Annotated in this window: 60 protein-coding genes, 3 pseudogenes and 1 riboswitch (2 of these 64 only partly in view); of the genes and pseudogenes, 40 read left to right on the top strand and 23 right to left on the bottom strand. The window is 72.3% G+C overall.

Annotated features, from left to right (window positions below; translation table 11 throughout):
• Positions 1-919: the 3' portion of a DNA polymerase III subunit delta gene (gene holA / locus O7622_RS26910; RefSeq protein ID WP_282310917.1), read on the top strand. 62 nt of this gene lie to the left of the window's left edge; only the last 919 of its 981 coding nucleotides appear in the window; the start codon falls outside the window, past its left edge; it ends in the stop codon at positions 917-919.
• Positions 916-1,413, top strand: coding sequence for a hypothetical protein (locus O7622_RS26905; protein ID WP_282310916.1), 498 nt, complete (start codon positions 916-918; stop codon positions 1,411-1,413). Before holA ends, O7622_RS26905 begins: the two co-directional genes overlap by 4 nt.
• Before the next feature lie 341 nt (positions 1,414-1,754).
• Here O7622_RS26905 and rpsT read toward each other — a convergent pair whose 3' ends face one another.
• Positions 1,755-2,021, bottom strand: coding sequence for a 30S ribosomal protein S20 (rpsT, locus tag O7622_RS26900; RefSeq protein ID WP_013287988.1), 267 nt, complete (start codon positions 2,019-2,021; stop codon positions 1,755-1,757).
• A gap of 271 nt (positions 2,022-2,292) precedes the next feature.
• A complete protein-coding gene (locus O7622_RS26895) occupies positions 2,293-3,363 on the bottom strand; it encodes a phosphotransferase (RefSeq protein WP_282310915.1) in 1,071 nt (356 codons plus the stop codon).
• Here O7622_RS26895 and O7622_RS26890 point away from each other — a divergent pair.
• The 7 genes from O7622_RS26890 to O7622_RS26860 all read left to right on the top strand — a co-directional run bounded on the left by O7622_RS26890 (position 3,362) and on the right by O7622_RS26860 (position 10,255).
• Positions 3,362-3,898, top strand: coding sequence for a DUF4240 domain-containing protein (locus tag O7622_RS26890; protein ID WP_282310914.1), 537 nt, complete (start codon positions 3,362-3,364; stop codon positions 3,896-3,898). The two genes, O7622_RS26895 and O7622_RS26890, sit on opposite strands and share 2 nt — an antisense overlap.
• A gap of 106 nt (positions 3,899-4,004) precedes the next feature.
• On the top strand, positions 4,005-5,882 hold the full coding sequence (gene lepA, locus O7622_RS26885) for a translation elongation factor 4 (protein WP_282310913.1): 1,878 nt from the start codon (positions 4,005-4,007) through the stop codon (positions 5,880-5,882).
• A gap of 221 nt (positions 5,883-6,103) precedes the next feature.
• Positions 6,104-6,391 (top strand): GlsB/YeaQ/YmgE family stress response membrane protein, encoded by a 288-nt coding sequence (locus O7622_RS26880; RefSeq protein WP_116507974.1) that lies wholly within the window; start codon positions 6,104-6,106, stop codon positions 6,389-6,391.
• 251 nt (positions 6,392-6,642) lie between these two features.
• Entirely contained in the window at positions 6,643-6,927 is a 285-nt protein-coding gene (locus tag O7622_RS26875; protein WP_013287983.1) for a transglycosylase, read from the top strand.
• A 222-nt stretch (positions 6,928-7,149) separates the two neighbouring features.
• Entirely contained in the window at positions 7,150-8,442 is a 1,293-nt protein-coding gene (locus O7622_RS26870; protein ID WP_282310912.1) for a sugar ABC transporter substrate-binding protein, read from the top strand.
• Positions 8,439-9,425: a sugar ABC transporter permease gene (locus O7622_RS26865; RefSeq protein ID WP_013287981.1), complete on the top strand. Its 987-nt coding sequence runs from the start codon at positions 8,439-8,441 to the stop codon at positions 9,423-9,425. Before O7622_RS26870 ends, O7622_RS26865 begins: the two co-directional genes overlap by 4 nt.
• A complete protein-coding gene (locus O7622_RS26860) occupies positions 9,422-10,255 on the top strand; it encodes a carbohydrate ABC transporter permease (RefSeq protein ID WP_013287980.1) in 834 nt (277 codons plus the stop codon). Before O7622_RS26865 ends, O7622_RS26860 begins: the two co-directional genes overlap by 4 nt.
• Before the next feature lie 13 nt (positions 10,256-10,268).
• On the opposite strand, the gene O7622_RS26855 is transcribed toward O7622_RS26860, so the two are convergent.
• Together O7622_RS26855 and O7622_RS26850 are read right to left on the bottom strand one after the other, a co-directional pair.
• Positions 10,269-11,129, bottom strand: a complete 861-nt coding sequence (locus O7622_RS26855) for a hypothetical protein (protein WP_282310911.1) — start codon at positions 11,127-11,129, stop codon at positions 10,269-10,271.
• A gap of 111 nt (positions 11,130-11,240) precedes the next feature.
• Positions 11,241-12,026, bottom strand: coding sequence for an enoyl-CoA hydratase-related protein (locus O7622_RS26850; protein WP_282310910.1), 786 nt, complete (start codon positions 12,024-12,026; stop codon positions 11,241-11,243).
• Positions 12,027-12,045: 19 nt separating this feature from the next.
• Here O7622_RS26850 and hemW point away from each other — a divergent pair, with 19 nt between their 5' ends.
• Positions 12,046-13,269: a radical SAM family heme chaperone HemW gene (gene hemW / locus O7622_RS26845; RefSeq protein WP_282310909.1), complete on the top strand. Its 1,224-nt coding sequence runs from the start codon at positions 12,046-12,048 to the stop codon at positions 13,267-13,269.
• A gap of 39 nt (positions 13,270-13,308) precedes the next feature.
• On the opposite strand, the gene O7622_RS26840 is transcribed toward hemW, so the two are convergent.
• Entirely contained in the window at positions 13,309-13,917 is a 609-nt protein-coding gene (locus tag O7622_RS26840) for a DUF4870 domain-containing protein (protein ID WP_282310908.1), read from the bottom strand.
• 230 nt (positions 13,918-14,147) lie between these two features.
• Between O7622_RS26840 and hrcA the strand changes: the two genes are divergently transcribed.
• From hrcA to O7622_RS26825, 3 genes are all read left to right on the top strand, one after another.
• Positions 14,148-15,170, top strand: a complete 1,023-nt coding sequence (hrcA, locus tag O7622_RS26835; protein ID WP_282310907.1) for a heat-inducible transcriptional repressor HrcA — start codon at positions 14,148-14,150, stop codon at positions 15,168-15,170.
• 73 nt (positions 15,171-15,243) lie between these two features.
• Positions 15,244-16,389 (top strand): molecular chaperone DnaJ, encoded by a 1,146-nt coding sequence (gene dnaJ, locus O7622_RS26830; protein WP_030274641.1) that lies wholly within the window; start codon positions 15,244-15,246, stop codon positions 16,387-16,389.
• Position 16,390: 1 nt separating this feature from the next.
• Positions 16,391-17,125, top strand: coding sequence for a 16S rRNA (uracil(1498)-N(3))-methyltransferase (locus O7622_RS26825; RefSeq protein WP_282310906.1), 735 nt, complete (start codon positions 16,391-16,393; stop codon positions 17,123-17,125).
• Between the two features lie 109 nt (positions 17,126-17,234).
• Here the strand turns inward: O7622_RS26825 and O7622_RS26820 are convergent, their stop codons facing one another.
• Positions 17,235-17,996, bottom strand: a complete 762-nt coding sequence (locus tag O7622_RS26820; protein WP_282310905.1) for an SDR family oxidoreductase — start codon at positions 17,994-17,996, stop codon at positions 17,235-17,237.
• Positions 17,997-18,089: 93 nt separating this feature from the next.
• Between O7622_RS26820 and O7622_RS26815 the strand changes: the two genes are divergently transcribed.
• The 10 genes and pseudogenes from O7622_RS26815 to O7622_RS26770 all read left to right on the top strand — a co-directional run bounded on the left by O7622_RS26815 (position 18,090) and on the right by O7622_RS26770 (position 26,568).
• Positions 18,090-18,434 (top strand): histidine triad nucleotide-binding protein, encoded by a 345-nt coding sequence (locus O7622_RS26815; RefSeq protein WP_282310904.1) that lies wholly within the window; start codon positions 18,090-18,092, stop codon positions 18,432-18,434.
• The gene (locus O7622_RS26810) at positions 18,431-19,807 is read left to right on the top strand and encodes a serine hydrolase domain-containing protein (RefSeq protein ID WP_282310903.1); all 1,377 of its coding nucleotides are present in this window, start codon (positions 18,431-18,433) and stop codon (positions 19,805-19,807) included. Before O7622_RS26815 ends, O7622_RS26810 begins: the two co-directional genes overlap by 4 nt.
• 134 nt (positions 19,808-19,941) lie before the next feature.
• Positions 19,942-20,637 (top strand): annotated as a pseudogene (locus tag O7622_RS26805) (PhoH family protein); the annotation flags it as partial.
• Positions 20,626-21,447, top strand: a pseudogene (locus tag O7622_RS29265) (LAGLIDADG family homing endonuclease); the annotation flags it as partial. The pseudogenes O7622_RS26805 and O7622_RS29265, both read left to right, overlap by 12 nt.
• A gap of 261 nt (positions 21,448-21,708) precedes the next feature.
• Positions 21,709-22,071: pseudogene (locus tag O7622_RS26795) on the top strand (PhoH family protein); the annotation flags it as partial.
• A gap of 39 nt (positions 22,072-22,110) precedes the next feature.
• Positions 22,111-22,584, top strand: a complete 474-nt coding sequence (gene ybeY, locus O7622_RS26790; protein ID WP_091421737.1) for an rRNA maturation RNase YbeY — start codon at positions 22,111-22,113, stop codon at positions 22,582-22,584.
• Positions 22,560-23,969 (top strand): hemolysin family protein, encoded by a 1,410-nt coding sequence (locus O7622_RS26785; RefSeq protein ID WP_282314235.1) that lies wholly within the window; start codon positions 22,560-22,562, stop codon positions 23,967-23,969. The genes ybeY and O7622_RS26785 overlap by 25 nt, the downstream gene beginning before the upstream one ends.
• Entirely contained in the window at positions 23,962-24,348 is a 387-nt protein-coding gene (locus O7622_RS26780; RefSeq protein WP_120568509.1) for a cytidine deaminase, read from the top strand. Before O7622_RS26785 ends, O7622_RS26780 begins: the two co-directional genes overlap by 8 nt.
• Positions 24,345-25,241: a GTPase Era gene (gene era / locus O7622_RS26775; RefSeq protein ID WP_282310902.1), complete on the top strand. Its 897-nt coding sequence runs from the start codon at positions 24,345-24,347 to the stop codon at positions 25,239-25,241. The genes O7622_RS26780 and era overlap by 4 nt, the downstream gene beginning before the upstream one ends.
• Positions 25,242-25,392: 151 nt before the next feature.
• Positions 25,393-26,568 (top strand): acyltransferase, encoded by a 1,176-nt coding sequence (locus tag O7622_RS26770; protein ID WP_282310901.1) that lies wholly within the window; start codon positions 25,393-25,395, stop codon positions 26,566-26,568.
• A gap of 61 nt (positions 26,569-26,629) precedes the next feature.
• Here the strand turns inward: O7622_RS26770 and O7622_RS26765 are convergent, their stop codons facing one another.
• Positions 26,630-27,463, bottom strand: a complete 834-nt coding sequence (locus tag O7622_RS26765; RefSeq protein WP_282310900.1) for a DUF4097 family beta strand repeat-containing protein — start codon at positions 27,461-27,463, stop codon at positions 26,630-26,632.
• Between the two features lie 102 nt (positions 27,464-27,565).
• On the opposite strand from O7622_RS26765, the gene recO reads away from it, so the two are divergent.
• The 4 genes from recO (at position 27,566) to O7622_RS26745 (ending at position 29,873) form a co-directional block, all read left to right on the top strand.
• Positions 27,566-28,438: a DNA repair protein RecO gene (gene recO / locus O7622_RS26760; RefSeq protein ID WP_282310899.1), complete on the top strand. Its 873-nt coding sequence runs from the start codon at positions 27,566-27,568 to the stop codon at positions 28,436-28,438.
• A gap of 32 nt (positions 28,439-28,470) precedes the next feature.
• Complete coding sequence (locus O7622_RS26755) at positions 28,471-29,247, top strand: isoprenyl transferase (protein ID WP_018787341.1); 777 nt, start codon at positions 28,471-28,473, stop codon at positions 29,245-29,247.
• A 68-nt stretch (positions 29,248-29,315) separates the two neighbouring features.
• Positions 29,316-29,501 (top strand): hypothetical protein, encoded by a 186-nt coding sequence (locus O7622_RS26750; RefSeq protein ID WP_013287960.1) that lies wholly within the window; start codon positions 29,316-29,318, stop codon positions 29,499-29,501.
• Positions 29,502-29,648: 147 nt separating this feature from the next.
• Entirely contained in the window at positions 29,649-29,873 is a 225-nt protein-coding gene (locus tag O7622_RS26745; RefSeq protein WP_282310898.1) for a thioredoxin reductase, read from the top strand.
• 27 nt (positions 29,874-29,900) lie between these two features.
• Here O7622_RS26745 and gndA read toward each other — a convergent pair whose 3' ends face one another.
• Positions 29,901-31,343 carry an NADP-dependent phosphogluconate dehydrogenase gene (gndA, locus tag O7622_RS26740; RefSeq protein WP_282310897.1) on the bottom strand — a complete coding sequence of 481 codons (1,443 nt, stop codon included), beginning with the start codon at positions 31,341-31,343 and terminating at the stop codon, positions 29,901-29,903.
• Between the two features lie 254 nt (positions 31,344-31,597).
• Between gndA and O7622_RS26735 the strand changes: the two genes are divergently transcribed.
• Positions 31,598-31,939 (top strand): hypothetical protein, encoded by a 342-nt coding sequence (locus tag O7622_RS26735; RefSeq protein WP_282310896.1) that lies wholly within the window; start codon positions 31,598-31,600, stop codon positions 31,937-31,939.
• A gap of 84 nt (positions 31,940-32,023) precedes the next feature.
• On the opposite strand, the gene O7622_RS26730 is transcribed toward O7622_RS26735, so the two are convergent.
• Both O7622_RS26730 and O7622_RS26725 read right to left on the bottom strand, forming a co-directional pair.
• Entirely contained in the window at positions 32,024-32,464 is a 441-nt protein-coding gene (locus tag O7622_RS26730) for a hypothetical protein (RefSeq protein ID WP_282310895.1), read from the bottom strand.
• Between the two features lie 91 nt (positions 32,465-32,555).
• Entirely contained in the window at positions 32,556-33,005 is a 450-nt protein-coding gene (locus O7622_RS26725) for a hypothetical protein (protein ID WP_282310894.1), read from the bottom strand.
• Positions 33,006-33,355: 350 nt separating this feature from the next.
• Here O7622_RS26725 and O7622_RS26720 point away from each other — a divergent pair, with 350 nt between their 5' ends.
• The 4 genes from O7622_RS26720 (at position 33,356) to O7622_RS26705 (ending at position 37,442) form a co-directional block, all read left to right on the top strand.
• Positions 33,356-33,700 carry a hypothetical protein gene (locus O7622_RS26720; protein WP_282310893.1) on the top strand — a complete coding sequence of 115 codons (345 nt, stop codon included), beginning with the start codon at positions 33,356-33,358 and terminating at the stop codon, positions 33,698-33,700.
• Between the two features lie 24 nt (positions 33,701-33,724).
• Positions 33,725-34,480 (top strand): ATP-binding cassette domain-containing protein, encoded by a 756-nt coding sequence (locus tag O7622_RS26715; protein WP_282310892.1) that lies wholly within the window; start codon positions 33,725-33,727, stop codon positions 34,478-34,480.
• Positions 34,477-36,801, top strand: coding sequence for a hypothetical protein (locus tag O7622_RS26710; RefSeq protein ID WP_282310891.1), 2,325 nt, complete (start codon positions 34,477-34,479; stop codon positions 36,799-36,801). Before O7622_RS26715 ends, O7622_RS26710 begins: the two co-directional genes overlap by 4 nt.
• A gap of 257 nt (positions 36,802-37,058) precedes the next feature.
• Positions 37,059-37,442: a hypothetical protein gene (locus O7622_RS26705; protein WP_282310890.1), complete on the top strand. Its 384-nt coding sequence runs from the start codon at positions 37,059-37,061 to the stop codon at positions 37,440-37,442.
• Positions 37,443-37,663: 221 nt separating this feature from the next.
• Here the strand turns inward: O7622_RS26705 and O7622_RS26700 are convergent, their stop codons facing one another.
• The 3 genes from O7622_RS26700 to O7622_RS26690 form a co-directional block, all read right to left on the bottom strand.
• Positions 37,664-38,464, bottom strand: a complete 801-nt coding sequence (locus tag O7622_RS26700) for an energy-coupling factor transporter transmembrane component T (RefSeq protein WP_282310889.1) — start codon at positions 38,462-38,464, stop codon at positions 37,664-37,666.
• Positions 38,461-39,966 carry an ABC transporter ATP-binding protein gene (locus O7622_RS26695; RefSeq protein WP_282310888.1) on the bottom strand — a complete coding sequence of 502 codons (1,506 nt, stop codon included), beginning with the start codon at positions 39,964-39,966 and terminating at the stop codon, positions 38,461-38,463. Before O7622_RS26695 ends, O7622_RS26700 begins: the two co-directional genes overlap by 4 nt.
• Positions 39,967-40,079: 113 nt before the next feature.
• Positions 40,080-40,670, bottom strand: coding sequence for an ECF transporter S component (locus O7622_RS26690; protein WP_013475532.1), 591 nt, complete (start codon positions 40,668-40,670; stop codon positions 40,080-40,082).
• 75 nt (positions 40,671-40,745) lie between these two features.
• Positions 40,746-40,852, bottom strand: a riboswitch (TPP riboswitch).
• A 76-nt stretch (positions 40,853-40,928) separates the two neighbouring features.
• On the opposite strand from O7622_RS26690, the gene O7622_RS26685 reads away from it, so the two are divergent.
• The 4 genes from O7622_RS26685 to O7622_RS26670 all read left to right on the top strand — a co-directional run bounded on the left by O7622_RS26685 (position 40,929) and on the right by O7622_RS26670 (position 45,185).
• Positions 40,929-41,765 carry an alpha/beta hydrolase gene (locus O7622_RS26685; RefSeq protein WP_282310887.1) on the top strand — a complete coding sequence of 279 codons (837 nt, stop codon included), beginning with the start codon at positions 40,929-40,931 and terminating at the stop codon, positions 41,763-41,765.
• Entirely contained in the window at positions 41,762-42,511 is a 750-nt protein-coding gene (locus tag O7622_RS26680; RefSeq protein ID WP_282310886.1) for an SIS domain-containing protein, read from the top strand. Before O7622_RS26685 ends, O7622_RS26680 begins: the two co-directional genes overlap by 4 nt.
• A gap of 91 nt (positions 42,512-42,602) precedes the next feature.
• Positions 42,603-43,103: a DUF6328 family protein gene (locus tag O7622_RS26675; protein ID WP_282310885.1), complete on the top strand. Its 501-nt coding sequence runs from the start codon at positions 42,603-42,605 to the stop codon at positions 43,101-43,103.
• A 108-nt stretch (positions 43,104-43,211) separates the two neighbouring features.
• Complete coding sequence (locus O7622_RS26670) at positions 43,212-45,185, top strand: acyl-CoA dehydrogenase family protein (protein WP_282310884.1); 1,974 nt, start codon at positions 43,212-43,214, stop codon at positions 45,183-45,185.
• A gap of 51 nt (positions 45,186-45,236) precedes the next feature.
• Here O7622_RS26670 and O7622_RS26665 read toward each other — a convergent pair whose 3' ends face one another.
• The 7 genes from O7622_RS26665 to O7622_RS26635 form a co-directional block, all read right to left on the bottom strand.
• Complete coding sequence (locus tag O7622_RS26665; RefSeq protein WP_282310883.1) at positions 45,237-45,404, bottom strand: hypothetical protein; 168 nt, start codon at positions 45,402-45,404, stop codon at positions 45,237-45,239.
• A gap of 9 nt (positions 45,405-45,413) precedes the next feature.
• Positions 45,414-46,019 carry a hypothetical protein gene (locus O7622_RS26660; protein ID WP_282310882.1) on the bottom strand — a complete coding sequence of 202 codons (606 nt, stop codon included), beginning with the start codon at positions 46,017-46,019 and terminating at the stop codon, positions 45,414-45,416.
• Positions 46,020-46,071: 52 nt separating this feature from the next.
• Complete coding sequence (locus tag O7622_RS26655) at positions 46,072-46,374, bottom strand: metalloregulator ArsR/SmtB family transcription factor (RefSeq protein WP_013287947.1); 303 nt, start codon at positions 46,372-46,374, stop codon at positions 46,072-46,074.
• Between the two features lie 43 nt (positions 46,375-46,417).
• Positions 46,418-47,293 (bottom strand): metal ABC transporter permease, encoded by an 876-nt coding sequence (locus O7622_RS26650; protein ID WP_282310881.1) that lies wholly within the window; start codon positions 47,291-47,293, stop codon positions 46,418-46,420.
• A gap of 1 nt (position 47,294) precedes the next feature.
• Positions 47,295-48,059 (bottom strand): metal ABC transporter ATP-binding protein, encoded by a 765-nt coding sequence (locus O7622_RS26645; protein ID WP_282310880.1) that lies wholly within the window; start codon positions 48,057-48,059, stop codon positions 47,295-47,297.
• Complete coding sequence (locus O7622_RS26640) at positions 48,056-49,003, bottom strand: metal ABC transporter substrate-binding protein (RefSeq protein WP_282310879.1); 948 nt, start codon at positions 49,001-49,003, stop codon at positions 48,056-48,058. The genes O7622_RS26645 and O7622_RS26640 overlap by 4 nt, the downstream gene beginning before the upstream one ends.
• An 87-nt stretch (positions 49,004-49,090) precedes the next feature.
• Positions 49,091-49,354, bottom strand: a complete 264-nt coding sequence (locus O7622_RS26635; RefSeq protein ID WP_282310878.1) for a DUF6703 family protein — start codon at positions 49,352-49,354, stop codon at positions 49,091-49,093.
• A gap of 27 nt (positions 49,355-49,381) precedes the next feature.
• Between O7622_RS26635 and O7622_RS26630 the strand changes: the two genes are divergently transcribed.
• The 3 genes from O7622_RS26630 to O7622_RS26620 all read left to right on the top strand — a co-directional run bounded on the left by O7622_RS26630 (position 49,382) and on the right by O7622_RS26620 (position 51,784).
• Positions 49,382-49,723: an antibiotic biosynthesis monooxygenase family protein gene (locus O7622_RS26630; RefSeq protein WP_282310877.1), complete on the top strand. Its 342-nt coding sequence runs from the start codon at positions 49,382-49,384 to the stop codon at positions 49,721-49,723.
• Between the two features lie 25 nt (positions 49,724-49,748).
• Positions 49,749-50,291: a hypothetical protein gene (locus O7622_RS26625; protein ID WP_282310876.1), complete on the top strand. Its 543-nt coding sequence runs from the start codon at positions 49,749-49,751 to the stop codon at positions 50,289-50,291.
• Positions 50,292-50,404: 113 nt separating this feature from the next.
• Positions 50,405-51,784, top strand: coding sequence for a glycine--tRNA ligase (locus O7622_RS26620; RefSeq protein WP_282310875.1), 1,380 nt, complete (start codon positions 50,405-50,407; stop codon positions 51,782-51,784).
• 64 nt (positions 51,785-51,848) lie between these two features.
• Here the strand turns inward: O7622_RS26620 and O7622_RS26615 are convergent, their stop codons facing one another.
• Positions 51,849-52,811, bottom strand: a complete 963-nt coding sequence (locus tag O7622_RS26615) for a type IV toxin-antitoxin system AbiEi family antitoxin domain-containing protein (RefSeq protein ID WP_282310874.1) — start codon at positions 52,809-52,811, stop codon at positions 51,849-51,851.
• 178 nt (positions 52,812-52,989) lie between these two features.
• Between O7622_RS26615 and dusB the strand changes: the two genes are divergently transcribed.
• Positions 52,990-54,153, top strand: coding sequence for a tRNA dihydrouridine synthase DusB (gene dusB, locus O7622_RS26610; protein WP_282310873.1), 1,164 nt, complete (start codon positions 52,990-52,992; stop codon positions 54,151-54,153).
• A 71-nt stretch (positions 54,154-54,224) separates the two neighbouring features.
• On the opposite strand, the gene O7622_RS26605 is transcribed toward dusB, so the two are convergent.
• Together O7622_RS26605 and O7622_RS26600 are read right to left on the bottom strand one after the other, a co-directional pair.
• Positions 54,225-54,872 (bottom strand): C39 family peptidase, encoded by a 648-nt coding sequence (locus O7622_RS26605; protein WP_282310872.1) that lies wholly within the window; start codon positions 54,870-54,872, stop codon positions 54,225-54,227.
• 324 nt (positions 54,873-55,196) lie between these two features.
• A protein-coding gene (locus O7622_RS26600; protein WP_282310871.1) for a nuclear transport factor 2 family protein crosses the window boundary here: on the bottom strand, positions 55,197-55,255 show its end. 313 nt of this gene lie beyond the right edge of the window; only the last 59 of its 372 coding nucleotides appear in the window; the start codon falls outside the window, past its right edge; its stop codon occupies positions 55,197-55,199.

Here is a 55,255-nt window from a genome sequence, read left to right as displayed (position 1 = left end):
GCTCGCCACGCGAGCGGTCACCGAAGCCGTCGCCCGGGCCCGCGAGGTCGACCCCGACGTGGACGTACGGGAATACCAGGCCGGCACGCTCACCGTCGGCGAGATCGCCGAGATGCTCAGCCCGTCGCTGTTCGGCGGTCGCCGGGTGCTCGTGCTCCGCTCCGGACAGGACGCCCGCAAGGACCTGTCCACAGCGCTGCTGGCGTATGCGAAGAATCCCGACCCGGAGGTTCAGCTCGTGGTGCTGCACCTGGGCGGGGCCAAGGGCAAGGCGTTCGCCGACGGCCTGCGGGCGGCGGGCGCCACCGTGGTGCCGGCGGTGAGGCTCAAGGGTGACCGCGAGCGGGCCGCCTTCGTGCGGGACGAGATCCGCCGTATCGGCGGCAGGTGCACGCCGGACGCGGCCGACGCCCTGGTCGCGGCCGTCGGGAACGACATGCGTGAGCTGGCGGCCGCCTGCTCGCAGCTGGTCGCCGACACCGACGGGCGGATCGGCGCGGACACTGTCGCCCGGTACTACCGGGGGCGGGCCGAGGTGACAGGCTTCACCGTCGCCGACGCGACGATGGTCGGTGACGTGCCAGGCGCACTGGAGGCGCTGCGATGGGCGCTGCACGTCGGCGTCGACCCGGTGCCGATCGCCGACGCGCTGGCCGACGGCGTACGGACCGTGGCCCGGGTCGCCGCCGCCGGGCGGGGCAGCGCGTTCCAACTGGCCAAGACGCTCGGCATGCCGGCCTGGAAGATCGAGAAGGCCCAGGTGCGCGCCCGGGGCTGGACGCCGGAGGGCCTGGTCGAGGCGATGCGGGTGGCAGCCGAGTGCAACGCGGCGGTCAAGGGCGGCGCCGACGATCGGGCGTACGCGCTGGAGCGGGCCGTGTTCTCGGTGGCCGCGGCCCGGCAGGGCGGCGCCCGGTGACCCGAGCGTGGTCGACGGTGGCCACGGACGAGGAGCGGTACCGCCCGCTCTACGCCCGGGTGCTGGGACTGCGCTTCGTCAACCCGGGTGGGGTGCTCTGCTTCCTCTTCTTCGAGGGCGCGGTGGCGCTGGCCGTGCTGCTCGCGCTCGCCGAACTGGTGAGCTGGTGGGCGGTGCTGGTGCTGCCGATCGCGGTGGCGGCGATGGTCAAGCTCAACGACGTGGTGGCCGAGATGGTCGTCCGCACCGCGGCGCAGGTGCCCGAGCAGGAGCGGGACCGCTTCCGCCGCCAGATGGAGCCGGTGGTCGGGCGAGCCCGGGTGCCCGCGAACGCCCGCGCGCTCCCGGGCGGCGCGGCGAGCATCGGGTCGTTGCCGCGCGGCGCGGCACCGGCGAGCGCCCACGTGTCGCCGGGCGGCGCGACCACGGACTCCCGGGGCATCCGCTATCACCACCCCCGACGCGCGACGTTCGACCACCCGAACGAGCAGTAGCGGCCGCCCTCCCGACGCCCCGCGCCCCGCCTCCCGACACCGCGCGCTACGCCCTCCGGGCGGCCCGCGCCGCGCCTCCCGACATCTCCCGCTCGCCCTCCGGAGGCCCCGCGCCGCGCCTCCCGACACCGCGCCCCGCTCTCTCCCGGCGGAGACGCCGCCGGGCCGCGGTCACCCCGAGATCTTGGTACGAAATGGCCCCTGGAGGGGCCGAAATCGTCCAAGATCTCCACGCCCACGGCGCGCACGGCGCTACGCGAGCCGCTGCGGTGGAGTGCGGACGGGCGGAAGCCCCGTGGGCTCGGTGGCCCCGGGGCTTCCGGTGGGATCTGTAGCGCTGGTCAGGCAGAGAACGAGGCGACGCGCTTGGCGATCGCCGACTTCCGGTTGGCCGCCTGGTTCGAGTGGATGACACCCTTGCTGGCAGCCTTGTCCAGCTTGCGGGTGGCCTCACGCATGAGCACGGTGGCCTTCTCGGTGTCGCCCGCCTCGGCAGCCTCGTGGAACTTCCGGATGGCGGTCTTCAGCGACGACTTGACCGACTTGTTACGCAGCCGGCGCTTCTCGTTCTGCCGGTTGCGCTTGATCTGGGACTTGATGTTCGCCACGCGACAGCCTCGTCTTGATAGCTCGGGTTGGTCTGCTTTCGCGCACGACGAGCATGCGTCATCGCCGCGCGAAAAGCCAGGCTACCAGGTCGGCCCCGGGCGAGCCAAAACGCCTCCGGCCGGGCCCAGCCGACATCCGCCACCAGCCTGCCGTCGTACCCGGGGTCACGGCAGGCCGGACCGATTCCAGGGCGGGTCGAGCGGTGCCATCCCGGGGAGGTGGCGGGGTCCGGCCCCGCGTGATGCCGCCACCTCCCCGGGCCGGTTTGGATCAAGAGAAAGGGCGTGTCCAGGACCATCGTCGGCGCTCGGCCAGCCAGGCGAGCGCCTGCTCCCCGCTCCAGCGCTGGTGGGCGCGCAGGTGCGGGGAGGCGGTCGACGGCCCGGCGGCGGCGCCGGTCAGGAAGTACCCGGCCAGCGCGGCGAGCGTCACGTCCAGCGCGTCAGCGGGCGCCCCCGCCGCCGCCGGGTGACCGGCGAACGCGGCGTCCGCGTCCAGGCCGCTGGCGTACGCGGTGAGCAGCAGCCCGGCCAGGTCGAACCAGGCCGGCCCGTGGCAGAGCCAGGGCCAGTCGCACAGCCAGGCCCGGCCGTCGGAGTCGATCAGGAGGTTGTCCACCCGCAGGTCGCCGTGGGCCAGTCCGGGGGCGGCGTCGGCGTACCCGGGCAGGCGCGACTCCAGCGCGACCAGCTCGGCCAGCGGGGCGCCGGCCGCCGGCTCGGGCAGAGGCTCGCGCCCGGCGGCCACCTCGCCCCACCAGAGGATGTCGTCGCGGGCCAGGTCCGCGAGGCGGGGGAGCCGGAGCGCGGCCAGCTCCGCGGGCGGGCCGGCGAGCGCGGCGGCCACCTCGGCGTACGTGGCGAGTGCGGCGTCCAGCTCGGCCGGCGCCCAGGGCAGCCGGGGGGTGTGCCCGTCGATCACGTCGAGCGCGAGCGCGTACCAGCCGGACTCGGTGAGCGCCCAGCGCGGCCGGGGCACCGGCAGACCGGCCGGGAGCCGGGCCAGGATCGCCGCCTCGTGGGCGTACCAGTCGACCAGGTGCCGCTGCCCGTGCAGTGCCGCCGCCTTGACGAACACGCGCTCCCCGGCGGGGCCGGTCAGCACGGCGGCGAAGCCGCTGGTGAACCCGCCACCGGCCACCCGTACCGCAGCCGGTGGACCGCCGATCCGGGTGGCCAGCGCGTCGCGCAGCCCGGCCGGCAGGTCGGCCCAGCCGGGCCGGACGGCTGTCGACCCGTACGGGACGGGCGGTAGGGAGATCGCACGCACCGCACCATGCTGCCGCACCGGTGGCGCGCGGCGAACCGGCGCGTCGGTGGGCTCTGCCAGACTGCCCACCATGAGGACCGACGAGTTCTGGCAGTTGATCGACGAGGCCCGCGCCGGCGGCGGGGGAGAGCCCGACGCGGTCGCCGCTCGGGCGGTCGCGCTGCTGGCCGAGCGCGACCCGGAGGAGATCGTCGGATACGCCCACCACCAGCGGCGGGTGCTCGCCGCCTCCTACAGGGTCGACCTCTGGGGCGCGGCGTACCTGATCAACGGGGGCGCCTCGGACGACGGCTTCGAGTACTTCCGGGGCTGGCTGATCACCCAGGGGCGGGCGGTGTTCGCGCGGGCGGTCGGCGACCCGGACGCGCTTGCCGAGCTGCCGCAGGTCCGGGCCGCCGCGCTCAGCGGCGAGGAGTTCGAGTGCGAGCAGATGCTGGCGGTGCCGTGGGACGCGTACCGGAAGGCGACCGCGTCCGACCTGCCGGCCGAGCGCGACCCGGTCCCGGTGCCCGACCTGAACGACTTCTGGGACTTCGACGACGAGGAGGAGGCCCGCCGCCGGCTGCCGAGGCTGGCCGCGCTGTTCGTCGAGCCACCCGTGGAATAGGCGTCGAGTGAAGGGGGAGCCCGGGCGCGCCCCGGGCGACGTGGGACCATGGAGGGGGCCGGCGGCGCGCCGGCCCGCTCACGTCAGCCGACCAGAACGGACCGCTGTGCCACCGACGCTCGATCCCGGCGCGAACGCTCCTGGTGCCACCGACCCGGCGCGCATCCGGAACTTCTGCATCATCGCCCACATCGACCACGGGAAGTCGACACTGGCCGACCGGATGTTGCAGCTCACCGGTGTGGTCGACCCGCGGCAGATGCGCGCCCAGTACCTGGACCGGATGGACATCGAGCGCGAGCGCGGCATCACCATCAAGAGCCAGGCCGTGCGGATGCCGTGGACGATCCGCGAGGGCGACCGGGCCGGTGAGACCGCCGTGCTCAACATGATCGACACCCCGGGCCACGTGGACTTCACCTACGAGGTGTCCCGTTCGCTCGCCGCCTGCGAGGGTGCGATCCTGCTCGTCGACGCCGCGCAGGGCATCGAGGCGCAGACGCTCGCCAACCTCTACCTGGCCCTCGAGAACGACCTGCACATCATCCCGGTGCTCAACAAGATCGACCTGCCGGCCGCCCAGCCGGAGAAGTACGCCGAGGAGCTGGCCCACCTGATCGGCGGCGACCCGGCGGACTGCATCAGGGTCTCCGGCAAGACCGGCGAGGGCGTGCCCTACCTGCTGGACGAGATCGTCCGGCAGTTCGTGCCGCCGGTCGGCGAGGCCGAGTCGCCGGCCCGCGCGATGATCTTCGACTCGGTGTACGACGTCTACCGGGGCGTGGTCACGTACGTCCGGGTGATCGACGGCCGGATCTCCGCCCGGGACCGGATCAAGATGATGTCCACCGGCGCCGTCCACGAGCTGCTGGAGATCGGCGTCATCTCGCCCGAGATGGTCAAGGCCGACGCGCTCGGCGTCGGCGAGGTGGGCTACCTGATCACCGGCGTGAAGGACGTGCGCCAGTCCCGGGTCGGCGACACGGTCACCATCAACGGCAATCCGGCCAAGGAGGCGCTCGGCGGCTACAAGGACCCGAAGCCGATGGTCTACTCGGGGCTCTACCCGATCGACGGCTCGGACTACCCGAACCTGCGCGAGGCGCTGGACAAGCTCAAGCTCAACGACGCCGCGCTGGTCTACGAGCCGGAGACCTCCGGCGCGCTGGGCTTCGGTTTCCGCTGCGGCTTCCTCGGCCTGCTGCACCTGGAGATCATCCGGGAGCGGCTGGAGCGGGAGTTCAACCTCGACCTGATCTCCACCGCGCCGAACGTGGTCTACCGGGCCATCCAGGAGGACGGTGAGGAGATCGTGGTCACCAACCCGAGCGAGTACCCGACCGGCAAGATCGCCGAGGTGTACGAACCGACGGTGCGGGCCACGGTGCTGACCCCGAACGACTACGTCGGCGCCGTGATGGAGCTGTGCCAGGGTCGCCGGGGCAGCCTGCTCGGCATGGACTACCTCTCCGCCGACCGGGTGGAGCTGCGCTACACGCTGCCGCTGGCCGAGATCATCTTCGACTTCTTCGACCAGCTCAAGAGCCGCACCAAGGGTTACGCCTCGCTCGACTACGAGCCCTCCGGCGAGCAGGCGTCCGACCTGGTCAAGGTCGACATCCTGCTGCACGGCGAGCCGGTCGACGCGTTCAGCGCAATCGTGCACAAGGACAAGGCGTACACGTACGGCACGACGATCGCGGCGAAGCTGCGTACGCTGATCCCGCGTCAGCAGTTCGAGGTGCCGATCCAGGCGGCCATCGGCAGCCGGGTGATCGCCCGGGAGACCATCCGCGCGATTCGCAAGGACGTGCTCGCCAAGTGCTACGGCGGTGACATCAGCCGGAAGCGCAAGCTGCTGGAGAAGCAGAAGGAGGGCAAGAAGCGGATGAAGATGGTGGGCCGGGTGGAGGTCCCCCAGGAGGCGTTCATCGCTGCGCTCTCGTCCGACTCCGGCGACGGCAAGCCCGCCGGCAAGAAGTAACCCGACCAGGCTCCGCGACCGGCCGGCGTCCTCTTCGGGGCGCCGGCCGGTTCGCGTACCCAGGAAATTTTCAGCTGCTGGCAGCGCTCCCACCTGCGGGTTCGTCCCGGCCGGGGGAGCGGCGGCCGATGCCGCCGGTTTCGGTTTTCGATGCGTCGGGCACTTAGCGGGCACGACAGCAACCGCACAGAACGTGCGAAATCGCTTTAGGAGGACCGACCGTGGAGTTCACCGTCTGGGGCATCATCACCGCGCTGGTCGTTGGTCTGATCGTCGGCGCGCTGGGCCGGCTGGTCGTGCCGGGCCGGCAGAACATGCCGATGTGGCTGCACATGGTGATCGGTGTCGGCGCCGCGCTGCTGGGCACCGTCCTGGCCCGCGCGCTCGGCATCGCCACGCAGACCGCCGGCATCGACTGGGCCGAGCTGGCCGTGCAGGTCGTGCTCGCCGCCATCGGTGTGGCCCTGGTGGCCGGCGTCGGCCGCCGCCGCAGTGTCTCGCGTTACTGATCGACGCACCACGCGCCTCGACGGGCGCCCGGCCTCACCGGCCGGGCGCCCGTCGGCGTATTCGGGGCATTGAACCCCGTCGGTGCGCCGGGACCGCCCACCGCGCCGGGTATCGGGAAGAATTAGCAGGTCAGGGTACGTCTGCACAATTCGTCATCGGAGTCGGTTTGGATTTCCGGGCGGTCGGGAACTTAGCGATCACGACAGTGAACACAAAAACGTGTGACCGGATCTTAAGGAGGAGGGCGACCATGGAGCTCACCGTTTGGGGCATCATCACCGCGCTGGTCGTTGGTCTGATCGTCGGCGCGCTGGGCCGGCTGGTCGTGCCGGGCCGTCAGAACATGCCGATCTGGCTGCACATGCTGATCGGTGTCGGCGCCGCGCTTCTGGGCACGATCGTGGCCCGGGCCTCCGGCTTCGCCGAGACCGCCGGTATCGACTGGCGCGAGCTGATGCTGCAGGTGCTCTTCGCCGCGATCGGCGTGGCCCTGGTGGCCGGTGTCGGCCGTCGCCGCGGCGTCTCGCGCTACTGACCCCGCACCACGCGCCTCGACGGGCGCCCGGCCTCACCGGCCGGGCGCCCGTCGGCGTACGTGGGCCTGAACTGCCCGGACGGCAACGATGTCGGCCGGGCCTCCGGCTGCGATACGGTCGCCTGTGCCCTCCGCCACGAACACCCCCTGTTGTAAAGGAAATTTTCCTACTAAGGTGCGGCGGAGAAGGTTAGTGCCAAACGGCCCTGAGGGAGATATGGCGTGAACAGGTGGAAGCGGCTGGCTCCGGTCACCGCCATCGTGGCGTCGGCCGCGTTGGTGCTGACCGCATGCGGTGGCTCCGGCGACGACGACAAGGCCGCCGACAACAGCAAACTCACTGTGTGGATGATGGGTGAGGGCGGCGACGCCCAGACCACGTTCCTCGACAGCGTCGAGGCGGAGTTCAAGAAGAAGCACCCCGAGACCGACGTCGTGGTGCAGTACATCCCCTGGCTCGAGGCGCCGAAGAAGTTCCAGGCCGCGCTCGCAGGCGGGGAGGGCCCGGACGTCACCGAGCTGGGCAACACCGAGACCCAGGGCTGGGCCGCGCAGGAGGCCCTGGCCGACGTCTCGGACAAGTTCAACGGCTGGTCCGAGGGCAAGGACATCCTGCCCGACCTGGTCAAGAACGCCCAGCTCGACGGCAAGCAGTACGGCGTGCCGTGGTACGCCGGCGTCCGCGCCGTCTACTACCGCACCGACTGGTTCGCCGAGGCCGGTGCGAAGCCGCCGACGACCTGGGACGAGATGGTCGCCGCCGCGAAGGCGGTGCAGGCCAAGAAGCCCGGCACCTACGGCATCGCCCTGCCCGGCAACTCCGAGCTGCCGTTCTACTCCTTCCTCTGGGGTGCCGGCGGGGAGATCGCCACCAAGGAGGGCGACAGCTGGAAGTCCGGCTACAACACCCCCGAGGCGCAGAAGGCGGTCAAGTTCTGGACCGACCTGGTGACAGTGCACAAGGTCGCCCCGCCGGCCGCCGCCGGGTGGAACGAGGTCGACGCCCGTACCCAGTTCGCCACCGGCAAGGCCGCCATGGCGTTCGCCGGTAGCTGGCAGGGCGGCGCGATGAAGAAGGACAACCCCGACATCGAGAAGGTGTGGGGCACGTTCCCGATCCCCGGCCCGGACGGCAAGCCCGCCCCGGCGTTCGCCGGCGGCTCCGACATCGCCATCTGGAAGGACAGCAAGCGGCAGGCGTTGGCCTGGGACTACATGACCGTGCTGCTGAGCAAGCAGAAGGACAAGGAGTTCGCCAGCAGCCTCGGCTTCTTCCCGGTCTACCAGGACCTGGTGAGCAGCGGCGACTACGCCAACGACAAGGTGATGGCCGCGTTCGCCACCGCCATCCAGAACACCAAGCTGACCCCGCTCACCCCGAAGTGGGTCGAGGTCAGCCGGACCAAGACGGTGACCCAGGCGATGAACAGCTCGGTCATCAAGGGCCAGAAGACGGTCGAGAAGGCCACCGCCGACGCGGCCACCGAGATGGAAAGCATCCTCAACGCCAAGTGACCACGCTGACCGAGGCCACCGGCGAGGCCGCCGCGCGGGAGACCCCCGCGCGGCGGCGCCGTCGCCGGGTGGACCACCTTCCGTACCTGCTCCTCCTGCCCTGCCTGGCGATCATCGCGGTGTTGCTGCTCTGGCCGCTCGGCCAGGTCGTGTGGATGTCCTTCCACAAGCTGGACAGCGTCCGGCAGCTGCGCGGCGACCGCGAGTGGCCGTGGGTCGGCCTGGCCAACTACGCGCAGATCCTCGGCGACCCGTTCTTCCGTACGGTGCTGCGCAACACGGTGCTGTTCGCGCTCGCCAACGTGGCGCTCACGATGATCCTCGGCACGCTGGTCGGGCTGCTGCTCAACCGCCTGGGCAAGAAGATGGCCACGTTCGTGGCGAGCTGCGTGATGCTCGCCTGGGCCACCCCGGCGCTGACCGGCACCATCGTCTGGAAGTGGATCTTCGACGACACGAGCGGCCTGGTCACCTGGCTGTTCAACAAGCTCCCGGACGGGCTGTCCACGGCGCTCTTCGGACGCAGCGACTGGACCGGGTACGGCTGGTTCAACGACCCGCTGCTGTTCTTCGCCATCCTGACGCTCGTGGTGGTCTGGCACTCGTTCCCGTTCATCGCGGTGAGCGTGCTGGCCGGGCTCAAGAGCGTGCCGACGGAGTTGCAGGAGGCGGCCCGGGTCGACGGCGCCGGGCCGTGGAAGGTCTTCTGGTCGGTGACGTTCCCGGTCCTGCGGCCGGTCTTCGGCATCCTCGTGGTGCTCTCCACGATCTGGGACTTCAAGGTCTTCACCCAGCAGTTCGTGCTGGCCGGCGGCACCCAGGACCGGTCCACGTTCATGCTGTCGATCTACTCGTACGCGGAGGCGTTCTCACCACCGCCCAAGTACGGCCTCGGCTCGGCCATCGCGGTCATCCTCACCGTGATCCTGCTCGTGGTGACCGCCCTGTACGTCCGCATGGTGCTGCGGCAGGAGGACGAATGATGAAGAAGATCGCCCTCAACGGCGCGGGCCTGCTGGTCGCGCTCTTCGCCGCGTTCCCGGTCTACTGGATGGTGGCGACCTCGCTGAAGCCCAACCGGGAGATCTTCTCGTCCACCCCCCGGCCGGTGCCGGCGGAGCCGACGCTGGAGCACTACCGGGAGATCCTCACCGGCAACCTGATCCCGGGCGTCACGTTCGCCGACTTCTTCCTCAACAGCGCGCTCGTCGCGCTGGCGACGGTGCTGCTGAGCGGGCTGGTCGCGCTGCTCGCCGCGACTGCTGTGGCCCGGTTCCGGTTCAAGCTGCGCACCACGTTCCTGATCATGCTGCTGGTGGTGCAGATGATCCCGCTGGAGGCGCTGGTCATCCCGCTGTTCCTGATGATCCAGCGGCTCGGCCTCTACAACACGCTGCCCAGCCTGATCCTCACGTACCTCGGCTTCTCGCTGCCGTTCGCGGTCTGGATGCTGCGCGGCTTCGTCGCCGCGGTGCCGAAGGAACTGGAGGAGGCCGCCGCCATCGACGGCGCCAGCCGGGCCCAGACGTTCCGCAAGGTGCTGTTCCCGCTCGTCGCACCCGGCCTGGTCGCCACCAGCATCTTCTCGTTCATCACCGCGTGGAACGAGCTGATCTTCGCGCTGACCTTCATCAACGACCAGCAGAAGTACACGCTGCCGGTGGCGATGACGTTCTTCTTCGGCCGGGACGACACCGCCTGGGGCTCGGTGATGGCGGCGTCCACGCTGTTCACCCTGCCGGTGATCGTCTTCTTCCTGCTGGTGCAGCGCCGGATGGTCTCCGGCCTGGTCGCGGGAGCCGTCAAGGGCTGACCCGGCGGCCCGGTCAGGCCGCGGCGAACACCTCGGCCCGCACCTCGGTGGCCGGGTCGCCCTTCACCCGGGCCCAGGAGCCCTGCTCGGCGGTCCACTCCAGGTTGCCGAAGCGGACCTTCTTCACGCCGTGGTCGTCGGCGTGCGAGACCAGCCAGTGCGCGTACCGCCAGCCGTTGCGGTCGTCGCCGGCCGGCACGGTGAGCGCGGTCAGGTCGGTCGCAGTGGCCAGCCGGGGCAGCCCCCAGTCCAGCGACAGGCCCTCCAGCACGGCGCTGGCGGCGGCCGGCCCGCGCATCGTCGGCGGCGAGCTGACGGTGCAGGCCACCGCGCCTGTCGCGTGGCCGAGCAGCGCGCGGGTGAGGACCTCCGACTCGTCCGCCCACTTCTGGTACGCCTCGGGGAACGCCGACCGCTGCACCCGCTGGGCGGCGTCGGTGATCCGCATCCGCTCCCAGCCCTTGACCTTCTTCAGCGCGGCGTAGAACTTGTTCGCCGCGTACCGCGGGTCCTGGATCTCCTCCGGGCTGCCCCAGCCCTGGCTCGGGCGCTGCTGGAACAGGCCGAGCGAGTCGCGGTCGCCGTGGGCGATGTTGCGCAGGTGCGACTCCTGGTAGGCGGTCGCCAGCGCCACCACCACCGCCCGCTCGGGCATCCGGCGCTGCATCCCGATGGCCGCGATGGTGGCCGCGTTCGCCATCTGGTCGGCGCCGAGCACCACCTCGCCGTCGGCCTTCACGGTGCAGGTCCGGCTGGCCAGGGGGAGCCGCAGGTGCTCGCCGAACTGCTTGGTCACGACGTAGACCGCGAGCAGCGCCAGCACGCACACCGCCACCCCGGATGCCACGATCGCCGCTCGCGTCCGCACCCGCACCCCCTGTCCCGACAGTCCGACAAGCGTACGTCCCACCCGCCACGGCGGGGCTCGGCCGACCGGCGGGCCCCGCGTCGGCCGGACCGGCTCACGCGAGGGCCGCCGCGAACCTCAGTCTCCGGCGGGCACCCAGGCGGCGGGGCGCTTCTCCCGGAACGCCGTCACGCCCTCGCGCCCCTCGTCGGAGAGGAAGTACCCGGTCGACAGCGCGGCCAACTCGGCGATCTCGGCCCGCAGCTCGGGACCGGCCGGCCGGCGCAGCAGCTCCTTCGCCCCGGCCAGCGCCCCCGGGGCGCCCTTGACCAGCGAGGCGCAGTAGCGCTCGATGGCGGCGTCCAGCTCGTCGGCCGGCACCGCCGCGGTGACCAGGCCGATCTCGGCGGCCCGGCGGCCGTCGAACGTGTCGCCGGTCAGGTACAGCTCGGCGGCGGCCCGCTGACCCAGCCGCGGCAGCACGGTCGCCGAGATCACCGCCGGGATCACGCCGATCCGCACCTCGGTGAACGCGAACGTCGCCTCCTGCGCGCAGACCGCCAGGTCGGCGGCGGCGATCAGGCCCAGCCCACCCGCCCGGGCCGGCCCGGCCACCTTCGCCACCACCGGCTTCGGGCACTCCCGCACCGCGACGAGCACGTCGCCGAGCATCCCGGCGGGCACCGTACCGCTGGCGTACGCGGCGGCTGTCTCCTTCAGGTCGGCGCCGGAGCAGAAGACCGGACCGGTGTGGTCGAGCACGATCGCGCGTACCGCGCCGTCGGCGACCGCGCCGGCCAGCCCGGCCAGCAGCTCGGTCATCAGGGGCGTGGAGAGCGCGTTGCGATTGTGCGGGCTGTCCAGGGTGAGGGTGGTCACCCCACGGGCCGTGGCGACTCGCACGAGAGCGTCCGGAGAGGTCATGCCGGGCACACTAGTGGCCATGCCCGGCGTCCTTCCAGAAGGCGAACCCGTCCCCCGCGACGGATCGCTGCCCGCCACCGCCCGTCGCGCCGTCGGCGCGCGCGGCTTCGGCGTGTACGTCCACGTGCCGTTCTGCGCCAGCCGGTGCGGATACTGCGACTTCAACACGTACACCGCCGCGGAGCTGGGCGGCGGGGCGAGCCGGGAGACGTACGCCGACTCCGTGCTGGCCGAGCTGGCGCTGGCCGCCCGGGTGCTGGGCGACTCGCCGCCACCCCGGGTCGACACCGTCTTCGTCGGCGGCGGCACGCCCACCCTGCTGCCCGCCGACGACCTGGCCCGGATCCTCGACGGCATCGACCGCGTCTGGGGACTGGCCGCCGACGCCGAGGTGACCACCGAGGCCAACCCCGAGTCGGTGAGCCCGGAGTCGCTCAAGACGCTGCGGGCCGCCGGCTACACCCGGATCTCGCTCGGCATGCAGTCCGCCGCGCCGGGTGTGCTCGCGGTGCTCGACCGGCGGCACGGCGCGGGCCGGGCCATCGCCGCCGCGCGGGAGGCGCGCGACGCCGGATTCGCGCACGTGAACCTGGACCTGATCTACGGCACGCCGGGCGAGACGGCCGAGGACTTCGCCGCCTCGCTGGCCCAGGTGGTCGACGCGGGCGTGGACCACGTCAGCGCGTACGCCCTGATCGTGGAGGACGGCACCCGGCTGGCCGCGCGGATGCGCCGTGGCGAGCTGCCGTACCCCTCCGACGACGTGGCGGCGGACCGCTACCTGGCTGCGGAGGCCGCGCTCGGCGAGGCCGGATTCTCCTGGTACGAGGTGTCGAACTGGGCCCGGTCGGCGGCGGCCCGGTGCCGGCACAACCTGCTCTACTGGACCGGCGCCGACTGGTGGGGCCTGGGCCCGGGGGCGCACAGCCACGTCGGCGGCGTGCGGTGGTGGAACGTGAAGCACCCGAGCGCGTACGCGGGCCGACTGGCCGAGGGCGTCTCGCCCGCGCTGGCCCGGGAGCAGCTCACCCCGGACGAGCAGCACATGGAGGACGTGATGCTGCGGGTGCGGCTCGCCTCCGGGCTGCCGCTGGACGTGCTGGACGAGCCCGGCCGGGCGGGTGCCGAGCGGGCCCGGGACGCCGGGCTGCTCGACACCGGGGCGTACGCGCGGGGGCTGGTGGTGCTGACGCTGCGCGGCCGGCTGCTGGCCGACGCGGTGGTACGCGACCTGCTGCCGTGACCCGCACCGGCCGGCCGCCCCCTCGGCCGGCCGGTGGTGTCACTTGATGAAGTTGTAGGTCATCGGGTAGCGGTAGAGCACACCCTCGTTGGCCTTGACCCCGCCGATGATCCCGAAGATCAGCGGCACCAGCCAGACCAGCATCGGGACGAAGAACAGGATCCCGCAGGTGATGACCGTGATCACCCAGGCGAGCACGCTGGCGATGGTCCAGGTGATCTGGAAGTTCAGCGCCGCGACCGCGTGGGCGCGGACCGTCGGCGACTGCTGACCGCGGGTCATCATCGCGATCAGCGGGGCGACCCAGCCGAGCAGACCGCCGCCGACGATGACACCCGCGGCGCCACCGAAGTGCGCCACCAGGGCCCACGTCTTCTCGTCGTTGTCGGCGTACGCGGCGGGGCCGTACCCGCCACCGGGGTAGCCGGCGCCGTAGCCGGGCGTGCCGTCCGGCGGAGGGTAACCACCGGGGGGCGGGTAGCCGCCCGGAGGCGGATAGTCACCGGGCGGGGGATAGCCGCCGGCGCCGGGCGCCCCGGACAGTGGAGCGGTGGGCGGTTCGCTGCCCGGCGACGAGCCGTAGGGCGCCGACGGGTCGGGCTGGGGGCCGGAGTCCCCTGCCCCTGGAGGGCGAGGAGGTTCAGTCATGGTCGCCACGGTAGGGGCACAGGTCAACTCGCACCAGAGCGACACAGACCGACGATGACCGGCTGTTCGGCCCTGGTGGGGTGCGCTGTGTGGTGGGCCGCACCGCAGGTCCGTCAGGCGATCATCGCGCCGGCGGGGGTGCCGACGTAGACTGGCACTCGCTACAGTCGAGTGCCAGCCGCCCGGCGGATGCCGCGCCGGCCCGACCGATGTGCGTCAGGAGGTGGGGAATGGGTCTCGACGACCGCAAACTCGCCGTGCTGCGCGCGATCGTCGAGGACTACGTCGCCACGCAGGAACCGGTCGGCAGCAAGGCCCTGGTCGAGCGGCACCAGCTCGGCGTCTCGCCGGCCACCGTGCGCAACGACATGGCGGTGCTGGAGGAGGAGGGCTACATCCGGCAGCCGCACACCAGCGCCGGCCGGGTGCCCACCGACCGCGGCTACCGCCTCTTCGTCGACCGGCTGTCCCGGGTCAAGCCGCTCAGCCCGGCCGAGCGCCGGGCGATCGAGCGCTTCCTGGTCGGCGCCGTCGACCTGGACGACGTGGTGCACCGCACGGTCCGCCTGCTGGCCCAGTTGACCCGGCAGGTGGCTGTGGTGCAGTACCCGAGCCTCGCCCGCTCCAAGGTGCGCCACCTGGAGCTGGTGCCGATCTCCACCACCCGGCTGACGGTCGTCATGATCGCCGACACCGGCCGGGTCGAGCAGCGGCTGGTCGAGCTGCCCGCCCCGGTGCCCGCCGACGACGTGACCGACCTGCGCCGGCTGGTGAACGAGAAGCTCGTCGGCAGCCAGCTCGCCGAGACGCCGCCGCTGGTGCAGGCGCTCGTCGAGGAGTCCGCGCCGCATCTGCGCCCGGCCATGACCACGCTCTCCACAGTGCTGCTGGAGACGCTGGTGGAACGGCACGAGGAGCGCCTCGCGCTGGCCGGACAGGCCAACCTGACCCGGGGCGGCCTGCTCGACTTCCAGGGCTCGCTGCGGCCCATCCTGGAAGCGCTCGAAGAAGAGGTAGTGCTGCTCAAGCTGATCGGTGAGACGGAGCCGAGCACCACCCGGGTGCTCATCGGCGACGAGAACGAATTCGACAACCTGCGGGCCGCCTCGGTGGTCAGCACCGGCTACGGACCGGGCAGCACGATCGTCGGTGGGCTCGGCGTGCTCGGGCCGACCCGGATGGACTACCCCGGCAATATCGCCATGGTGAGGGCCGTGGCACGCTACGTGGGCGAACTGCTGGCCCAGAACTGACCAGTCAGGGCCGACGGCCGGTTCCGGCCGACGACCGGAGCGACGCGAGACGAACATGAGGACACCTAACGCAGTGGCCAGGGACTACTACGGCATTCTCGGCGTGAGCCGGGACGCCTCCGACGACGAGATCAAGCGCGCCTACCGCAAGCTGGCGCGGCAGTTCCACCCGGACGTCAATCCGGACCCGGAGGCCCAGGAGAAGTTCAAGGACATCAACGCCGCGTACGAGGTCCTCTCGGACGACCGGAAGCGGCAGATCGTCGACCTGGGTGGCGACCCGCTCGCCCCGGGCGGCGGTGGCATGGGCGGTCCCGGCGGCCCGGGCGGCGCCGGTCCGTTCGTCGGCTTCCAGGACATCATGGACGCGTTCTTCGGCGGTGCCGCGGGTGGCAGCCGGGGTCCGCGTCCGCGTACCCGCCCCGGCGCGGACGCGATCCTGCGCCTGGAGCTGGACCTCAACGAGACCGCGTTCGGCGTCGAGGCGCCGATCACCGTCGACACCGCGGTGCTCTGCACCACCTGCTCCGGCGCCGGCACCGCCGCCGGCACCCACCTGGCCACCTGCGAGGCGTGCGGCGGCCGGGGCGAGGTGCAGTCGGTGCAGCGGACGTTCCTCGGCCAGGTGGTCTCCGCCCGGCCGTGCACCGTCTGCCAGGGCTACGGCACCACCATCCCGCACCCCTGCCCGACCTGCGCCGGTGACGGCCGGGTGCGCACCCGCCGCTCGCTCACCGTGAAGATCCCGGCCGGGGTCGAGGACGGCATGCGGATCCGCCTGGCCCAGCAGGGCGAGGTCGGGCCGGGCGGCGGCACCGCCGGTGACCTCTACGTCGAGATCCACGAGCGGCCGCACGACGTCTACTCCCGCAAGGGCGACGACCTGCACTGCCGGGTCACGGTGCCGATGACCGCCGCCGCGCTCGGCACCCGGCTGACCATCAAGACGCTGGACAGCGAGGAGACGGTCGACGTCAAGCCCGGCACCCAGCCCGGCAGCACGATGCGGCTGCGCGCCCGGGGCGTACCGCACCTGCGCGGCACCGGCCGGGGTGACCTCTACGTGCACCTGGACGTGCGTACCCCGACGAAGCTCGACGCCGACCAGGAGCGGATGCTGCGCGACTTCGCCAAGACCCGCGGCGAGGAGGTCGCCGAGCTGACCAAGCAGGGCGGCTTCTTCTCCCGGATGCGCGACGCCTTCAACGGGCACGCCTGAGGTGTCCGCCCCGCTGTTCCTGGTCGAGGCGCTGCCCACCGGTGACACGCTGACGCTCGACGGCCCGGAGGGCCACCACGCGGCCACCGTGCAGCGGCTGCGCGTCGGCGAGGAACTGGTGCTCGCCGACGGCCGGGGCGGCACCGCCGCCGCGGTGGTCACCGCCGTCGGCCGCGGCACGCTCGACCTGCGGGTCACCAGCCGGGGGTACGCGGACGCGCCGGTACCCCGGCTCGTCGTGGTGCAGGGCATCGCCAAGGGCGACCGGGGCGAACTCGCGGTGCAGGCGATGACCGAGGTCGGCGTGGACGAGATCGTGCCGTGGGCGGCGTCCCGCTCGGTGGCGCAGTGGCGCGGTGAGCGGGGCGGACGGGCCCGGCAGAAGTGGGTCGCGACCGCCCGCGAGGCGGCCAAGCAGGCCCGCCGCCCGTGGCTGCCGGTGGTGGCCGGCGCCCCGGACGAGTCCACCGCCTCGGTGGCGCGCCGGATCGCCGGTGCGGCCGGCGCGTTCGTGCTGCACGAGGGCGCCCAGGACCGGCTGACCACAGTCGACCTGCCGGCCGCCGGAGAGATCGTGCTGGTGGTCGGCCCGGAGGGCGGCATCGCCGACCACGAGCTGGCCGCGTTCGCCGACGCGGGCGCCCGCACGGTCCGCCTGGGCCCGTCAGTCCTGCGCACCTCCACAGCAGGCGTGGCAGCCCTCACAGTCCTGGCCACCCGCCTGACCCACTGGTAACCCCGCCCGCCGCGCGCTCCCGCCGCACTGACCTTGCAGTTTCGGCCCGCGTTGCGCCCCTTGCGGTGTTTTGTCGGGGCTGAAAGTGCAAGATCGCGGGGGCGTGGGGTCAGGAGCGGAGGTAGGAGGCGCCGTTCAGGTCGATGATGGTGCCTGCCGCCCACTCGGCCTCGGGGCTCGCCAGCCAGTGGACCGCCGCCGCGATCTCCTCCGGCCGGGCCACCCGGTGGAACGGGGACTGGGCGCGTACCGCCTCGCCCCGCTCGGCCTTCAGGTGCTCGTTCGTCATGTCGGTCTCGACGAAGCCGGGCGCCACGCACGCCACCCCGATGCCGTACGGCGCCAGTGCCACCGCCAGCGACTGGGCCATCGCGTTCATCCCGGCCTTGCTGGCCCCGTACGCCGGGTTGGCCGGCTCGCCCCGGAACGCGCCCCGGGACGAGACGTTGACGATCCGGCCCCCGCGTTCGCGCATGTGCTGCGCGGCGCACCAGGCGGCGTTCGCGGCGCCGACGAGGTTGGTGTCGAGCACCTCACGCCAGCGCGCCCGCCACTGCTCGTAGCTGCTCTCGAAGACCGGGTGCGGGGGATCGGCCGGCCCGAACACCCCGGCGTTGTTGACGAGTACGTCGAGGCCGCCGAGCCGCTGGGCCGCCTCGTCCACCATGGTCCGTACCGCGTCGGGATCGGCCAGGTCGGCGCGTACCACCACGTGCCCGTCACCGGGCAACTCGGTGCGCAGCCGCTCGGCCAGCCCGTTCGAGTCCCGGTGGTGGATCGCCACCCGGTCTCCACCGGCGGCGAACGCCCACGCCACCGCCCGCCCGATGCCCCGCGAGGCCCCCGTCACCAGCACCGCCCGTCCCGACATGGCGGCCATCCTGCCGCACCGGGCCAGGCTGTCGAGAAGGGCCCCTTCCCATACCGGAGGCGTTAAGCAGGGGCCCCTCCTTACACTGCTGCGATGGACTGCCTCTTCTGCCGGATCGTCGCCGGGGAGATTCCGGCCACCATCGTCCGCGAGACCGCCACCACCCTGGCCTTCCGGGACATCGACCCGAAGGCGCCCACGCACGTGCTGGTGATCCCGAAGGAGCACTACGCGGACGTGGCCACGCTGGCCCAGGGCGCGCCCGAGCTGGCCGGCGACGTGCTCCAGACCGCCGCCGTGGTCGCCGAGGAGGAGGGCCTGACAGTGGACGGGTTCCGGCTGATGTTCAACACCGGCCCGTACGGCGGCCAGGAGGTCTTCCACGTGCACGCCCACCTGCTCGGCGGTGCGCCCCTCGGCCCGATGCTCTGCCGATGACCGACGTCTCCGACCGGCTCGGCCGGATGGTGCGCCAGGCCCAGGCCACCGGGCGGATCCCGGCGGTGTCGGCCGCCCTGCACCGGGCCGACCGGCCGGTCTGGACCTGCACCGTGGGCGACACCGGCAACGACACCCCGCTGGGGCCGGAGACGGTGTTCCGGATCGGCTCGGTCACCAAGACCTTCACCGCGGTGCTCGTCATGCAGTGCCGCGACGACGGCCTGCTCGACCTGGACGACCCGATCGGGCGGCACCTCGACCTGCCCGCGCACGGCGACGCGACAGTACGCCGGCTGCTGTCGCACACCGCCGGCCTGCAACGCGAGCCGCACGGCGACGTGTGGGACAGCCTGCGCGCCCCGGCCGTCGACGAGCTGCTGGCCGACCTCGCCCGGGTCGAGCGGGTGCTGCCCACCGGCCGCCGCTTCCACTACTCCAACCTCGGCCCGGCGCTGCTCGGTGAGGCGGTCGCCCGGCTGCGCGGCGGTACCTGGGCCGAGGTGCTGGCCGACCGGGTGCTCACCCCGCTCGGGCTGACCGCCACCGGCCCGTACCCGACCGAGTGGGCCGCGACCGGGTTCCTGGTCGACGCGTACTCCGACGAGGCCCGCCCGGAACCACCCGCCGACTTCGGCGCGGTGGCCCCCGCCGCGCAGCTCTGGAGCACCGCGCCGGACATGGCCCGCTGGGCCGCGTTCCTGGCCGACCCGGTGGCTGTGGACCCGGACGGCGCGGTGCTCGCCGCGACGACTGTCGAGGAGATGCGCTGGCCGCTCACGCCCACCGACGAGTCGGTCTGGTCGGCCGGCTTCGGGCTGGGGCTGATCCTGATCCCGCAACCGGAGCGGGTGACCCACGTGGGCCACGACGGCGCGATGCCCGGATTCCTCGCCGCGGTCTACGGGCGGTGCGGCGGGCCGGGCACCGCCGGGGCGATGGGCGCCGCCGTGCTCGGCTCGTCCGGCACCGGCGTGGAGGTGTTCGACCTGTCACACCGGCTGCTCGCCACCGCCGCCGAGCACGACCCGGCGGAGATCGAGCCGTGGCGTCCCGGCCCGCCCGCGCCGGACCACCTTCGCGGCGTGCTGGGCCGCTGGTGGGGCGAAGGCTTCGAGTACGTCTTCTCCTGGCACGACGGGACGCTGCGGGCGCGTGGCGCGGACGACCCGGCCGGGAAGCCGCCCGCCGTGTTCGCGCCGCTGCCGGACCGGCCGGACGTGTTCCGCACGGTCTCCGGCCGCGAGGTGGGGGAGCTGCTGCGGCTGACCCGCGACGAACGGGGCGTCGTGGCCCGGATGCACTGGGCGACCTACCGCTTCACCCGCACCCAGGAGACCTTCGACGGGTACGACTTCCGCGCCGGGGCCTGACCGCCGGGCACCGGAAATGGGCGCGGTGCGGACGGTGCCGACCCGATACGATGGAGGTAACCGTACGCCGCGCCAGCAGGGCCCGGCGCCCGATAAGCGGAGAGCAGGTGGCGCAGGGCCCGACGGCCCGACCTATGACCGGCACCCCACCTCCCGGCACGCCGCGTGTGCAGACCAGGATCACGGTCCCCGACCAGAAGATCATGGTGAACCTGCTCGGCGCGGGCGACGAGATCCTGCGGCTCGTCGAGCGCTCGATCGACAGCGACGTCCACGTCCGCGGCAACGAGATCACCATCACCGGCGCCCCCGCCGACAACGCCCTCGCCGAGCGCCTCTTCAGTGAGCTGCTCGAACTGATCGAGAAAGGCGAGACCCTGACCACAGACGCGGTACGGCGTACCGTCGGCATGCTCGAACAGGGCGGCGCCGAGCGGCCCGCCGAGGTCCTGACGCTCAACATCCTCTCCCGGCGCGGCCGCACCATCCGTCCCAAGACGCTGGGGCAGAAGAAGTACGTCGACGCGATCGACGCCCACACCATCGTCTTCGGCATCGGCCCGGCGGGTACCGGCAAGACGTACCTGGCCATGGCGAAGGCCGTGCAGGCGCTCCAGGCCAAGCAGGTCAACCGGATCATCCTGACCCGGCCGGCGGTCGAGGCGGGGGAGCGGCTGGGCTTCCTGCCCGGCACCCTGAACGAGAAGATCGACCCCTACCTGCGCCCGCTCTACGACGCGCTGCACGACATGCTCGACCCGGAGACCATCCCGAAGCTGATGGCCGCCGGCACGATCGAGGTCGCGCCGCTGGCGTACATGCGCGGGCGGGCCCAGCCGTACGACGCCCGGGTGCTGACCCCGGAGGGCTTCCGGCCGTTCGGCTCGCTCCAGGTCGGCGACCTGGTCATCGGCTCGGACGGGACGCCCACGCCGGTGATCGGCATCTATCCCCAGGGGCCGAAGCAGACCTACCGGGTCACCACGCAGGACGGCGCGTCCACGCTCTGCTGTGGTGAGCACCTGTGGACCGTCGCCACGCCGGACGACAAGCGGCATGGGCGCCGGCGCACGATCGAGACGCAGGAGATGATCGGCAAGGAGTGGCGAGGCCACACCCGTCGCTACGAACTCCCGCTCGTCGCGCCGGTGCAGATGGAGCCGCGGGCGGTTCCGCTCGACCCGTACGCGCTCGGGCTGCTGCTCGGCGACGGCGCGATCTCGTCCCGCGCCACGCCGGCCTTCTGCACCGCCGACCCGGAGCTGGCGACCGCGCTGGAGGAGGCGCTCGTCGACATCCAACTGGTCCGCAAGGGTGACTACGACTACGTCCTCCGGCACGTCAACGGGCACCGCGACGGCGTGATCGTGGCGAACCCGGTGACGGTGGCCGTCCGCGAACTGGGGCTGGCCGGGGCCACCTCGGGCACGAAGTTCGTCCCCGAGGTCTACAAGAACAACAGCGTCGGCGTCCGGCTGGCGGTCCTGCAAGGGCTGCTGGACACCGACGGCGGGCCGGTCACCCAGGCCGGACGCACGTGCCGTGTGCAGTACTCGACCACTTCCCCCCGGTTGTGCGACGACGTGGTCCACCTGGTCGAGTCGCTCGGAGGGGTGGCCACGGCGCGGGTTCGTCAGGCCGAGGGACGCAAGCCCGGGCTGGCGAAGGGCCGGCCGGTTCCGTACCGGTCCGACGCCTACGTCGTGGAGATCCGGCTACCCGCCGGTGTCGCGCCGTTCCGCCTGTCGCGTAAGCGCCGGGTCTACGACGAGCACGGCGGTGGCCGGCCGATGCGTTTCATCGACTCGATCATCCCGGCCGGGGTGCGGGAGACGATGTGCATCCAGGTCGCGGCGGAGGACTCGCTCTACGTCACCGACGACTTCCTGGTGACTCACAACACCCTCAACGACGCGTTCATCATCCTGGACGAGGCGCAGAACACCACGCCCGAGCAGATGAAGATGTTCCTCACCCGGCTCGGCTTCGGCTCGAAGATCGTCGTCACCGGTGACGTCACCCAGGTGGACCTTCCCGGCGGTACGACGAGCGGCCTGCGGGTGGTCCGGGAGATCCTGGACAACGTCGAGGACGTGCACTTCGCCCAGCTCTCCAGCTCCGACGTGGTGCGCCACAAGCTGGTGGGCGACATCGTCGACGCGTACGCCCGCTGGGACGCCGAGCGGGAGAACCAGCAGGCGCAGAGCGTGCACGCCGTACCGGGGCGGACCGCCCAGGGCGGCCGGGCCGGCCGGCGCCGCTGACCCACCGGCGCAAGCCGCCACATCATCAGAGGAAGACAGTTGTCCATCGAGATCGCCAACGAGTCCGGTGTCGACGTCGACACCGACGCCGTGCTCGCCGTCGCGCGGCACGCCCTCGACGAGATGGGGGTCAATCCCCTCGCCGAGCTGTCCGTGCTGCTCGTCGACATCGAATACATGTCGGAGCTGAACCACCGCTGGATGGGTGGCGACGGCCCGACCGACGTGCTCGCCTTCCCCATGGACGAGGGCAGCGTCGACCACGGCCCGGGGGAGAGCAGCCCGGCCGGCGGTGAGCCGGCCCTGCTCGGCGACATCGTGCTCTGCCCGGAGGTGGCGGCCAAGCAGGCCGCCGCCGCGGGGCACTCGGCCGCCGACGAGCTGCACCTGCTCACCGTGCACGGTGTGCTGCACCTGCTGGGCTACGACCACGCCGAGCCCGAGGAGGAGCGGGAGATGTTCGGTCTCCAGGCCCGGCTGCTGGCCAGCTGGCGGTCGACCCGGTCGCGGTGATGGACGCCTTGGCGGCGGTCCGCGCCCCCGCCGGTCTGCCCGATCTTCAACTCCTGGTCTTCGCCGCCGGGCTGGTGGTGCTCGCCGGCCTGATCGCGATGACCGAGGCGGCGCTTGCCGCTGTCTCCCCGGCCCGCGCCGCCGAGCTGACCCGGGACGGCGCACGCGGTGGGCGTGCCCTCCAGGCGGTCGCCGGTGACGTGGTCCGCCACCTGAACCTGCTGCTCCTGCTGCGTCTGCTGGCCGAGTTGACCGCCACCACGCTCGTCGCGCTGGTGGCTGTCGACACGTTCGGCGCGGGCTGGCGGGCGGCGCTGGTGACCGCCGGCGCGATGACAGTGGTGAGCTTCGTCGTGGTCGGCGTCGGCCCGCGGACCATCGGCCGCCAGCACGCGTACGCGGTCAGCCGCGCTGTCGCGCCGCTGGTGCGCTGGCTCGGCCGCGCGCTCAACCCGCTGGCGTCGCTGCTGATCCTGATCGGCAACGCGGTCACCCCCGGCAAGGGCTTCCGTGAGGGACCGTTCGCGACCCAGGTGGAGCTGCGGGAGCTGGTCGACCTGGCCGAGCAGCGCGGGGTGGTGGAGCACGGTGAGCGCCAGATGATCCACTCGGTCTTCGCGCTCGGCGACACCATCGCCCGTGAGGTGATGGTGCCGCGCACCGAGATGGTGTGGATCGAGGAACGCAAGACGCTCGCGCAGGCGCTGGCGTTGTTCCTGCGCTCCGGCTTCTCCCGGATCCCGGTGATCGGCGAGAACGTCGACGACGTGCTCGGTGTGCTCTACCTCAAGGATCTGATCCGGCGGGTGCAGGGCGACCAGGCCGCCCGGCAGATGCCGGTGGCCGAGCTGATGCGTCCGGCCACGTTCGTGCCGGAGTCCAAGCCGGTGGACGACCTGCTCTCCGAGATGCAGGCGGCCCGCAACCACCTGGTCATCGTGGTCGACGAGTACGGCGGTACCGGCGGGCTGGTCACCATCGAGGACATCCTGGAGGAGATCGTCGGGGAGATCACCGACGAGTACGATGTCGAGCGGCCGCCGGTCGAGCACCTGCCGGACGGGGCCGTGCGGGTGACCGCGCGGCTGCCGGTGGAGAATCTGGGCGAGCTGTTCGACACCGAGCTGCCCACCGACGAGGTGGAGACGGTCGGTGGTCTGCTCGCCCAGGCGCTCGGCCGGGTGCCCATCCCGGGCGCCGAGGCCGAGGTGGCCGGTCTGCGGCTGGTGGCCGAGGGCACGACCGGTCGGCGCAACCGGATCGACACGGTTCTGGTGAGCCGGGCCGACCGGGGTGACGCGCCGGAGGGCACCAACCGCGGCGATCCGCCCGATTCCCGTGGCGACAACAACCGTTCCGAGGAGAGGCAACCCGCCGATGCCTGAGTCACCCGCCGTACCGGCCGCACTGCCCACCCCCGCGGACCCGGCCGAGCTGAGCGCCGAGGACGCCAAGCTGGTCGTCCTGGCCCGGGGGGCGCGGAGCCGGGTGGCGGCCGTGGAGGGCGCCGCGGTCCGCGACCAGGACGGCCGGACGTACGCGGCGGCGAGCGTGGCGCTGCCGTCGCTGACCCTGACCGCGCTCCAGCTCGCTGTCGCCTCGGCGGTGGCGGCGGGCGCGAGCCGGCTGGAGGCCGCTGTGGTGGTGACCGAGGCGTCGACGCTGGACGGGGCCGGGCACGCCGCGGTGCGTGACCTCTCCGCCGACGCGCCGGTCCACGTGGCCGCGCCGGACGGCACCGTCCTCGGCACGGTGGTCGAGTGACCACGCCCGAGGCGCGCCCCTACCGGGCCGGTTTCGCCTGTTTCGTCGGGCGGCCGAACGCCGGCAAGTCGACGCTCACCAACGCGATCGTCGGCACCAAGATCGCGATCACCTCGAACAAGCCGCAGACCACCCGGCACATCATCCGGGCGGTGCTGCACCGGCCGGACTCGCAACTCGTGCTGGTCGACACCCCGGGTCTGCACCGGCCTCGTACGCTGCTCGGCGAGCGCCTCAACGACCTGGTGCGGGAGACCTGGAGCGAGGTCGACGTGATCGGCCTGTGCGTGCCGGCGAACGAGCCGATCGGCCGGGGTGACCGCTTCATCACCGGCGAGCTGGCCAGCCTCAAGGCTACAGTGCTGGCTGTGGTCACCAAGACCGACCTGGTCGACAAGAAGCGGCTGGCCGAGCAGTTGCTCGCGGTGAGCGAGCTGGGCGAGTTCGCCGACGTGGTGCCGGTCAGCGCGGTCTCCGGCCACCAGGTCGGCACGCTCGTCGACGTGATGACCGGCTACCTGCCGCCCTCGCCGCAGCTCTACCCGGACGACATGCTCACCGACGACCCGGAGCAGGTGCTCGTGGCGGAGCTGGTCCGCGAGGCGGCGCTGGAGGGCGTACGCGACGAGCTGCCGCACTCCATCGCCGTGGTGGTCGAGGAGATGATCCCGGAGGGCAACCTCACCAAGATCTACGCCGACGTGTACGTGGAACGCCCGAGCCAGAAGGCCATCGTCATCGGCCACCGGGGCAGCCGCCTCAAGCACGTGGGCACCACCGCCCGGCGGCAGATCGAGGAGCTGCTCGGCACCCGGGTCTACCTCGACCTGCACGTACGCGTGGCGAAGGACTGGCAGCGCGACCCGAAGCAGTTGCGCAAGCTCGGCTTCTGACGGGCGGCCGGAGTGGGCTCCGGCGGTGGGTGATCAGGATCAGCCAGACCTATGGGACATCTCACTTTCCATCGGTGTTCTTGGCTGTTTCACAGCTTCCGGGAGCAGGGTAGGGACCATTGTCTCTGCCCCCGGACCCCGCCGTGAGCTGATGCGAAACCGCTATCTGGACCTGCTCCGCTTCCTGGCCATCCTGCGCGTCGTCACCTACCACGTCACCGGTTACGCCACGCTCACGCTGGTGTTCCCGGCGATGTCGGTGATGTTCGCCCTGGCCGGGTCGCTGATGGCGGCGTCACTCGACCGCAGCGGGGCGCACGCGGTCGGCCGCCGGCTGCGCCGCCTCCTGCCGTCGCTGTGGGTGGTGGCCGCGGTCTTCGTACCGGCCATGCTGCTCACCGGGCTGGCGTTCAGCCCCAAGGTGCTGCTCTGGCTGTTCCCGATCGGCGACCCGCCGGCCAACTACTGGGGTGGGCTGGCGCTCAGCCCCATCTGGTACCTGCGGGACTACCTGTGGTTCGTGCTCGCCTCGCCGTTCGTGCTCTGGCTGTTCCGCCGGGCGCCGCTGCCCACGCTCGCCGCCCCGTACCTGCTGCTGGTCGCGATCGAGGTGGGCGTCCTGGCGAACCCGCCGACTGTGCTGCGCGAGTTCGGCCTCTACTTCGGCGCCTGGCTGCTCGGCTTCGCCCACCACGACGGGCTGCTGCGCCGGATGCGCAACCGGGTGCTGCTGCCGGTGGCCGCCGTGGTCGGCGCCGCCGGGCTGGCCTGGATCGTCGCCCATCCGGGTCCGCGCGGGTACGACATCAACGACATCCCGCTCGGCAACGCGCTCTGGTCGGCCGCGTTCATCCTGGTGGCGATCGGCCGGGCACCGGCCGGGGTGACCTGGGTCGACCGCGTGCCGGTGCTCGGCCGGGCGGTGACGGTGGTGAACCGGCGGGCGCTGACCGTCTACCTGTGGCACATGCCGTTCGTGGTGCTCCTCACCCCGCTCGTCGGCCTGGTCGGCTGGTCGCCGCGCGACCCGGTCGGCCTGTGGCTGCGGGTGGGGCTGGTCTTCGCCCTCGTCGGCGTGGTGACGCTCATGGTCGGCTGGGTCGAGGACGTCGCAGCCCGGCGTACCCCCGAACTGGTCCCCGGCGAGCCGCGACGGACCGTGGCCGACCGGGCGGCGGCCGCGCCGGCCGGCCCGGCCCCCGCCGGGGCCGAGGACGCGCTGGTGGGCGTCGGGGCGCGGGTGCCGGCACCGCGCCGCCCGGCCGAGGACCCCGGCCGGGGCGACGGCGCCCGGGCGGCCCGGCCGGACACGCCCGGCGGCGACTGAACGGCCACCGGGCGCGGCCCTACTGAGCGACCACGCGGCCCGACCAGGTGCGCCGTCCGCCTCAGCGGGTGCTGACCGTGACGTTGCCGCTGGTGGCGGACGCGTCGAGCTGCACCGACGCGGTCGGGTCGTCGGTGACGCGCACGTCGGTGTCGCCTGAGGTCGCGGTGGCGCGCACCCGGTAGCGGCCCGCCGGCACGGCCAGGTCGACGTCTCCGCTCGTGGCGTGCACCCGGGCCGGTGCCGGCTGGTCCAGCTCGACGACGATGTTGCCGGACGTGGTCTCCGCGTCGATCGCGGAGGCGAGCCGGCGGGCCTCGATGTCGCCGGAGCGGGCCCGCAGCCGTACCGGGCCGGTCGCCTGGACGACCCGGATGTTGCCCGACGTGGTGGACGCGCGGACCTCGCCGGTGGTGCCCCTGATGGTCAGGTCGCCGGAGCTGAGCGTGAACTCCACCGCGCCGACGTCGCTGAGGTCGACGTTGCCCGAGCCGGTGCCGCCGCGCACCACCACGCCGGGCGGCGCGGTCACCTCCCAGGAGATGCTGCACCGGTGCCCGCAGTCGGTGGGCAGGACGAGTTCGTCGCCCTTGATCTCGTACCGGCTGGTCGGCTCGTCGCCCTGGTAGCGGACCACGCGCTTGACGCGTACCTGGTCGGCGGGGCCGTTGGCCCGGACCACGACGTCGCCGGCGCCGTCGTCGTCCACGGTGATCTTCGTGATCTTCGTCCGCTCGGTCTGGTCGAAGTCGAGGCGGCGGAACGAGAGGGTGTCGCACCCGGCGAGGACGATGAGGGCGGTGGCCGCGGTGGCGGCCACCACGCCGCGTGGCCGGAAAGCGTTGCGTGGCCGGAAACCCGTGCGCGGCCGGGGAGCGGTGCGGAGCGAAGCCATGACCAGCACACTAGGTCCGGCCGGACGCCCGGCACATCGGGGATCGCCCGACCGTCCACCCCGAGCCGACCCTGAGATCGCACCCGGAGGGAGAATGGCCTGATGGCCGGGTACCGCCGACAGCTCTACCGCGACGACGCGGTGGTGCTGCGTGTGCAGAAGCTGGGCGAGTCCGACCGCATCATCACGCTGTTCACCCGCCGGCACGGCCGGTTGCGCGCGGTGGCCCGGGGCGTGCGGCGCACGACGAGCCGGTTCGGCGCCCGGCTGGAGCCGTTCGGGCACGTCGACCTCCAGCTCGCCGGTGACCCCAAGGGCAACCAGGGCAGCTCGTTGCACACCGTCAGCCAGGTCGAGGCGATCGAGCTGTACGGCAAGCGGTTCCTCGGCGACTACCCCCGCTACACCGCGGCCAGCGCGATCGCCGAGACCGCCGAGCGGCTCACCCCGGTCGAGCGCGAGCCGTCGCTGCGGCTGTTCCAGCTCACCCTCGGCGCGATGAAGTCGCTGGCCCGGGGCGAGCACGCCACCACGCTCGTGCTCGACGCGTACCTCCTGCGCGGCATGGCGTTCGCCGGCTGGGCGCCGGCGCTCGCCGCCTGCGCCGTGTGCGGCGAGCCGGGCCGGCACCGCGCGTTCTCCGTACCGGCCGGCGGCGCCGTCTGCCCGGACTGCCGGCCGCCCGGCGCCGCCCACCCCGCGCCCGCCACGCTGGAGCTGATGTCCGCGCTGACCTCCGGCGACTGGGGGTACGCCGACGCCGCGGAGACCGGCGTACGCCGGGAGTGCAGCGGGCTGGTCGCGGCGCACCTCCAGTGGCATCTGGAGCGCGCGCTACGCTCGCTGCCGCTGGTCGACCGGGGTGCCCCGGCGGCCGGCGCGGTCCCGTCGCCCGGCGGCGCGGGTCCGGGTATGGTCCCGCCGCGCTCCGGCGCCGGGCCCGTCGCCGGAGTGAACAGGGAGATGACCGAGTGATCCGATCGACGAGGGCGACCCGCCGCGAGCCGGTGCCGCCGACCCCGCACCCCTCCGGCGCCCGTCCGCCGGCGCTGCCGCCCGCGGCGGTGCCCCGGCACGTCGCCATCGTGATGGACGGCAACGGCCGCTGGGCCAAGGAGCGCGGGCTGCCCCGCACCAAGGGGCACGAGCAGGGTGAGCACAGCCTGTTCGACGCCGTCGAGGGCGCGATCGAGATGGGGATCCCCTACCTGTCGGCGTACGCGTTCTCCACCGAGAACTGGCGGCGCTCGCCGGACGAGGTCCGCTTCCTGATGGGCTTCAACAGGGACGTCATCCGCCGCCGCCGCGACCAGCTCGTCGACCTGGGCGTACGGGTGGTCTGGTCGGGCCGCGCCGGCCGGCTGTGGAAGAGCGTCATCTCCGAGCTGCAGACCGCCGAGGAGATGTCGCGCGGCAACTCGACGCTGACGCTGCAGTTCTGCGTCAACTACGGCGGCCAGGCCGAGATCGCCGACGCCGCCGCCGGGATCGCCCGCGACGTCGCCGCAGGCAAGCTCGACCCGGCCAAGGTGAACGAGAAGACGATCGCGCGCTACCTCTACCACCCCGAGGTGCCCGAGGTCGACCTGTTCCTGCGCCCCTCCGGCGAGCAGCGCATCTCCAACTTCCTGCTCTGGCAGACCGCGTACGCCGAGCTGGTCTACCTGGACACGCTCTGGCCCGACTTCGACCGCCGCCACCTCTGGTACGCCTGCGAGCTGTACGCCCAGCGCGACCGCCGCTTCGGCGGTGCCCTGCCCAACCCGGTCGCCCCGGGCGCCTGAGGTCACGCTTACCGACGCGCCGCGCTGGGTACCGATACCCCCAGACAGCAAACGCGGAGGTGAACCACATGATTCAGAAGCGGATCGCGCAGTGGGCGGTCATGGCGGTCGCCGTGCCGCTGGCGGCGGCCGGCGCGCGCCGGCTCAGCCACACCCTGGAGGCCCGTCGTGGCCCGTCCGGGGTGAGCCGTCTGCTGACCAAGGGCGCCGACCTGATCCGGCCGCAGAAGGCCAGGCGTCGCCGGTTCTTCTGACCCGGCCGCCCGACCCTGGTGGCTGCGGCCGACACCCGGCCCGGCCGTGACGCCCCGCATCCGGCTTTCCCGCCGGGCGCGGGGCGTTCCGCTCTACGATCGGCGCAGGGCGCGCCGCCGGGTGCGCGCCCGCCACGGGGGTGGAGGATGCGCGATCTCCGGTACGAGATGACTGCTGCCCTGGCCGCCGCCGAGCTGGTGGAGCCGGCCCGCCGGGACGCGGTCGCCGCACTGTGCGCCGACGTCGCGCAGCGGTGGTGCGCCGACCTCGGGCACACCCCCGCCGTCCGCTCCGGTGAGATCGGCGAGCTGGCGTCGGGCGAGCCGGCCGCCGGCTGGGCGCCCGACCCGGACGGTCAGCGGGCCTGGTGACCCGTCCGGCGGTGCTGTCTGCGCGGCTCACGCCTCCACTTCGGAACGGTCGCCCGCCCAGAGCGTGTGGAACGACCCGTCCCGGTCCACCCGGTGGTAGGTGTGCGCGCCGAAGTTGTCCCGCAGCCCCTGGATCAGCGCCGCCGGCAGCCGCCGCGCCCGCAGCGCGTCGAAGTAGGCCAGCGACGACCCGAAGGCCGGGGCCGGCACGCCCGCCCGGGCCGCGTCGGCCACCACCCGTCGCCAGGCCGGTACGCCGTCGCTGACCCGCTCGGCGAACCAGGGCGCGACGAGCAGCGTCGACAGGTCCGGCTCCGCGTCGTACGCCTCCCGGATCCGGTCCAGGAAACCGGCCCGGATGATGCAGCCGCTCCGCCAGATGGTGGCCGTGCCGCCCAGGTCGATGTCCCAGTCGTACTCCCGGCTGCCGGCCCGGATGTGGTCGAACCCCTGCGCGTACGCGACGATCTTGCTGGCCAGCAGCGCGCGGCGCACGTCCTCGACGAACGCGTCCCGGTCGTCCACCTGCCACTTGTCGCCCGCGTCGGCGAACACCCGGCGGGCGGCCTCGCGCTGGTCGGCGTGGCCGGACAGCGACCGGGCGAACGTGGCCTCGGCGATGCCGGTGATCGGGATGCCGAGATCCAGCGCGCTCTGCACGGTCCAGCGGCCGGTGCCCTTCTGCTCGGCCTGGTCGAGCACGATGTCCACGAACGCCTGGCCGGTGGCCGCGTCGGTGTGGCCGAGCACGTCGGCGGTGATCTCGACGAGGAACGACCCCAGCTCGCCGCCGTTCCACTCCCGGAAGATCTCCGCGATCTCCGCCGGGCTCGCCGACAGACCGGCCCGCAACAGGTCGTACGCCTCGGCGATGAGCTGCATGTCGGCGTACTCGATGCCGTTGTGGACCATCTTCACGAAGTGGCCCGCGCCGTCCGGCCCGATGTGCCGGCAGCAGGGCTCACCGTCCACCTGCGCGGCGATCCTCTCGAAGATCGGCCCCAGCTTGCGGTACGACTCGGCCGACCCGCCGGGCATGATGCTCGGGCCGAGAAGCGCGCCCTCCTCGCCGCCGGACACGCCGGTGCCGACGAAGTGCAGCCCGTGCTCGCGCAGCGCCTCCTCCCGGCGGCGGGTGTCGGCGAAGTGGGCGTTGCCGCAGTCGACGACGATGTCCCCCTTCTCCAGCAGCGGCACCAGCTCGTCGATCACCGCGTCGGTGGGCGCGCCAGCCTTCACCATCACGATCACCGCGCGGGGCCGCTCCAGCGAGCCGACGAAGTCCGCGAGCGACTCCGACGGCACGAACGTGCCCTCGTCGCCGTGCTCGGCGACCAGGCTGCGGGTACGTTCCGGCGACCGGTTGTGCACCGCCACGGCGAAACCGTTGCGGGCCAGGTTCCGGGCCAGGTTGCGGCCCATCACCGCCAGACCGGTGACCCCGATCTGCGCCGTCGCCTGCTCTGCCATGCGTACCGCCACCTCTCGTTCGTGCTGCCGTGCTGCGACCGTATCGCGATCGGCGACGCGGTGGACCGGGTCGTCGACGGGCGGTGAGTTCCCGGTGGCTGCGGGTGCGCGTCCGGTACCTCGGCTCCGGCGGTTTCCGTCTCTGCGGTCCGGCGGACGGCTTGTTGAAATCCGAAAATATAACTATATTGACGGATACCTTCTTGTGAGAGTCCGGTCAGGATGGCTGGGCGGGAGGGCTCAAATCGGGGGTGATGGTCATCCGTGCTCATCTGAGGAAAGCCGCGCACACCGCTCTGGTATTCGGACTGGCCGTCGGCGGGCTGTCGCTGGCCCCGAACTCACCGGCATCGGCCGCCTCGGCCGACTGCGTTGCCAAGAAGGACGTCAAGGCTGTCGACTGGGCGCCGGACCCGGTCAGGGTCATCGCCAGATGCTCCCACATCGCCGGTGGTACGGAGGCTCGGGGCTTCCTCGACATGCTGGCCTGCTGTGACAAGGAGACGTCCTGGTTCACCACGAAGAACAAGGACTACTACAGCGATTACGCGACCGGCAATTTCGAGCGGGTGGGGATCAACCTCCGCGATATCTGATTCCGCATGAATGAACCGATCAGGGGTGCTGCCGCCGGCCACCCCTGATCGGTTTCCCGGTCCGCCGGGCGAACATCGACGTGGTCATTCGAAGGTGGCGGGGATACCGGTCCGGCCGGATATCTCCCCGACGATGCGCGGATCCACGGACGCAGGGTCGCAGACGACGAGATCCTCCGCAGCGTGGACGCCCGCGCTGCTCTCGGGATGCCACACGACCACGCCGCCGACCGGCAGGAAGTCGACCACCTGACCATAGGGGTGCCGAGTCGCTTCCCCGGGATCGGCCGAGGCGGGCAGCCGTACGATCATTCCCGGTCGTAGCCATGGCGGCCGGTCCACCAGAAGCGAGACGTCCGCCGGACCGGATCCGTAGATGCGGGCGGCGGCGTGCTGTGCCATCTGGCCGAGTTCCGCCGAGCGCCGGGTGGTTCCCGCGTCGACAGGGCCGTCCGGCCCCTTGAGCACGAGGCGCATGGAACGGTCCGGGTTGAAATGAACATGCCCAGTGATGGTGCGTGACACCGCTCGCCCCCTCATTCGCGAATGCCGGTGTGTCGCGGGCTCCGGTCGACCCCGCGACACACCGGTCATCAACTGTAGTTCGCTGTCGGGGTCAGCCCGGGCTGCTGTTACAGGTGGTGGTGGAGTAGTGCCCCGCGATCCAGAACGCCGTGATGATTCCCTTGTAGCCGTAGTTCGAGCCGGAGTACGTGAAGTCGTTGGTGTCGACGACCACGCACATGGTCCGGTCTGTGCCCCCGGGCGTCTCGTGCTTGTGGCTGTAGACCTCCGAACCGGGGAACCGGCCCTCGATCCAGGACTTCTTGAGAGCTGCGGCCCACTGGGTCTTCGCGAAACTGGTCAGCTCGTGGTTGGCGGTGTTCCTGGTGCTGCCGCCGATGCCGATGTGCTGCTCCCCGAAGCTGTTGTTGCCGGTCCGCAGGGGAACCGGCCAGCCTCCGCCGTTCGTGAAGGACTGCACGATGTTCGCCGTCGCCGGACCGTCCTTGGGTGGTGTCAGAGCCATCGCCGGCGTTGCCGCCAGCACCGCGAGAGTGGTCATCGCCAACGCCACTGTGCCCCCGGCCAGCCCCCGCTTCCTGGCCCGAGCCCGCCTCGCATCCGTCGTGTTCGTCGTCAGACTCAAAAATCCTCCTACCGAAGAGCGGCGGTGGCGGAACCCTGCGCTGACACGAACGCGTGGCAGCAATTAGCCCGGCTTGGCCATCGCCTTGGAATGACGATTCTTGTAGATCGCCGTTGCTGCATGCTTTCGAAGCCTTGTGGTTCTGTCAAGGATTAATCACCACTCAAGTGTGATGCGTATCACAGCTATGGACATGGGTTTCGATGGATGGCAGCCTGGGCTTCAGGCTGGCTCGCCTTCGAGGTGGCGAGCCGCGGAGAACGGGGATGAAATTGCGCTGGAATCGGTCCAGGAAACTTTCGAGCGTCACCTTCGCCGTCATGCTGACGGCGGGTGGTCTTGCGCTGACGACCGCCGCGCCGGCGACTGCGGCCAGCGGCAACTGCACCGCACTCAAGGACGTAAAGGTCGTCAACTGGGCCCCCGACCCGGTGCGGGTCATCGCCAGTTGCAGCAGCCTGAGTGCGTCGAGCGAAGCTCGCGGATACCTCGACATGCTAGGGTGCTGCGACAAAGAGACATCTTGGTTCAGCAAGACCAACACCAATTACTACAGCGACTGGGCCTCCGGCAACTACGAGCGTGTGGGTATCGACTTCCGGGACCGCTGACAGTGGGCGAATAGTTTTATTGGCATGGCAGCGACGTTCCGGTCACTGCCATGCTTTCTTTTCCGCGCCGTGATGTGCGGAAAGTCCGCCGATCGGCCTGCCCTGGAGAGTGCTTCACATATGTTGTCCTGCCGTTCGGTAGCAGTCTCGTACGCCTCGGGCCGCGTGGTCTCCAAGCCGCTCGTCAAAGTGGACCTCGAAGTCGCGCCGGGAGAGACAGTCGCGCTGATGGGCCCCAGCGGGAGCGGCAAGTCGACGCTCCTGCGCGTCCTCGGCGGTCTCCAGCGGCCCGAACGCGGCAGTGTCCGCATCAAGGGAGCTCCGGTTCGGGTGGGCCACGGCACCGTGGATCCGAGGGTGGCGTTCATTCACCAGGACAGCCGACTGGTCGACTTCCTGTCGGTCCACGACAACCTGCGGCTCGCGCTCGAGGTGCGGGGCATCGCGTACGCGCCGGACCGGGTCGAGGAGGCTCTCGCCGCGGTCGGCCTGGCCGACAAGCGGGGGCGGATGCCGCAGTCGTTGTCCGGCGGCGAACGGCAGCGGGTGTCGCTGGCTCGCGCCCTGGTCGTGGCCGCGCCCGTCGTCCTTGCCGACGAGCCGACCGGCGCTCTCGACCGCGCGAACTCCGAGATGGTCGCCGAGCTGCTGCGAGCGGTTGCGTCCCGGGGCGACGTCTGCGTCGTGGTGGCCACTCACGATCACCACGTGGCCCGGATGATGGACCGGGGCGTGTATCTCCACGACGGCCAGTCGATGGCGGCGGAGATGCACGCGTGAACCTGTACGCGCGGCTCGCGCTGCGTTTCGCCGTCTACCACCGCGCGCTGCTGACCGCCGTGCTCTGCACGATGCTCGTGCTGAGCGCCTTCGCCGGCGCGCTCGCGATCTTCGACCGTTCCGCCCGGGAGGCCGTGGCGACCTCGGTGCGGGCGGACAGTGGCGGCAAACGGTACGCGCTGCAGGTGCTCACCCCGGGGCCGGTGGCCGGTCTCTTGGCGGCCGACCCGGCGCTGCACCCCGTGTGGGACGACGACGGATCGGTGACGGTGGGTGGACGGCAGAGCCCCGCGTCGGTGCGGCTGCTGCGGGACCCTCTACCCGTCGGAGTGCTGACCCAGGGCGCCTTCCCGGCGCGCGACGACGAGGCGACGATCTCGACCCACCTCGCTGGTCTGCTCGGAGTCTCCGTCGGGGACACCGTCACGGTGTCGGCGTCGGGCCCCTCGCGGGAGGTCCGGGTGAGCGGCATCACGAGCAGGCCCGAGGACCGCTCGTACCGTGGGGTGGTCCTGCTGGGCGCCGGTCTTCCCGCCGGGGACGCCGATCTCTGGCTCACCGATCGGCGGCCCTTCTCCGATCCGACGCTCGAACCGCTGCTGCAACGCGGTGACCTCGCCGCGCGGACCACGTCGATCCTCGCTCAGGACCGGGCCGCCGGATTCCAGTCCGCGCTCCTGTCGACGACGCGGCAGGTGTCCCGGGTGGTTGTCGTCCTGGGCGCGGTCATGGCGCTCCTCCTGCTGGTCGTGACGTCCCGGGCCACTAGACGGGAGGTGGCCGCGTTGACCGCTGTCGGGATCAGGGAGTCGCGAGCGCGGCTGTTGCCGATTGCGATGGCCGTGCTGGCGATCGTCGGCGGAGCCGTCCTGGGTGCGGCACTGGCGCTCGTCGTCCTGTCCCGGGCGGCAAGCGGCGTGGCCGGGCTCGTCGGCCAGGAGTGGAGCGGCGTGGTCGTCCCGTGGTCGTCGCTGAGTGCAGTCCTGGCGGTGGTGGTGGCCGGGGCCGCCGTGGGTGTCAGCGTGGCGGTCTGGGGCCGGCGGTACCGCCCCCGGTACGGCCCCTCCTGGCGATCGCGTCCCCGGCTGGCCATCAGTCTCACCGCTCTCGGCCTCGCCTGCATGCTGCTTCCTTTCGTGGACGTGCTGCCAGTCGAGGCCGCCGTACCGGGTGCCGTTCTGCTGGCCCTCACCGTGCCGGCCGCGATGGTGCCGATCTCGACGGCCCGCGCCGCGCCCGCGTCACGGCGCCTCGTCCTGGCCCTGACCACGCCGTTCGCGCTAGCCGGTGCACTCACCTCGCTGCTGGCGCTCGGAACCGCGTACTACTCGGCGTACATCACCCACGCCGGTATCGCGAGCGTTCGCTCATCACCCGCAGTCCAGCCGACCGGTTCCTACCTCGTCTACAACGTGCCCGCCCCGGCTGGCGAGGCGCTCCGCGACGAGTATCGGCGACTGGGTGGCAGCCGTACCGCGACCTACCAGCTCCCGGTGGAGGACACCCACACCCTCCGGGTCTCCGGCGAGAGGGCGGTCGGCTGCATGCGCGCCTCCGGTGGCAACGACCCCATGGACCACCTGAGCTGCCTGCCCAAGGACACGTCGTCGCCGGTCAACATCGTGGCGCTCTCGTCCGCTCTCGGTGACGGCGAGGCGCGGGCCGATCCAGGGCTGATCGAGGGCGACCGCGTCGGCCTGATCGACTTCGACCTCGACACCTCGGCGGTCAAGTCGCTCGAGACCGTGCCGGCCACCGGCGACGAGACGCTGGGCGGGAACATGCCCGGGCTGGTGGTCGCCCCGGACAGCGACATCGCCAAGCGGTACGGGCTGCGGGCGTCCGACGCCGTCCTGGTCGCGCTTCTGGACTTCGGGACGCTGGACGAGGCGGCACAGGCGCGGTTCCGTGCCACTGTGGCCCGGCTCGCTGCCACCGGGCAGACGTCGGAGCTCGTCGGGCAGAAGACTCCCGAACTGGCCGTCGGGGTCTGGACGGCGGCGGCGGGTGCGGCCGCCGTCTGCCTGCTCTGGGTCAGCGTCGGCACGGTCATTTCGACCAGCCAGCTTCGGCAGCGCGCCATGTACGCCGCAGCCGGCGCCGGCCGGCGACACCGCCGCCTGCTGGCGGCACGGCTGATGGCGCCGCCGTTCGCCGGTTTCCTGCTGACCGGAGTGATCGCGATCTGCGCCGCATGGATCTCCGGCGTCCACGACGGCAGCCCGTTCGGCTGGTGGTGGATGTTGCCGTCGCTGGCCGGAATGGCAGCTGTTCTGGTCGTCGGCGGGCACTACGCCCGGCCTGTTCGGCCGCCGAGTTGACCGGTGGGTGGCAGTGCGTCTCTCGCGTTAATTCGGATGCGGGGCGCTCCGGTCGCGGGATAGCGTTACGGCATGCGTAAGTGACGCCCCACCTCCGAGCCCGGTCCACCGCCGAAGTGCCATGGACCCGTCCCGCTCCGGGCGTCCGCATCCCTTCCCCGCCGCCGTCGGTCGCGGTGTCTGTTGTGATCGGAACGCACCGGAGCCCTCGCTCGGCGCGTCCCGGTCGGCGCGCCCGCACGACAGGAGGCCCGCGAATGCCTGCGAAGCGCAATCCGAAGAAGTCCCGCAAGCAGTCCACGCCGAACCTCGACGCGCTCACCGTGACGCCGCCCGCGGTGGTGCCCCCCACGGAGCCGCTGGCGTCCACCGTGTCCCCGGACGCGGTGCCGCCCACTGTGGCTGCGCCAACGGTCTCGCCTGCGGCGGATGCGCCGGCGGTCTCGCCCGTCATCGGCGCGATGGTGCCCGCGGTGGCTGCGGGATCGGTGTCGCTCCCGGAGTCCCCGGAGATCCCGGCCCTGCCCGGCGCGTCCGCGAAGCCGCCCCGGTCCGGCCCCCCGTCGGGGCGGCAGGCCCGGCTCGGCGGGCGTAGCCAGCGCGCCGGCCAGACCCGGTTCTACGCCTTCCGCCGCAGCTGACCGACAGCCCCGTCCCGGTCAGCGGCTCACCGGGCAGGCCCCTCATCCGGGGCCTGCCCGGGCGTCCCTGAAGATCTTGGAAGATACCGGTTGAACCCGCCATAGGGGCCGTTCCGTACCGAGATCTTGCCCGGTCGTGGTCGATCATGAAGTTGACGGCGGAAAAACGGGCAACCGGTGCCGTCAACTTCATGATCAACGGGGCGGAGGGGAGGCGCGGGTCAGCCGATCAAGGGGCGGAAGGTGCCCAGGGCGATGCTTGTGGCCAGCGCGCCTGCCGCCAGCAGCGCGGCGCCTGCCACGAGCAGGGCGTCAGCACGGGTGAACCGCTGCGGGCGGGCCACAGTGCGCGGGGTGCCCGCGTCGAAGCCCCGGGCGTCCATCGCCACCGCCAGCCGGGTGCCCCGCCGGATCGCGCCCACCAGCAGCGTGAACGCTGTGGACGCGAACAGCCGCAGCTTCGCCACCGGGTTGCGTCCGGCGTCCACGCCGCGCGCCCGGCGGGCCATGCTGATCATCCGCCACTCCTGTTCCAGCAGCGGCACCATCCGGAACGCGGCGAGCGCCCCGATGGCGAACCGGGCCGGCGCCTTCGCGTTCTGGATCAACGCGTCGGCCAGGTCGGTCGGATCGGTGGTGGCGAACACGACGATGCCGGGCAGGGCCACCGCGACCATCCGCAGCACCAGCCCGAGCGCTGTCGTCAGCACGCCCTCGGTGACCAGGATCGGCCCGGCCTGGAGCAGCACCGGGCCGGAGCGGTCGGCCGCGAAGAGCACGAGTGTGACGAGGATGCCGACGGCGCCGGCCAGCAGCGGCCAGGCCCGCCGGGCCAGCACCTGGTAGCGGACACCGAACAGCGGCAGCACCGCGAGTTCGACGGCGATGGCGATGGCCGGTGCCACCGGGTCGAGCGTCGCCACCAGGATCACCGTGAAGACCAGCGCGGCGGCCAGCTTCGCCACCGGGTTGCGGCGGGCCAGCGTGGCGCCGGGTGCGGCGACCGGTTCGAGGCCGATCACGGCACACCTCCGGCAGCCGGGCCGTCGTCGCCCGAGCGCTCGGCACCGGCCGAGGGCCGCCCGTCGAGGGAGCGCTCCGCGGCGGACGGTGACCGGTCCAGGGTGAGCGTCCGGTCGGCCAGCGCGGCGACGAAGTCCTCGTCGTGGGTCACCGTGACCACGCCGTGCCCGGCGTCGCGCAGTTCGGCGAGCAGGTCGACCAGCTCCAGCCAGGTCCGCCGGTCCTGGCCGAACGTGGGCTCGTCGCAGATCAGCAGGCGGGGCGCGGTGGCCAGCGCCGTCGCCACGCTCAGCCGCCGCGCCTCACCACCGGAGAGGGTGTACGGGTTGGCGCCGGCCAGCCGGTCCAGCCGCAGCCGGTGCAACAGCTCGTCGACTGTGGCGGTCACCGCCGGCTCGGGCCGGCCGGTGCGGCGCGGGCCGAGCGCCAGCTCGTCGCGGACCGTGGCGGTGACGAACTGGTGCTCCGGGTCCTGGAAGACCGAGCCGATGCGGCGTACCAGCGCGGGTGCCCGCCAGCGGTGCGGGGGAGTACGCGCGTCCCGCCCGGCGAGTTCCGCCGACGCGGTGACGGTGCCCGTGCCGGGTTTCAGCAGGCCGCCCAGGAGCAGCGCCAGTGTGGACTTCCCGGCCCCGTTGGGGCCGAGGACGGCGAGCGCCTCGCCGGCGCGTACCCGAAGATCGGTGGGGTCGAGCCGCGGCGGCAGGCCGAGCCGCTCCGCGGTGAGCAGCACGTCGCCGGGCGGCGTGCTGGCGTGGCGGGGTGGCGCGACGTGGCCGGGTACCCAGACCCCGGCGGCGGCCAGCGCGTCGCCGTGCGCGGCGAAGACCTCGTCGGGCGGCCCGTCGGCGCGCACCCCGCCGCCGGGTTCCAGCACCACGACGCGGTCGACCAGTGGCAGCGCCTCGATGACCCGGTGCTCGACCAGGACCATCGTGGCGTCCCTGTTGAGCGCGTTCGCGACGGCCCGGCGGATCAGGGTGGCACCGGCCGGGTCGAGGTTGGCTGTGGGCTCGTCGAGCAGGAGCAGCCCGGGGCGCAGCGCGAGCGTGCCGGCCAGCGCCAGCCGCTGCTGCTCGCCGCCGCTGAGCGCGGCGGTGGGGCGGTCCCTGTCGTACGGGAAGCCGACCCGGTGCAGCGCCTCGTCGACGCGGGGCCAGATCTCCCCGGCGGGTACGCCACGGTTCTCCAGCCCGAACGCCACGTCGTCGCCGGAGCGGGCCATGACGAGCTGGGTCTCCGGGTCCTGGAAGACGATGCCGACGCGCTCGCGGGCCTTGCGCGGGTCCAGCCCGTCGATCTCGACGGTGCCCTCCTGCTCGCCGGAGTCCTCCGGCAGCAGCCCGGCCAGCGCGGCCAGCAGCGTGCTCTTACCGGCACCGGAGGGCCCGAGCAGCAGCACCCGCTCGCCGCTCTCCACGCGCAGATCCACCCCGCGCAGAGCCCAGCGTTTCCGTCCGCCGTGCCGCCACCCGAACCCCCGCAGCACCACCCCGCTCACCGCCCGCCCACCCCCTCTCCTGGCCCAGCCTGCGTGATCAAGGAGTTCGCGTCCGGAGAACCGTGCCCGGCGGACGCAAACTCCTTGATCACCGGGCGGGGTGGGGTGAGGCCTCAGACCAGGGCTCGGTCGCGGCCGGCGGGGAAGCGGTCCAGGACGCCGGTGTTCGCCAGCGCGCGAGTGAGGACGTGCGCGCCCAGACCGGCGACGATCGTGGCGCTGACGATCGTGATCAGCGCATACGGGAGGCGGTAGGAGGCGAAGTCGAACGCCTTGTTCCAGTAGACGAAGTCGAAGATCGCCGCGCCGAGGCCGGTCAGCGCGCCGGCCAGCACCGCCACCGGCAGGCGGAACGAGCGGTACCGGAACGCGGCGAAGGCCAGCTCGGCGCCGATGCCCTGCATCAGGCCCTGCAGGATCACGATGCTCGCCCACTGGCTGCCCAGCAGGGCGGAGATGATCGCGGCCACCGTCTCGCAGTACAGCGCGGCGCCCGGCTTGCGGATGATCAGGCCGGCGAGCACTGCCGGGATCAGCCACACGCCGTAGAGCACGGCCTGTGCCGGCGGGAAGAACGCGAACGCCGCGTCGGTGGCGCTCCAGAGCAGGCCCCAGGCCCAGAAGACGACGCCGAAGGCGACGGCGATGACCGAGGCGACGACGATGTCGACGGTACGCCAGCGGTTGCTGTCGGTGTGGTTCACGGTTGGCTCCCAGTTCGTCGAGGTGAACCAGGAGAAGACGCACGCCGCGCCCGGTGGTCACCGGACGTCGACGCGGCTGGAGGTCGACCGAACTCCCTGCGCTGGCATTACCCAGATCAGGTTCGAGGGTCTGCGGGCACCGGCCCGCACTCTCAGCGCTGTGCGCTCCCCTGTCGGATGTGAAGTTGTCTCGTCGCAGACGCTAGCACCGACCACGGCCCCCGGCCCAGCGGGGCGAGTGTCGGTATGGTGGCGATCATGCTGGTGGATGCGCGGGGACTGACGTTCGAGGTACGCGCCGGCGGCCCCGAGGACGGTGACCCGGTCCTGCTGCTGCACGGCTTCCCGCAGCACTCCGGTGAGTGGGACGCGGTCACGCCCGCGCTGCACGCCGCCGGGCTGCGCACGTACGCGCTCGACCAGCGCGGCTACTCGCCCGGGGCGCGCCCGGCGGACGTCGGGGCGTACCGGATTCCGGAGCTGGTGGCCGACGCGGCTGCGGTGCTGGACGCGCTCGGGGTGACAGGCGCGCACGTGGTCGGCCACGACTGGGGCGCGATCGTGGCGTGGGGCCTGGCGGCGGCGCACCCGGAGCGGGTCCGGACGCTCACCGCGGTGTCGGTGCCGCACCCGGCCGCGATGGGGCACGCGCTCGCCACCGACCCGCGGCAGAAGGTCAAGTCCGCCTACATCGCGTTGTTCCGCAAGCCCGGTGCGGCGGAGAAGGTGCTGCTGGCGTGGAACGGCGCCACGCTGCGCAAGCTGCTGAGCGGCGTCGGCGACGCCGGCACTGTCGCCCGGTACGCCGAGCCGATGCGCGAGCCGGGCGCGTTGACGGCGGCGCTGAACTGGTACCGCGCGATGACCGGGACGGACATGAAGGCGGTCGCCCCGGCCGGGGTGCCCACCACGTTCGTCTGGAGCGACAAGGACGTGGCGATCGGCCGGACGGCCGCGCAGGCGTGCGCCGCGCACGTCACCGGTGACTACCGGTTCGTGGTGCTGCCCGGGGTCAGCCACTGGATCCCGGACGAGGCGCCCGGCCCGCTGGCCGAGGCGATCCTCGCCCGGTGCGCAGGAACGGAGGAGGCATGACGGTGAGCGCCGAGGCGTACCTGGCGGTGGTGACCGAGACGATCGGCCGGGTCGCCGCCGAGCAGCGGCGCAACGTGGCCGACGCGGCCGACCTGATCGCGGCGGCGCTGCGCGCCGACGGCGTGGTGCACGCGTTCGGCACCGGGCACTCCGAGGCGCTGGCCATGGAGATCGCCGGGCGGGCCGGCGGGCTGGTGCCCACCAACCGGATCGCGTTGCGTGACCTGGTGCTGGTCGGCGGCGACCCGGCCGACGTGCTCGGCCCGAAGCTGGAACGCGACCCGGCGGTGGCGCACCGCCTCTACGAGCTGGCGCCGATCCGGCCGCAGGACGTGTTCGTGCTGGCCTCGAACTCGGGCGTGAACGGGGCGATGGTCGAGTTCGCGTCCGTCGTGAAGGAACGCGGGCACGGCCTGGTGGCGATCACGTCGGCGCAGCACTCGGCCCGGATGGCGTCGCGGCACCCGTCCGGCCGCAAGCTCGCCGACTTCGCCGACGTGGTGCTGGACAACGGCGCACCGTACGGCGACGCCACGCTGCCGCTACCGGGCGGCGGCGCGGTCGGCGCGGTCTCCTCGATCACCGCGGCGCTGCTCGCCCAGCAGATCGTCGCCGAGGTGGTGGCCCGGCTGGTCGCGGCGGGGGAGTGCCCGCCGGTCTACCTGTCCGCGAACATCACCGGCGGCGACGAGCACAACGCCGAGCTGGAGGCACGGTACGCAGGCCGGATCCGCCGCGGTTCCTGAACCGGTTTCGTGATCATCCGTACGGGGCACAGGCGGTCCTGCCGGTGGGCGTTCACCCGCCGGCCGTGCCGTCTCCCGGGGAGGTCCGCGAGTGTCCAAGGAATCCGAGAAGCAGCGCTGGCAGCGCAACTTCGCCGATCTGCTGCAGGAACTGCGGGTCGCGCAGACCGGCGTGCAGATCCTCTTCGCCTTCCTGCTGACGCTGCCGTTCAGCAACGGGTTCGGCCGGACCACGGAGTTCCAGCGGGACGTCTACATCGTGGCGCTGCTGACCGCCGCCGCGTCCGCCGCGATGATCATCTCTCCGGTCGCGTTCCACCGGGCGCTGTTCCGGCAGGGGCGCAAGCCGGAACTGGTCCGGTTCGCCCACCGGATGGCCACCGGCGGCCTGTTCTTCATGCTGATCGCGATGGTCAGCTCGGTCCTGCTGGTCACCGACTTCGTGCTGGACCGGCCGATCGCGTTCCTGCTCAGCGCGCTCACCGGGGTCTGGTTCCTGATCTTCTGGGCGATCCTGCCGTTCAGCCGGCGCAACTGGGGTGAGGACGACATCGACGACGAGGACGACAACCCGCAGACGCTCACCGACTGACCGTCCGCCAAATCGGACGTGCACGCAGCGCTACCCCTGGGTAACACCCGGGGGTAGCGTCGTTTTCGTCGAACGCGTCGACGCAGCCGGACCGACGAGGAGGCAGCCGTGACCACGACACAGAACAGCCGGCCCGAGTCACCAGACGGCGCGGGGCCGCTGCCCGCCGAGGCGGGCCAGGTCTCCGAGAAGGAGGCCCGGCAGGTAGCCGAGGCGGCCCGCGAGTCGGCCTGGGACCGGCCCAGCTTCGGCAAGGAACTGTTCCTCGGCCGGTTCCGGCTCGACCTGATCGACCCGTGGCCCCGCCCCGACCCGGCCGAGGTGGCCCGCGCTGACGAGTTCATCGGCGCGCTGCGCGCGTACCTCACGTCCGAGGTGGACGGCGAGGCGATCGAGCGGGACGCGCGCATTCCCGACGAGGTGTTCCACGGCCTGGCCGGGCTCGGCACGTTCGGCATGAAGATCGACCGCAGGTACGGCGGGCTCGGGCTGAGCAACCTGCACTACTGCCGGGCGCTGATGCTCGTCGGCTCGGTGAACCCGGCGGTCAGCGCGCTGCTCTCCGCGCACCAGTCGATCGGCGTGCCGCAGCCGCTGAAGATGTTCGGCACGCCCGAGCAGAAGGAACGGTTCCTGCCCCGGCTCGCCGCCGGCGAGGTCTCCGCGTTCCTGCTCACCGAGCCGGACGTCGGCTCCGACCCGGCCCGGCTCGCCACCACCGCCGAGCCCACAGCCGACGGCACCGGCTACCGGCTCGACGGGGTGAAGCTCTGGGCCACCAACGGCACGCTCGCCACGCTGCTGGTGGTGATGGCCCGGGTGCCGGCCGGCGAGGGGCGGCGCGGCGGCATCACCGCGTTCGTGGTGGAGGGCGACAGCGACGGCATCACCGTGGAGCGGCGCAACTCCTTCGTCGGGTTGCGCGGGCTGGAGAACAGCCTCACCCGGTTCCACGACGTGTTCGTGCCCAAGGAGAACGTGATCGGGGGTGAGGGAAAGGGCCTCAAGATCGCGCTGACCACGTTGAACACCGGGCGGCTCTCGCTGCCGGCCATGTGTGTCGGCGCCGGGAAGTGGGCGCTCAACGTGGCCCGCGAGTGGGCGGCGGACCGGGTCCAGTGGGGCCGCCCGGTGGGCGAGCACGAGGCGGTGGCGAAGAAGCTCGCATTCATCGCCGCCACCACGTACGGCATGGAGTCCATGCTCGACCTGTCCTGCATGCTCGCCGACGACGACCGCAACGACATCCGGATCGAGGCGGCGCTGGTCAAGCTCTACGCCAGTGAGATGGCCTGGCGGATCGCCGACGAGCTGATCCAGATCCGCGGTGGCCGCGGCTACGAGACGGCCGACTCGCTCGCCGCCCGGGGGGAACGGCCGGCCGCCGTCGAGCAGCTCCTGCGCGACCTGCGGATCAACCGGATCTTCGAGGGCTCCACCGAGATCATGCACCTGCTGATCGCCCGGGAGGCGGTCGACGCGCACCTGTCCGTCGCGGGCGACATCATCGACCCCGACGCGGGGCTGGGCCGCAAGGCGAAGGCCGGCGCGCGGGCCGGCGCCTTCTACGCGAAGTGGCTGCCCACGCTCGCCGTCGGAAAGGGGCAGACGCCCGGGGCGTACCAGGAGTTCGGGCCGCTGGCCGGGCACCTGCGCCACGTCGAGCGGACCTCCCGAAAGCTGGCCCGGTCGACGTTCTACGCGATGTCGCGGTGGCAGGGGAAGATGGAGCGCAAGCAGGCGTTCCTCGGCCGGGTGGTCGACATCGGCGCGGAGTTGTTCGCGATGAGCGCGGTCTGCGTCCGGGCCCACGCCGAGCGGGACGCGCACCCGGAGAACGTCGAGCTGGCCGACCTGTTCTGCCGGCAGGCGCGGCTACGCGTCGACGAACTGTTCACCGGCCTGTGGTCGAACACCGACTCGGTCGACGTGGCCGCCGCCAAGCGGATCGTCGCCGGCCGGTACGCCTCGGTGGAGGAGGGCGTCGTCACCCCGCCCGCCGACCTGCCGTGGGTGGCCCGCTGGGAGCCGGGGCCGTCCACCGAGCAGGACGTCCGTCGTCGCATCCCGCCCGCCGGCTGACCGGACCGTGCCGTCCGGACGGCCGCCCGCGCGGCCGTCCGGGCGAGCCGGTCAGCGCGCGATCGCCCAGGCCAGGATGCCGGCCAGGATCAGGCCGTTGAGCCCGGCCAGCACCAGGTACGCCGACGGCGGGATCTTGCGGCCCTTGCGGACGAGACTCACCAGCACGCCCGCATACCCCAGCAGCAGCACGGCGACGACGATCAGGAAGTACAGCACCGGCACACCTTACCGGCCGCCGCGCAGCCCCAGTTCGCGCAGCTCCAGCGCGGCGAGCGCGTCGACAGTCGCGTCGTCGCCGCGCCGCCACGCCTCGGCGACGTCGGGCGCGATCCGGGTCAGCTTCGACAGCGGCTGACCGGCCAGCGCGCGCAGCGCCAGCAGATCCCGGCCGGCCGGCGCGCCGGCCAGGGCCTTCGCCGCGCCGGCCCGGCGCATCCAGCGCAGGCGCAGCGGCAGCCAGCCGAACAGCACCAGGCCGAGCGGGAACACCAGCACCGCGACGGCCAGCCCCAGCGCCAGCTGCCCGACCAGTTCCTGCTGGTCGCGGCCCGCCTCGGCGACCGAGCGGGCGGCGTCGGCGGCCCGGGTGAACGGCGCGGTCAGCTCGTCGCCGACGATCGGCACCCGGCCGACCTTGCCGCCGGCGTCGGCCAGGTTGTCGGCGAGTCCGCCGCCGGCCCCCTCCAGCTTCTGCCCGGGTACGGCGAGCTTCTCGACCACGTCGTGCAGCCACAGCGCGAAGCGGATCGCCGCGTACACCCAGACGACCACGAGCAGGTCGGTGAGGAACTGGCGGACGGCGGTGGGAAAACGGTCGGCGTAGATCTTCACGCCGGACAGCGTCCCACGGCACGGGCGTGTCGGCACCTGGCCGATTTCCCGCTCAGTGCGACCCTTCGCCGGCGTGACTGACCGCGTCCGCCACGATGTGCGCGACGTGGTCGTCGACCAGCGCGTACGCGATCTCCCGGCCGCGCCGCGACCCGCGCACCACACCGGCCCCCCGCAGCACCCGCAGGTGCTGGGAGACCAGCGGCTGTGGCGCGCCGAGCTTCTCGACCAGCTCGTGCACGCAGCGTTCGCCCTCGGCCAGCTCGCTGACGATCGCGAGCCGGATCGGGGCCGAGAGCGCGCGCAGCAGGTCACCCGCGCCCTCGAAGGCGTCATACCCGTTCGTGCCGGTCACCCTGTAACGGTAACCAATCCCAGCTGCGCCGGCGGGCAGGGCCTCACCGCAGCAGCACCTCGTGCTCGGCCGGTTCGGACAGCGGCGTCGCCCGGTCGGCCCGCACCCGCCGCCGCAGCGCCCGCAGACCGGCCGCCGCGAGCGCGACCAGCAGGAACGAGCCGATCGCCACGAGCACCACCGACGCGCCGGGGGCGGTGTCGGCGGTCGCGGCCACCCAGACCCCGGTGCCGGCGGCGAACAGGCCCAGCGCCATGGCCGCCGTCATGGTCGACCGGAAGCCCCGGGTCACCTGCTGCGCGGTGGCCACCGGCACCACCATCAGCGCGCTGATCAGCAGCACCCCGACCGCCCGCATGGCGATGGTCACCGTGACCGCGGTGCCGACCGCGATGAGCAGGTTCAGCGCCCGCACCGGCAGGCCGGACACCCGGGCGTACTCCTCGTCGTGGCAGACCGCGAACAGCGCCGGGCGCAGCACCAGCATGGTCACCAGCAGCACCGCTCCGAGCACGCCGATGGTGATCAGGTCGGTGCGGGAGGTGGTGGTCAGCGACCCGAACAGGTACGCGTTGAGCGACCCGCTGCTGGCGCCGGACAGCCCGACCAGCATCACGCCACCGGCGATGCCGCCGTAGAACAGCAACGCCAGCGCCAGGTCGCCGGAGGTGCGCCCGTACGCGCGGACCAGCTCGATCACGACCGCGCCGAGCGTCGCGGCGATCACCGCCACCAGCACGGGGGAGTGGTTGAGCAGCAGTCCCGCGCCGACGCCGGTGAGCGCCACGTGCCCGAGGCCGTCGCCGATCAACGCCAGCCGGCGCTGCACCAGGTAGATGCCGAGCGCCGGGGCGGCCAGCCCGATGATCAGCGCGCCGACCAGGGCGCGGAGCATGAAGTCGTACTGGAAGAGATCCATCTCAGATGCCTGTCCAGAGCCGGGCCGGCTCCTCGTCGCAGTGCGGGTGCACGTGCTCGTGGTCCGGGTCGGCGTGGTGGCCGGCCGGTTCGGGCACCGCGCCGTCGTGGGCGATCCCGCCCTGGTGCACCACCACGGCCCGGCTGATCAGCGGGCGCAGCGGGCCCAGCTCGTGCGCGACGAGCAGCACCGTGCCGCCGCCGTCGCGGAACGCGCGCAGCGCCCCGGCGAACGCCTCCTGGCTGGCCGCGTCCACCCCGGCGGTCGGCTCGTCCAGCACCAGCAGCTCCGGTCCGCCGGCCAGCGCGCGGGCGATCAGGGTGCGCTGCTGCTGGCCGCCGGAGAGCGTGGACACCGGGTCACCGGCCCGGTCGGCGAGCCCGACCGCGTCCAGCGCCGCCGCCACCGCCTCCCGGTCCGCCCGCCCGGCGGGCCGCAGTACGCCCCGGCGGGCCAGCCGTCCGGACGCCACCACCTCGCGCACGGTGGCTGGTACTCCGCTGCCCGCGCCGAGCCGCTGCGGCACGTACCCGATGCGGTGCCACTGCCGGAAGCGGCGCTGCGGCGTGCCGAACAGGGCGACCGACCCGGCGCCGACCGGCACCAGGCCGAGCGCGGCGCGCACGAGCGTCGACTTGCCGGAGCCGTTGGCGCCGAGCACGGCGACCACCTCTGAAGCGGTCACTGTCAACGAGACGTCACGCAGCACCGGGCGGCCGTCGTAGCCGACTGTGGCGTGCGCGATCTCGATCACGGGTGGGGTCATGAACAGTCCAGAGCGGTTCGCAGGGTCTGCAGGTTGGTACGCATCACGGAGAGGTAGTCGCCGTCGGCGGGCGGGCCCTCCAGCGGGTCCAGGACGGCCGTCTTCGCCCCGACCTCACGCGCGATGGTCTCGGCGACCTTCGGGCTGACGAGCGTCTCGAAGAAGATCGTGCCGGCCTGGTGCTCCCGGGCCTCCTCGGCGACCTCGGCGAGGCGCTTCGGGGACGGCTCGGACTCCGGGGTGAGCCCGCTGATGCCGATCTGTTCCAGCTTGTAGCGCTCGGTCAGGTAGCCGAACGCGGTGTGGCTGGTGACGATCTCCCGGCGCTGGCAGGTGCGCAGACCGTCGGCGTACTCGGTGTCCAGCTTCGTCAGCTCGGTGCGCAGCGCGCCGGCGCGGGCGGTGTAGCCGGCGGCGTGGTCCGGGTCGGCCTTGCCGAGACGCTCGGCGAGCTTGTCGCCGATGGTGGCCAGCCGGGTCGGGTCGAGCCAGACGTGCGGATCCTTGCCGCCGCCCTCCTCGGCGTGCCCGGCCTCGCCCTCGTGATCGTGGTCGTGCCCACCGGCGGCCGCGTCCCGCAGCGGCGTCACGCCCGCCACGTCGAACGTGCGGTCGCCGCCGTTCTGCTCCACCGCCTCGTCCACCGCCGGCTGGAAGCCGCTGAGGTAGACGACCACGTCGGCGTCGGCGACCTGGCCGACCTGCCGCGGGTTGAGTTCCAGGTCGTGCGGCTCGGCGCCGGGCTTGGTCAGGTTGCTGACCGTTACCGTGTCGCCGCCGATCCGCTCGGCCAGGAACTGGAGCGGGTAGAACGCGGCGACCACGTCGACCTTGCCCGGTTCGCTCCCGCCGCCTCCGCCGTCCGCGCAGGCGGTGAGTCCGCCCGCGGCGAGCAGGGCGGCGGTGGCGGCGGTCAGGACGCGGCGGGGTGCACGAACGGTCATGGGCTCAACTGTCCGCGACAACGAAAACTATTGTCAAAAACGCATGATTGCATGTCAGTGCAGGTCAGTCCGGCTCTGCTGCCCGAGTCAGCCGACCATGAGTTTCGCCAGCGCCACCGCGATCAACAAGGTGAGCATCACCAGCCGGAGCATCCGGGTCGCCGGGGCCTGCACCTGCCAGGTGACCGACATCAGCCAGACCAGCCCGCCGGCCAGCACGAGCAGCAGGACACCGCCCGCCGGGCCGGGCGCGAAGAGGCCGACAAGCACCAGGGCCAGCGTGGCCAGGAACACCGCCGTCGGATTGAGCCGTGCCAACCGGGACAGCACGGGACTCTGCGTACGCTGCATGCCACAGACTCTACGAGGAGGAACCCCGTGCTGGTCACCAACCGCTTCGTGGTGGAAGCCGAAACGGTGGACGAGTTCACCCGTGCGGCGCACGCCGCGCTGGCCGCGCTCGCCGCCCGCCCCGGCTACCTGCGCGGTGAACTGCTGCGGGCGCTCGACGACCCGGACCACTGGCTCCTGGTCACCGAGTGGGAGTCGGTCGGTGCGTACCGGCGGGCGCTCGGCGGATTCGACGTCAAGGTCACCGCCGTGCCGCTGCTCGCCCGATCGGTGGACGAGCCGTCGGCGTACGAGACCCTCGCCGGCGCCGCCCCCGAGGGTGAGATCGTCGTCGTCGCCAGCGATCGTGCCGCAGGTCCTTATCGCTGAGTGCCGGGGCACTACCCTGGCGCGTATGACCGCTCCCGGACCGGCCGCGCCACCCCCGCCATCCGTTCCGCCCGCGCTGCCGGCGGAACACGGGGCGCCCGCGCCGCCGCAGGGGCCCGGCGCCGCGCCGCCGTTCGCCGCCCCGCCCACCGAGGGTGGGCGGACCCGGCTCTGGCTCGGCCTCGGCGCGGGCGCGCTGGCCGTGCTGATCTGCTGCGGTGGGGGCGGGGCGGCAGTGGTCGGCCTGGCGGTGAGCAACGCCCAGGCGATCGGTGAGCAGGGCCGGGCGGTCACGAACGACTACTACCAGGCGCTCGTGGCCCGGGAGTGGTCCAAGGCGTACGACACGCTCTGCGACGACATCCGGCGGCGCGAGCCCCGGCGCGAGTTCGAGCGCCGGGTGGCGACCGAGCCGCAGATCTCCGGCTACCGGGTGGGCGAGGTCGACCTCACCACGCTCACCGTGCCGGTGGACGTCACGCTCGCCGGCGGCCGGCGGGAGGCGCAGACCGTGACGCTCGCGCCGGACCAGCAGACGGGCGGCGTGGAGGTCTGCGGGGTGAGCTGACCGGCCCCCGGTATTCTGCTGGGCTCGGGACGGACACGGTCGTACCGTTGTCCCGAACAGCCCGGTTCCATCCATCTCGACCGCGCCGACCGCCAGCCGGCGTAGGAGGAAACATGCCAGCCGACCGTATCGACGCCGTCACCAGCCTCGCCAAGCGCCGGGGCTTCGTCTTTCCCTCCAGCGAGATCTACGGGGGCACCCGGTCGGCGTGGGACTACGGTCCGCTCGGCGTCGAGCTGAAGGAGAACGTCCGCCGGCAGTGGTGGCGGACCATGGTGCAGCAGCGCGACGACGTCGTCGGCCTCGACTCGGCGGTCATCCTGGCCCGCAAGGTCTGGGAGGCCAGCGGCCACATCGCCGAGTTCGTCGACCCGCTGACCGAGTGCCAGTCCTGCCACAAGCGGTTCCGGGCCGACCACCTGGAAGAGGCGTACGAGGCCAAGCACGGCAAGCCGCTGACCTCGCTGACGGAGCTGAACTGCCCCAACTGCGGCAACAAGGGCACCTTCACCGAGCCGAAGATGTTCAACGGCCTGATGAAGACCTACCTGGGCCCGGTGGAGAGCGACGAGGGCATGCACTACCTGCGCCCGGAAACCGCCCAGGGCATCTTCGTCAACTACAAGAACGTGGAGACGGTCGCCCGCAAGAAGCCGCCGTTCGGCATCGCGCAGACCGGCAAGTCGTTCCGTAACGAGATCACCCCGGGCAACTTCATCTTCCGGACCCGTGAGTTCGAGCAGATGGAGATGGAGTTCTTCGTCGAGCCGGGCACCGACGAGCAGTGGCACGAGTACTGGCTCTCCGAGCGCTGGAACTGGTACCTCGACCTGGGCCTGTCCGAGGAGAACCTGCGCTTCTACGAGCACCCCAAGGAGAAGCTCTCCCACTACTCGAAGCGCACCGTCGACATCGAGTACCGGTTCCGGTTCGGCGGCAGCGAGTTCGCCGAGCTGGAGGGCATCGCCAACCGCACCGACTTCGACCTGTCCACGCACAGCAAGCACTCCGGCGTCGACCTGTCGTACTTCGACCAGGGCAAGGGCGAGCGCTGGATCCCGTACGTGATCGAGCCGGCCGCCGGCCTCACCCGCGCGGTGCTGGCGTTCCTGCTGGAGGCGTACGACGAGGACGAGGCGCCGAACACCAAGGGCGGCGTGGACAAGCGCACCGTCATGCGCTTCGACCCGCGGCTGGCCCCGGTGAAGGTCGCCGTACTGCCGCTGTCGCGCAACGAGGCGCTGTCGCCGAAGGCCAAGCAGCTCGCCACCGACCTGCGCAAGCGCTGGGTGGTCGAGTTCGACGACTCGCAGGCGATCGGCCGCCGCTACCGCCGGCAGGACGAGATCGGCACGCCGTTCTGCGTCACGGTCGACTTCGACACGCTCGACGACAACGCGGTGACCGTGCGAAACCGGGACACCATGGCCCAGGAGCGCGTCTCGCTGGACCAGGTCGAGCGCTACCTGATCGAGCGCCTCCCCGGCTGCTGACCCGTGTAAGGAAGGGCCCCCTCTTAACGCCTGGCGTAGAGAAGGGGCCCCTTCTTAACACCCGTCATCCGGGGGAGATCGGCTCCGCCCGTACGCCGGTCCCGGCGCCCAGCCCGCGCCGGGCCGCGTACGCGGCCTCCACCATGCGCCGCACACGGCCCGGCTCCCTGCGGATCTGCGCCGGTGTGAAGTGCAGGACGAGCACCCCGTACCGGCTCAGCTCGTTGTGCCGGTCCAGTGTCCGCGCCCAGTCGTTCGGGCTGAGGTGGTACTCCCGCGAGTCGACCTCCAGCGCCACCGCGCAGTCGGCGAGGTAGCCGTCCGGCGTCGGCAGGCGGGTGCCGTCGGCCGCCGTCAGCCGCGGGTTCCACAGGATCCCGCCGAGCACGCCGCTGCCGCCCAGGCACTCCCGCAGCTCGGTCTCCGGCGCCGAGCGGACCCCATCGGTGATCTCCGCGAACGCCTTCCGGATCAGGGCGGTGCGGCTGCGCCGGGCCCGGCGGATCTCCGCCTCCAGGCTGTCCAGGTCGGTGAAGCCGCGCTGCACGGCCTCGGCCACAGTCGCCCGCACCGGCCGCAGCCGGCGCAGGTCGCGGGCCGCGTCCACCACCGCCCGCGCCGGCGAGCACACCGGGTACAGCGCGGTCCGCCGGGCCCGCGGATCAAGCTCCAGGGCCCGCGCGATCACCGCGTGACCGGCCGAGCGGCGCCGCACGTGGTGCGGCAGGATCAGGTGTACGTCAGCGGTGCGCGGACTGTGCCGGAAGCCGTACCAGATCAGGGCCGCCAGGCCGGTGAGCTGCGCGTCGGCGCCCGCGTAGAGCGCCGCCGAGATACGTCGCTGCTCGTCGGTGAGGGTGCCGGTGACGAGCGCGTACGTGGCCGGCAGCACGCGCTGCCACAGACCGCGCCGGGTCTGCCGGTACAGGTACATGTCGTCGTATCCGACGCCGAGCAGCTGCGTCCGCGTGACGATCTGCTGCTGGCGCTCGGCCAGGTCGCTGAGCTGAGGTGGCTGTTCGCGCATGCCCGGCAGCGTGCGGGCTCGGCCGCTGCTCTTCCTGCCCGTTCGCCCGGCCTGTGGACAGCCTCCCCGGTTGTGGAGAACGCCCGCCGGGCGGGCCGGCTGTGATATGTGCCCTGTTAACAAGGGGCCCCTGCTCTACCGGAGACGTTAACAGGGGGCCCTTCCTTACACTTGTGCGGTGACTGCCCCGACCCTGCCCGCCTTGACCATCGGCCCGCACCGGGTGTGGCCGCCGGTGGTGCTCGCGCCGATGGCCGGGATCACCAACGTCGGCTTCCGCCGGCTCTGCCGTGAGCAGGGCGGTGGCATCTACGTCTGCGAGATGATCACCACCCGCGCCCTGGTGGAGCGGAACCCGAAGACGCTGCGCATGATCGCCTTCGGCGCCGAGGAGCAGCCCCGCAGCCTCCAGCTCTACGGCACCGACCCGGAGATCACCGCCGCCGCCGTACGGATAGTGGTCGAGCGCGACCTGGCCGACCACATCGACCTGAACTTCGGCTGCCCGGTGCCCAAGGTGACCCGCAAGGGCGGCGGCTCGGCCCTGCCGTGGCGCCGCCGGCTGTTCGCCCGGCTGGTCAGGGCCGCGGTGGACGCCGCGTCACCCGCCGGAGTGCCGGTCACGGTCAAGATGCGCAAGGGCATCGACGACGACCACCTGACGTACGTCGAGGCCGGGCTGGCCGCCCAGGACGCCGGCGTGGCGGCGGTCGCCCTGCACGGGCGTACGGCGGCGCAGCGCTACTCCGGCACCGCCGACTGGGACTCGATCGCCACGCTCAAGTCGGCGCTCGACGTGCCGGTGCTCGGCAACGGCGACATCTGGGAGGCCGACGACGCGCTGCGGATGGTCGCCCACACCGGCGTCGACGGTGTGGTGATCGGGCGCGGCTGCCTGGGCCGGCCGTGGCTGTTCGCCGACCTGGAGGCCGCGTTCAACGGGAGCGCCGAGCGGCGGCTACCGGGCCTCGGCGAGGTGGCGGTGACCATGCGGCGGCACGCCGAGCTGTTGGTGGAGCAGTTCGTGGCGGGGGCCCGCAACCCGGCCCGGGGCGAGCGGGACGGCTGCACCGACTTCCGCAAGCACGTCGCCTGGTACCTGAAGGGCTTCCCGATCGGGAGCGAACTGCGCCGCTCGCTCGCCATGATCGAGAGCCTGGCCCAGCTCGACGACCTGCTCGGCAAGCTCGACCCGGCCGTACCGTTCCCGGTGGAGAACCTCGGCCAGCCGCGCGGCCGCACCAACTCCCCGGGCAAGGTCTTCCTGCCCGACGGCTGGCTGGCGAGCCGCGACGACGACACCCCGCCGGACGGCGCCGAGCTGGACGACTCGGGCGGCTGACCTGCTGACCCCGGACACGCCGAAGGGCCCGACCCCCGTTCCGGGGTCGGGCCCTTCGTTTGGTCACTCGGTCAGGAACTGTAGCCGCGGCTGGCGATCCAGTGCGCCAGGGCGTCCACGTCCATGCGGTACGAGGCCTGGTCCGGGTTCGCCGAGTCGGCGATCGTCACGACCTTGCCGCCGTCGCGGTAGCCGACCACGCTGATGTAGTGGCCACCCTCGAACGAGTGGGTGGTGCCGTCGGTGTCGGTCGCGGTGCCGGCGATGTTCGCCACCACGGCCCGGCCGTCGTCCACCGTGCGCACCACGTCGGCACGCAGCTTCTCCACCTTGTCACCGGCCTTGTCCACCGGGATCTCGGTCGACTTGTAGACGTCCTTGCCGGTCTCCTTGTTCAGCACCGGGGTGATGTCGTTGATCGAGTTGGTGCCGGACTCGGTGGTGCCCATCTCCTTGGCCATGGCGTCCACGTCGATGTTCTTGCCCTGCACGCTCAGCGCGTTACGGGCCGCGGCCGGGCCGCAGAAGTAGAAGTTGGGCTGCGCCTCGTAGCGCACGTCCAGCTCCCGCTCGCCGTGGCCCTTTCGGTCGACGACGACCTGGGCGGTGCGCTCGGCGGGGGTGGCCTGCGCGGCGAGCGCGGGGCCGGCGATGCCACCGGCGGTGGCGGCGATCCCGGCGACGGTCAGTGCGGTCTTGCGGATCAGATCGGTACGCATGATGCGACTCCTCTGCGGTTCGGGGGTGTGCGGCACGGAGTGCCGCGGGGGAGAGTCTGCGCCGCCCGGCGGTCAGCGGTGGCGACCTGCTCGGCGGCTCGGGGGTATAACCACCGGCCGGGGCCCGCCATTCCCCGGCGGCCCGCTCCGGTCCCGGGCCCCTGCCCGGTGAGCCATGTACAACCCCCCGACCCGGTCAGCGATTCCCCGGCCCGCACCCCGGGATCCGGACACCCCGCCCACCCGACCCCACACCTCCGTCGATCATGAAGTTGACGGCGACAAATCGGACCGCGAACGCCGCCAACTTCATGATCAACGGGGTCAGGCGGGGGTGGGGACCTTGTCCAGGAAACCGTGCACGGCGCGCACCCGGCCGTCGG

The organism is Micromonospora sp. WMMD1076, assembly GCF_029581475.1.
Classification (GTDB): domain Bacteria; phylum Actinomycetota; class Actinomycetes; order Mycobacteriales; family Micromonosporaceae; genus Micromonospora; species Micromonospora aurantiaca.
This window is presented reverse-complemented; position numbering and strand designations above follow the sequence as displayed.

Excerpts from the sequence above, each read along its gene's own strand:
- O7622_RS26890 (WP_282310914.1), top strand. The coding sequence starts at position 3,362 with ATGAGGACCGACGAGTTCTGGCAGTTGATCGACGAGGCCCGCGCCGGC.
- O7622_RS26895 (WP_282310915.1), bottom strand. The coding sequence starts at position 3,363 with ATGGTGGGCAGTCTGGCAGAGCCCACCGACGCGCCGGTTCGCCGCGCG.
- O7622_RS26875 (WP_013287983.1), top strand. The coding sequence starts at position 6,643 with ATGGAGCTCACCGTTTGGGGCATCATCACCGCGCTGGTCGTTGGTCTG.
- O7622_RS26860 (WP_013287980.1), top strand. The coding sequence starts at position 9,422 with ATGATGAAGAAGATCGCCCTCAACGGCGCGGGCCTGCTGGTCGCGCTC.
- O7622_RS26850 (WP_282310910.1), bottom strand. The coding sequence starts at position 12,026 with ATGACCTCTCCGGACGCTCTCGTGCGAGTCGCCACGGCCCGTGGGGTG.
- hemW (WP_282310909.1), top strand. The coding sequence starts at position 12,046 with ATGCCCGGCGTCCTTCCAGAAGGCGAACCCGTCCCCCGCGACGGATCG.
- O7622_RS26840 (WP_282310908.1), bottom strand. The coding sequence starts at position 13,917 with ATGACTGAACCTCCTCGCCCTCCAGGGGCAGGGGACTCCGGCCCCCAG.
- hrcA (WP_282310907.1), top strand. The coding sequence starts at position 14,148 with ATGGGTCTCGACGACCGCAAACTCGCCGTGCTGCGCGCGATCGTCGAG.
- O7622_RS26820 (WP_282310905.1), bottom strand. The coding sequence starts at position 17,996 with ATGTCGGGACGGGCGGTGCTGGTGACGGGGGCCTCGCGGGGCATCGGG.
- O7622_RS26815 (WP_282310904.1), top strand. The coding sequence starts at position 18,090 with ATGGACTGCCTCTTCTGCCGGATCGTCGCCGGGGAGATTCCGGCCACC.
- O7622_RS26810 (WP_282310903.1), top strand. The coding sequence starts at position 18,431 with ATGACCGACGTCTCCGACCGGCTCGGCCGGATGGTGCGCCAGGCCCAG.
- O7622_RS26780 (WP_120568509.1), top strand. The coding sequence starts at position 23,962 with ATGCCTGAGTCACCCGCCGTACCGGCCGCACTGCCCACCCCCGCGGAC.
- O7622_RS26770 (WP_282310901.1), top strand. The coding sequence starts at position 25,393 with ATGCGAAACCGCTATCTGGACCTGCTCCGCTTCCTGGCCATCCTGCGC.
- O7622_RS26765 (WP_282310900.1), bottom strand. The coding sequence starts at position 27,463 with ATGGCTTCGCTCCGCACCGCTCCCCGGCCGCGCACGGGTTTCCGGCCA.
- recO (WP_282310899.1), top strand. The coding sequence starts at position 27,566 with ATGGCCGGGTACCGCCGACAGCTCTACCGCGACGACGCGGTGGTGCTG.
- O7622_RS26750 (WP_013287960.1), top strand. The coding sequence starts at position 29,316 with ATGATTCAGAAGCGGATCGCGCAGTGGGCGGTCATGGCGGTCGCCGTG.
- O7622_RS26745 (WP_282310898.1), top strand. The coding sequence starts at position 29,649 with ATGCGCGATCTCCGGTACGAGATGACTGCTGCCCTGGCCGCCGCCGAG.
- gndA (WP_282310897.1), bottom strand. The coding sequence starts at position 31,343 with ATGGCAGAGCAGGCGACGGCGCAGATCGGGGTCACCGGTCTGGCGGTG.
- O7622_RS26735 (WP_282310896.1), top strand. The coding sequence starts at position 31,598 with ATGGTCATCCGTGCTCATCTGAGGAAAGCCGCGCACACCGCTCTGGTA.
- O7622_RS26725 (WP_282310894.1), bottom strand. The coding sequence starts at position 33,005 with ATGACCACTCTCGCGGTGCTGGCGGCAACGCCGGCGATGGCTCTGACA.
- O7622_RS26720 (WP_282310893.1), top strand. The coding sequence starts at position 33,356 with ATGAAATTGCGCTGGAATCGGTCCAGGAAACTTTCGAGCGTCACCTTC.
- O7622_RS26715 (WP_282310892.1), top strand. The coding sequence starts at position 33,725 with ATGGCAGCGACGTTCCGGTCACTGCCATGCTTTCTTTTCCGCGCCGTG.
- O7622_RS26705 (WP_282310890.1), top strand. The coding sequence starts at position 37,059 with ATGCCTGCGAAGCGCAATCCGAAGAAGTCCCGCAAGCAGTCCACGCCG.
- O7622_RS26685 (WP_282310887.1), top strand. The coding sequence starts at position 40,929 with ATGCTGGTGGATGCGCGGGGACTGACGTTCGAGGTACGCGCCGGCGGC.
- O7622_RS26680 (WP_282310886.1), top strand. The coding sequence starts at position 41,762 with ATGACGGTGAGCGCCGAGGCGTACCTGGCGGTGGTGACCGAGACGATC.
- O7622_RS26650 (WP_282310881.1), bottom strand. The coding sequence starts at position 47,293 with ATGGATCTCTTCCAGTACGACTTCATGCTCCGCGCCCTGGTCGGCGCG.
- O7622_RS26645 (WP_282310880.1), bottom strand. The coding sequence starts at position 48,059 with ATGACCCCACCCGTGATCGAGATCGCGCACGCCACAGTCGGCTACGAC.
- O7622_RS26640 (WP_282310879.1), bottom strand. The coding sequence starts at position 49,003 with ATGACCGTTCGTGCACCCCGCCGCGTCCTGACCGCCGCCACCGCCGCC.
- O7622_RS26635 (WP_282310878.1), bottom strand. The coding sequence starts at position 49,354 with ATGCAGCGTACGCAGAGTCCCGTGCTGTCCCGGTTGGCACGGCTCAAT.
- O7622_RS26625 (WP_282310876.1), top strand. The coding sequence starts at position 49,749 with ATGACCGCTCCCGGACCGGCCGCGCCACCCCCGCCATCCGTTCCGCCC.
- O7622_RS26620 (WP_282310875.1), top strand. The coding sequence starts at position 50,405 with ATGCCAGCCGACCGTATCGACGCCGTCACCAGCCTCGCCAAGCGCCGG.
- O7622_RS26615 (WP_282310874.1), bottom strand. The coding sequence starts at position 52,811 with ATGCGCGAACAGCCACCTCAGCTCAGCGACCTGGCCGAGCGCCAGCAG.
- O7622_RS26605 (WP_282310872.1), bottom strand. The coding sequence starts at position 54,872 with ATGCGTACCGATCTGATCCGCAAGACCGCACTGACCGTCGCCGGGATC.